At 49.5% G+C, this 55,937-nt stretch carries 33 protein-coding genes (1 of these 33 only partly in view); 11 read left to right on the top strand and 22 right to left on the bottom strand.

Translation table 11 applies throughout. The features are described from left to right. From C8R34_RS05995 to C8R34_RS06050, 12 genes are all read right to left on the bottom strand, one after another. On the bottom strand, positions 1 to 716 hold the 5' portion of the coding sequence (locus C8R34_RS05995) for a cation diffusion facilitator family transporter (protein WP_110338804.1). The gene continues 442 nt to the left of window position 1, outside the view; only the first 716 of its 1,158 coding nucleotides appear in the window; its start codon is at positions 714 to 716; its stop codon lies beyond the left edge, outside the window. Between the two features lie 53 nt (positions 717 to 769). After that, a complete protein-coding gene (locus C8R34_RS06000) occupies positions 770 to 3,211 on the bottom strand; it encodes a Lon protease family protein (RefSeq protein WP_110338864.1) in 2,442 nt (813 codons plus the stop codon). Between the two features lie 98 nt (positions 3,212 to 3,309). Next, positions 3,310 to 3,489, bottom strand: a complete 180-nt coding sequence (locus tag C8R34_RS06005) for a hypothetical protein (protein WP_110338806.1) — start codon at positions 3,487 to 3,489, stop codon at positions 3,310 to 3,312. Positions 3,490 to 3,622: 133 nt separating this feature from the next. Next, the gene (locus tag C8R34_RS06010; RefSeq protein WP_110338808.1) at positions 3,623 to 5,188 is read right to left on the bottom strand and encodes a calcium-binding protein; all 1,566 of its coding nucleotides are present in this window, start codon (positions 5,186 to 5,188) and stop codon (positions 3,623 to 3,625) included. Positions 5,189 to 5,203: 15 nt separating this feature from the next. Beyond that, positions 5,204 to 6,385, bottom strand: coding sequence for a GNAT family N-acetyltransferase (locus tag C8R34_RS06015; protein ID WP_110338810.1), 1,182 nt, complete (start codon positions 6,383 to 6,385; stop codon positions 5,204 to 5,206). An 82-nt stretch (positions 6,386 to 6,467) separates the two neighbouring features. Further along, on the bottom strand, positions 6,468 to 6,827 hold the full coding sequence (locus C8R34_RS06020) for a YajD family HNH nuclease (protein WP_110338812.1): 360 nt from the start codon (positions 6,825 to 6,827) through the stop codon (positions 6,468 to 6,470). A gap of 122 nt (positions 6,828 to 6,949) precedes the next feature. Then, the gene (locus C8R34_RS06025; protein ID WP_110338814.1) at positions 6,950 to 10,885 is read right to left on the bottom strand and encodes an FG-GAP-like repeat-containing protein; all 3,936 of its coding nucleotides are present in this window, start codon (positions 10,883 to 10,885) and stop codon (positions 6,950 to 6,952) included. Between the two features lie 338 nt (positions 10,886 to 11,223). Beyond that, complete coding sequence (locus C8R34_RS06030; RefSeq protein ID WP_110338816.1) at positions 11,224 to 15,162, bottom strand: S-layer family protein; 3,939 nt, start codon at positions 15,160 to 15,162, stop codon at positions 11,224 to 11,226. A 72-nt stretch (positions 15,163 to 15,234) separates the two neighbouring features. Continuing rightward, on the bottom strand, positions 15,235 to 19,248 hold the full coding sequence (locus C8R34_RS06035; RefSeq protein WP_110338818.1) for an S-layer family protein: 4,014 nt from the start codon (positions 19,246 to 19,248) through the stop codon (positions 15,235 to 15,237). A 334-nt stretch (positions 19,249 to 19,582) separates the two neighbouring features. Then, a complete protein-coding gene (locus tag C8R34_RS06040) occupies positions 19,583 to 21,496 on the bottom strand; it encodes an integrin alpha (RefSeq protein ID WP_110338820.1) in 1,914 nt (637 codons plus the stop codon). A 253-nt stretch (positions 21,497 to 21,749) separates the two neighbouring features. Beyond that, complete coding sequence (locus C8R34_RS06045) at positions 21,750 to 23,558, bottom strand: long-chain fatty acid--CoA ligase (RefSeq protein WP_258364379.1); 1,809 nt, start codon at positions 23,556 to 23,558, stop codon at positions 21,750 to 21,752. A gap of 87 nt (positions 23,559 to 23,645) precedes the next feature. Beyond that, entirely contained in the window at positions 23,646 to 25,955 is a 2,310-nt protein-coding gene (locus C8R34_RS06050; protein WP_110338824.1) for an acyl-CoA dehydrogenase, read from the bottom strand. A gap of 266 nt (positions 25,956 to 26,221) precedes the next feature. Here C8R34_RS06050 and C8R34_RS06055 point away from each other — a divergent pair, with 266 nt between their 5' ends. Then, positions 26,222 to 26,590 (top strand): hypothetical protein, encoded by a 369-nt coding sequence (locus C8R34_RS06055; protein WP_132467075.1) that lies wholly within the window; start codon positions 26,222 to 26,224, stop codon positions 26,588 to 26,590. Beyond that, positions 26,587 to 28,197, top strand: coding sequence for an MFS transporter (locus C8R34_RS06060; protein WP_258364380.1), 1,611 nt, complete (start codon positions 26,587 to 26,589; stop codon positions 28,195 to 28,197). Before C8R34_RS06055 ends, C8R34_RS06060 begins: the two co-directional genes overlap by 4 nt. 37 nt (positions 28,198 to 28,234) lie before the next feature. On the opposite strand, the gene C8R34_RS06065 is transcribed toward C8R34_RS06060, so the two are convergent. After that, positions 28,235 to 28,798 carry an NADPH-dependent FMN reductase gene (locus C8R34_RS06065; protein ID WP_110338830.1) on the bottom strand — a complete coding sequence of 188 codons (564 nt, stop codon included), beginning with the start codon at positions 28,796 to 28,798 and terminating at the stop codon, positions 28,235 to 28,237. A gap of 430 nt (positions 28,799 to 29,228) precedes the next feature. Here C8R34_RS06065 and C8R34_RS06070 point away from each other — a divergent pair, with 430 nt between their 5' ends. The 3 genes from C8R34_RS06070 to dapE all read left to right on the top strand — a co-directional run bounded on the left by C8R34_RS06070 (position 29,229) and on the right by dapE (position 32,030). Continuing rightward, entirely contained in the window at positions 29,229 to 29,861 is a 633-nt protein-coding gene (locus tag C8R34_RS06070) for an isochorismatase family protein (protein WP_110338832.1), read from the top strand. Positions 29,862 to 29,899: 38 nt separating this feature from the next. Continuing rightward, positions 29,900 to 30,529: an isochorismate family cysteine hydrolase YcaC gene (gene ycaC / locus C8R34_RS06075; RefSeq protein ID WP_110338834.1), complete on the top strand. Its 630-nt coding sequence runs from the start codon at positions 29,900 to 29,902 to the stop codon at positions 30,527 to 30,529. A gap of 289 nt (positions 30,530 to 30,818) precedes the next feature. After that, complete coding sequence (dapE, locus tag C8R34_RS06080) at positions 30,819 to 32,030, top strand: succinyl-diaminopimelate desuccinylase (protein ID WP_110338836.1); 1,212 nt, start codon at positions 30,819 to 30,821, stop codon at positions 32,028 to 32,030. Positions 32,031 to 32,032: 2 nt separating this feature from the next. Here dapE and C8R34_RS06085 read toward each other — a convergent pair whose 3' ends face one another. Both C8R34_RS06085 and C8R34_RS16910 read right to left on the bottom strand, forming a co-directional pair. Beyond that, on the bottom strand, positions 32,033 to 32,680 hold the full coding sequence (locus C8R34_RS06085) for a DsbA family protein (protein WP_110338838.1): 648 nt from the start codon (positions 32,678 to 32,680) through the stop codon (positions 32,033 to 32,035). A 16-nt stretch (positions 32,681 to 32,696) separates the two neighbouring features. Beyond that, a complete protein-coding gene (locus C8R34_RS16910; RefSeq protein WP_258364384.1) occupies positions 32,697 to 32,969 on the bottom strand; it encodes a hypothetical protein in 273 nt (90 codons plus the stop codon). On the opposite strand from C8R34_RS16910, the gene C8R34_RS06090 reads away from it, so the two are divergent. Next, positions 32,853 to 33,647, top strand: coding sequence for a DUF6279 family lipoprotein (locus C8R34_RS06090; RefSeq protein WP_258364383.1), 795 nt, complete (start codon positions 32,853 to 32,855; stop codon positions 33,645 to 33,647). The two genes, C8R34_RS16910 and C8R34_RS06090, sit on opposite strands and share 117 nt — an antisense overlap. Positions 33,648 to 33,838: 191 nt before the next feature. On the opposite strand, the gene C8R34_RS06095 is transcribed toward C8R34_RS06090, so the two are convergent. Beyond that, positions 33,839 to 34,924, bottom strand: a complete 1,086-nt coding sequence (locus C8R34_RS06095) for a multicopper oxidase domain-containing protein (protein ID WP_110338840.1) — start codon at positions 34,922 to 34,924, stop codon at positions 33,839 to 33,841. A 627-nt stretch (positions 34,925 to 35,551) separates the two neighbouring features. Between C8R34_RS06095 and C8R34_RS06100 the strand changes: the two genes are divergently transcribed. From C8R34_RS06100 to C8R34_RS06110, 3 genes are all read left to right on the top strand, one after another. After that, the gene (locus C8R34_RS06100) at positions 35,552 to 38,296 is read left to right on the top strand and encodes an integrin alpha (protein WP_258364381.1); all 2,745 of its coding nucleotides are present in this window, start codon (positions 35,552 to 35,554) and stop codon (positions 38,294 to 38,296) included. A gap of 171 nt (positions 38,297 to 38,467) precedes the next feature. Beyond that, a complete protein-coding gene (locus C8R34_RS06105; protein ID WP_258364382.1) occupies positions 38,468 to 41,137 on the top strand; it encodes an integrin alpha in 2,670 nt (889 codons plus the stop codon). A 42-nt stretch (positions 41,138 to 41,179) separates the two neighbouring features. Then, entirely contained in the window at positions 41,180 to 42,232 is a 1,053-nt protein-coding gene (locus tag C8R34_RS06110; RefSeq protein WP_110338842.1) for a TIGR03032 family protein, read from the top strand. Between the two features lie 47 nt (positions 42,233 to 42,279). Here the strand turns inward: C8R34_RS06110 and C8R34_RS06115 are convergent, their stop codons facing one another. From C8R34_RS06115 to C8R34_RS06135, 5 genes are all read right to left on the bottom strand, one after another. Further along, positions 42,280 to 45,648 carry an EAL domain-containing protein gene (locus C8R34_RS06115; protein WP_181415478.1) on the bottom strand — a complete coding sequence of 1,123 codons (3,369 nt, stop codon included), beginning with the start codon at positions 45,646 to 45,648 and terminating at the stop codon, positions 42,280 to 42,282. A gap of 5 nt (positions 45,649 to 45,653) precedes the next feature. Further along, on the bottom strand, positions 45,654 to 46,076 hold the full coding sequence (locus tag C8R34_RS06120) for a response regulator (RefSeq protein WP_181415479.1): 423 nt from the start codon (positions 46,074 to 46,076) through the stop codon (positions 45,654 to 45,656). A 6-nt stretch (positions 46,077 to 46,082) separates the two neighbouring features. Further along, positions 46,083 to 48,404: a PAS domain S-box protein gene (locus C8R34_RS06125; RefSeq protein WP_165872536.1), complete on the bottom strand. Its 2,322-nt coding sequence runs from the start codon at positions 48,402 to 48,404 to the stop codon at positions 46,083 to 46,085. Between the two features lie 255 nt (positions 48,405 to 48,659). Continuing rightward, on the bottom strand, positions 48,660 to 49,052 hold the full coding sequence (locus tag C8R34_RS06130) for a hypothetical protein (RefSeq protein ID WP_110338848.1): 393 nt from the start codon (positions 49,050 to 49,052) through the stop codon (positions 48,660 to 48,662). Positions 49,053 to 49,122: 70 nt separating this feature from the next. Next, positions 49,123 to 50,643: a helicase HerA-like domain-containing protein gene (locus tag C8R34_RS06135; RefSeq protein WP_110338850.1), complete on the bottom strand. Its 1,521-nt coding sequence runs from the start codon at positions 50,641 to 50,643 to the stop codon at positions 49,123 to 49,125. Between the two features lie 185 nt (positions 50,644 to 50,828). Here C8R34_RS06135 and glk point away from each other — a divergent pair, with 185 nt between their 5' ends. Together glk and glgP are read left to right on the top strand one after the other, a co-directional pair. Then, complete coding sequence (gene glk / locus C8R34_RS06140; RefSeq protein ID WP_110338852.1) at positions 50,829 to 51,821, top strand: glucokinase; 993 nt, start codon at positions 50,829 to 50,831, stop codon at positions 51,819 to 51,821. A gap of 105 nt (positions 51,822 to 51,926) precedes the next feature. Beyond that, positions 51,927 to 54,488: an alpha-glucan family phosphorylase gene (gene glgP / locus C8R34_RS06145; RefSeq protein WP_110338854.1), complete on the top strand. Its 2,562-nt coding sequence runs from the start codon at positions 51,927 to 51,929 to the stop codon at positions 54,486 to 54,488. A gap of 612 nt (positions 54,489 to 55,100) precedes the next feature. On the opposite strand, the gene C8R34_RS06150 is transcribed toward glgP, so the two are convergent. Next, positions 55,101 to 55,838, bottom strand: coding sequence for a neutral/alkaline non-lysosomal ceramidase N-terminal domain-containing protein (locus tag C8R34_RS06150; RefSeq protein ID WP_165872537.1), 738 nt, complete (start codon positions 55,836 to 55,838; stop codon positions 55,101 to 55,103). Positions 55,839 to 55,937 lie beyond the last annotated feature (99 nt).

Below are 55,937 nucleotides of genomic sequence, written 5' to 3' on the forward strand. Positions count from 1 at the left end.
GAACGCACACCGCTCACCGTATAAATATGCTCCCGAATCGCGTTGACTTTGTCAGGATCCAGCGCGGTATCGATCAATTCCCGCGTGCTGGAACGCACCAAACCAAAGCCGATCTTGGCGATCATCGCAGCCACTACCACTGCGGCGATCGCATCGAGGTAAGGATAACCCAGCATGACGCCGGCAATACCAATGAGCACTACAATCGACGAAAAAGCATCGGAGCGGCTGTGCCAGGCATTGGCCATCAGCATATCCGAACGCAACCGCCGCGCCGCCGCCATCGTATAATGATAAATCCATTCCTTGGATACCACGGACACCAATGCAACCAGCAGCGCCAATATGCTGAAATCCAATAATACGCCCGGATCATTGAGCCGCTGGATGGAGCTCGTCGCGATGCCGATGGCGACGATGACCAACACAACGCCCAGACTGACCGTTGCCAGCGTTTCAATCCGGCCATGCCCATAGGGGTGAGTTTCATCGGCTGCCCTGTGCGAGTGCTTGGCGGCATACAGCACCATAAAATCAGTCAGCAAGTCTGACAAGGAATGAATACCGTCGGCAATCAACGCTTGCGAATTGGCAAACCATCCCACCACGATCTTGGCAACACCCAGCATAAAATCCAACACTGATCCAACCAGCGTCACTTTGCGTACGTCTCGATAACGTTGTTGCTGAGCGCTCATTTCCGAAGCAGCATTCATACTGTGACCGCCTGTACTCTAAAAGTAACCCATCAACCAGCCAGTTTCGATGTTCATTTATCTGAACGCGATGGCAGTCGCCTATGTTCCGTTCTAGGGTGATGCGACAATTGACAGGCGCGACGGAAAGCCACCAGCATTCGCTGCGCATCTCCCAGCACAGTTTCAGAGGGATAACCGACCGCTCGGCCTGATTCGAAGGCTCCCGCCGGCAATCCGGTCAGCAATTCCAGCCCTTGGATAACATGCTGCATGGTGTAAATCGCAAACAAACCTTTCTCGACGGCCTCAATGATTTTGTTATCCAGCATCAAGTGCTGCCGGTTGGCATGCGGAATCAGCACACCCTGTTCGCCGGTCAACCCAATTTTCTCGCACAACCTGAAATAACCTTCAATTTTGTCATTGACGCCACCAATCGGCAGCACTTCTCCATATTGATTCAATGCACCTGTGACTGCGATACTTTGATTCAGCGGCAATTCCGTCAACGAGGACAACAGCACATAAAACTCGGCACAGGAAGCCGAATCTCCTTCGATACTGGTATATTCTTGCTCAAAAACAATCGATGCGCTGAGCGCCAACGGTGCGATATGCGCAAACAATGCGGCGAAATAATTTTGCAATATCAACACGCCTTTATCATGAATCGGCCCGGTCATTTCCACTTCGCGCGCAATATTCAGCACGCCGTCTTCGCCGGCAAAAGTGCGCGCGGTAACCCGCACCGGCGTACCAAAACGATAATCGCCCAAATCGATTTGCGTCAATGCATTGAGCTGCCCCACTTTCTCACCCTCAACTGCAATGGAGATTTCACCATCGATAATGAATTCCTGCACACTCAAATCCGGGTAGTTGTGACGGTGCATGCGCGCCAGCAGTGCGGCATCGATATCGGTCACAGCCACCGTCCGTCCACGACGTGCGGTACACAGTGCGGCACTCTCCAACACCAGCATCTCGGTACGCGCAAAAATAGCACTCTGGCGTTTTTGATCTTCCACCTCACGATGCGATTCTTCTAATAACCGCGCAACCGCCGCCGCAGAAAAGTGCGGCAATTTTGCCGTATCGCAAGCATGCGCGACAAAAATGGCCGATGCATGGTAAGTTTTCGCACTGGCAAGAAAGCTCTCGGCAAAGTCGACTTTTACGCGAAAGCGCCGCATAAATTCAGGATCGATCTCCTGCAGGTCATAATATTCATCGCGCGAGCCGATCAAAATGATTTTCACGTCCACTTCCACTGCCTCGGGGTCGAGCGCAACAGGCGTACTCGATGTCAATGTCGAGCCGGGCTCTTCAATTTGCAGCCGCTTACTGCGCAAGAATCGCCGCAGTTTTAACCATAATTCGCTATCCGTCAGCAAATCACTCAAGTGCAACATGAGAAAACCACCATGCGCCTTCAGCAAACTGCCGGCGCGAATATGCATGAAATCAGTTTTCAGTTTGCCGCTCTCAAACTGATAATCAATGCTGCCAAACAACGCATAAGACGATGGATTATCTTCGACAATGACGGGCGCCCCCTGCATGTCGGCACTGTCCACCACAAGATTGATTTGATAATGGGAGAAAATCTGATTCAACGCCGATTGGCGCTTTTCTTCGTCGCTAATGTTGGCTGTAAACAGATGCAGATTATCGAGAATATCCGCTGTGATCTGTTCAAAATACGTCTTTAAACGGATATTGCTTCTTAATTGTTTTTGCAAACCATCCTGAATCTTCTTCACGGCAAGACTTAATAACGGTTGCACGGTACGACACTGCAACGCTGCCACTGCTGCACTCTTTTCTTTGTCAATGGCATTGAATGCTTCAAAATACTGAATGATCGCTTCATGGAGCTGCTGCTCTGCCTGCTCCACTTCAATTCTGCGGTTTCTGGGCAACTTTAATAAATTTTCTTCCGTCAGAATTTCCCCTGCTGCATCCAACATCGTAAAAATAATCTGTTCGTCCTCACGATGAATGGTGAAATGCAGCGATGCAGCAATTTTGTCCAGCTTGGCATACATTTTTGCGGCTGCTGTTCTGCATTTTTTCTCAATGCGATCACTTTTGATCTTGAAATCCTGCCCATTCAAACTTTGCGTGATTTCCACGGGCAGTGATTTTGCCAGTTGCAACAAAGATTGCCGCAACAAGCGCCCTTGCCCGGCAGGCAAATGCAAAGCCAACGGCTTTTCAGGCGCAATGAAGTTGTATAGATAACACAAATCATGCGGTGTTGATCTATCCGCCGCTGCAGCAATCAACGCCTGCTGTAACAGCGAGGATCGGCCCGATCCAACTTCTCCCAACACAAATAAATGATAATCGGGCTGCGTCATACTCAAACCAAAACGCACTGCCGCTTCTGCCCGCTCCTGCCCGATCCATGACAAAGGCTGTTGCAGCAGTTCCGAAGTATCGGAAAATCCCAGGGAGTCCGGATCGATGATAGTACGTAATTGCAAAGAATCTAATGATGGGATTGGCATATTTAAATCTAGTAACAACTGGACGATCAAATCACGCCCACACACTTGCATTGTACCGACTTAGACGCAACTGCGTAATGAAGGAATCCAACAGGCGGTTAAAAAACGTTTTCGAGGTAGCCATGCATTGGTAATCTTAACTCTCTGGGAATACCAGCATTCCATCCCAAATGTGCAGGATTTGGTCTTTTCTTTCGTTTGATTTTACTGATTGAGATTTCTAGGATTACATGATCCAAGAGAACAAAAGCAACCATTCTCTTTTCTTCTACTGACATACAAAATATTGCCGGAGAATCATTGTTCAGCGATTGGACAATAATTCTCCGGCTAAACTACTATTGTTCTAGCAGGCTATTAAAAAGATCGGGTTTATAATCATAATGACCTGCTATGCTAATTAGCAGCCCGTTAGATTACCACGATATCCGCATTGGTCATGGCCAAGCCTGCACCGACACCGGCAATGGTTACCGCGGCACCTGCACCGTTGCCATCTGCGTCATATAACAGTGAACCCGTCACATCGTTGTAAATAACGAAATCATTGCTATCTAACGCTTGCGTACCAACGACAAATTGACCGGCAGCCAATGTACCGGTCGCGGTTAATGCAGTAAATACCCCATTTTCCAACTGGATGGTGTCATCTGCTACGCTATAGTCAGCAATCTTGTCGGTATGCCCATTTGTAGTAAACTTAAAGACATCTCTACCTGCTCCACCAGTGAGTACATTATTGCCGGCACCACCGTCCAGCGTATCATTGCCGGCTCTTCCATTTAACTGGTTGTTTTTCACATTCCCGACAATGATGTTATCCAATCCATTGCCTTTACCATTGATTGCTGATGTCCCGGTTAATGTAAGGTTCTCCATGTCATCGGGTAATGTGTATGTCACACTACTGCTGACTCTATCAATACCTCCCAAATCTCCGGGATCGCCAAAGAAAAATTCACTAACAAAATCACCAACATTATCTACAATGTAGTGATCATTACCCCATCCACCATCCATGATATCAGCGCCAGTGCCACCATTGAGCGTATCATCACCATCATCCCCCCACAGCGTATCATCGCCAGCACCGCCGGATAGTTTGTCGTTGCTAAAACCACCATAGAGCACATTCGAACCAACATTACCTGTTAGGTTATTACTCACACTAAAACCACCCCTGACAGCCTCGATATTGAGTAAAGTATCACTTCCTACTCCCCCTCCGGTAGCAACGCCTTTTTCGAGATCCACTGTAATGCTGCTGGTAGCCCTAGAATAATCAGCGATATCAACGCCGCCGCCACCATTGAGCTTATCGTTGCCAGTTCCGCCATCCAATGTATCTTCGCCTCCTCCTCCATTGAGGCTATCATTCCCAGCACCACCATCGAGTCTATTTGCGTTCGTATCTCCAGTTAAAGTATCTGCGTAAGAACTACCCACTACACCTTCAATTTTGATTAAGGTATCATTCCCAGCTCCACCTGTCGCTGATCCAGTCAAGAGGTTCACAATTACAGTACCTGTAGCGCTTGAATAGCTAGCAGTATCACTGTCATCTCCTCCATCCAGAATGTCGTTACCATCCCCACCCGTCAGTGTGTCAAAGCCACTATTACCCAGTAATGTGTCATCACCAAAGTCTCCATAGAGTTCATTCGAATTCAGGTCCCCTAGTAAAGTATCCGAATTGAAACTACCCATGACATTCTCAATATTGATTAAGGTATCATTCCCAGCTCCGCCTGTTGCAGTCCCGGTTACAAGATTTACTATGACTGCCCCTGAAGCATTTGAATAGCTCGCGGTATCGGTTTTTCCACCACCGTCCAAGGTATCGTTACCTTTTCCACCTTCCAGCAGATCATCACCTGAATCCCCGAGGAGAGTATCATCTCCCGCTAGGCCATATATAGAATCATCCCTCGTGGTACCTAGTAACCTATCATTGCCATCTGTACCATTGATTATCATAGTAGAACAACTCCTTTAAAAATTAAGACTACGAAAAAGACTTAACTGAGCGCGATGCGAATTACATCTTATCAATTTACTCGAAAAGCGCGCAAGCTTTAGATTTTCTTTAAATTCTTCAATCAACATTGAATTCTGGTAAATGCTTAACCAGTCATTCAACTTCTGATCATGAAGATGGTTCTTAAAGAATCCTTCCTGCCTAAAACCAATTGCTAACGCTGATTTCTGTGCATATGAATTATCTGAATAAACAATGCTAGTCAACTTATTAAATCCAATCGCATTAAATGCAAAATCCAATATCATCAGCATTGCCGTCAAAGGAATGCGGGTGCCATTGAATTTTGTTGCATCGGGAAAGCCGATCAAAATTTCTGCGCGGCGATGAACTAAATGAATTTCCGCCAATGAGGCGAGACCTATCGGTGTATAGTGAATTTCTCCCGGATTCAAAGAATCAATTCTTTCGATGACCCATTGAATGCTTTTATTCTTATACACAGCCAAACGGTCGGGATGATGTGCATTCTGTTGCGACTTGAATTGCCGGAGTGAGCCCGCCAAATAACGATTATAGTTACTCATAAAAGACTCGTTGGCATAGCAATCCGTCACAAACTGATGATCAAGCGGCGTACGAGCTCTTATTCGCAGTCTTTCATTCTCAATCGGCAGCACCCATATCGGATGCAATTGGATATACAGGTGCCTGATTTCAGTATCATCAGGATTAGCAGCCAGGCCACGACTCAGCACATCGAATGCTAAATCGATTGCATTATGCAGCAGATGAATGTTAGCAAGGTTAATGATACTGTTGGCGTTCTTGGCGTTTGCCTGCGCCGCTTTCTGAAAAGAATTCTTGGCATTGCTCAAGTCACCCAAACCGGCATGCGCCACGCCCAAGCAATCCAACAGATATGAATTTTCTCCAGCATATTGCAGACCTCGCGTCGCAACGCCAACTGCTGTTTTAAAATTTCCAAGCTGGCAATGCGCCGTTGCGGCGACGATCCAACCCCAAGGCGATTCAACATTCTTCTTGTCCGCCTTGTTCAAGTGGTCGATGCATAATTTCGCGTCACCCAACGCCAACAAATCACCCGCCTCTCGCACATACCCGGGAATTTTCTCATCAGCACTGCGTTGATAAAGCGCAGCAGGGTCCGGCAATTTGCAATTGAGCGTTTTCATGTTGAGTGGTCGAGTCTTTTTACGCCATTTATGCGCAATTTGATTTTCTTACCAAGGCATCCGGTTGTGGGTGGTTACGCAATTACGATTTATTTTTTAGTCTATCTTTAAGATCGGCAAACGGATTGAACGTAGCGACCGTTTCCGTTTTTCCACCATCAACACGCCCCATGGCATCTTTCAGCTTGGAGTGTTCATGTTCATGGCAGTAGGTACAGAGCAGCTCCCAGTTACTGCCATCGGGTGGATTATCGTCGTGATTACTGTTCTTGTGATGCACTTCCAGCAACTGTAGGTTCTTGTGGTCAAACGTACGCGCACAACCGCCGCACACCCATGGAAACAATTTGAGCGCTTGTTCCCGATACCCTTGGGCACGTTTTTCCGCATTCCGGCGTGCTTCAAGAACTACCTTATCCAGTTTACTGGTATCTTTTGCCATTAATCTGCCTCCATCAGTACGACGACAAGTTAAATTATATCGATTGGCATAAGTCTGTAAATCCCAACAGGCTTGCTGGATCGTAATGTTGGGGTTCACCAGGTTCACCCCAACCTACCGGATTAAGCAAAATCCGTCGCCAAATTCATACCAACCAACAATACCACATCATCCTGGGTATACGTGTGATAAAAACCACGATTGCCACCATCTACCCAATCGCCGTCAAGAACAATCCGATCCCCGGCATTGCCGTTGACTTTCAGGGTATTGCTGGTATCCGACAGATTGCGTAAATCGACAGCGGTTAAAGTCAGCGTATTATCGCCTCTGCCATAGATACAGATGGTCTCAATGCCGCTGATCTTGTTTTCAAAATCGGCCAGGTTCATATTCAAGCCGCTGCCGTCAAGATGCAATCTATCGTCGCCGCTACCGCCATCGATAGATGTAAAATCAAGATCGGCTATGCGAATATTGTCATCACCGGCACCGCCATGAAACACATCCGCCCCGCCGCGGCCGATCATCAAATCATTACCAGCACCAGCCTCAAAGACTTCTGCCGTTGAGGTGCCTTTGAGGACATCGTTCCCGGGCGTGCCCGCAATGACATTGCCGCCGCTGCCACCGCCAAAATCGCTGCGACCAAAAATAACGTAGCTGGAACCGAAATCAGCGCCATACCGGTTCCTTCCAGGAGCGCCTACCATCAAATCATCAAAACCATCGCCGTTGACATCCCCAGCACCGCTGACCGAATCACCCGATTGACTATACTCCTCTACCCCGACCAGGCGGATGCCGTTGCTGCCATCCAAACTGGATAAATCCATCGCGGCAGAAAAACCGGAAGCACGCCCAAATACCACATAACTGACGCCTGTATCATAGCCATAATTGCTATTATCAGCACTAGGCGCACCGACAATCAGATCATCAAAGCCGTCGCCGTTGACATCACCCGCGCTGCTGACTGAACTACCCAATCCATCCAAGCGGAAACCGTTGCTACCATCGAGGCTGGATAAGTTCAGCGTGGCAGCAAAACTCGAGGACTTGCCAAACACCACGTAATTGGGGCCTCCTGCACCGACAATCAGGTCATCAAAGCCGTCACCGTTGACATCCCCGGCGTTGCTGACCGAATTGCCCGAACCGTCATATCTCGCCACCCCATCCAGACGAAAGCCATTGTTACCGTCAAGGCTGGATAAATCTAGTGTGGCATCAAAGCCAGAAGCCTTACCAAGCACTACGTAACTGGAGCCAGACCTGTTGCCGTTCGGATCGGCACCAGGCGCACCGACAATCACATCATTAAACCCATCGCCGTTGATATCGCCTGCGTTACTGACAGAGGTTCCCGAGGAATCAGACTTCGCTACTCCATCCAGGCGAAAACCGTTGCTGCCATCGAGACTGGATAGATTCAACGTTGCATCAAAACCGGAAGCACGCCCAAACACCACGTAACTGGAACCGGAAGCATCGCCGTTCGAATCAGCACCAGGCGCGCCGACAATCACATCATCAAAGCCGTCACCATTGACGTCCCCCGCACTGCTGACTGATCCCACAACATCGCCCTCTACCGCACCATCCAAACGGAAACCGCTGTCGCCATCGAGACTGGATAAATCCATCGCAGCAGCAAAACCGGCAGCGCGCCCAAACACCACGTAGCTGGAACCGGAAGCACTGCCGTTCGGGTCAGCACCAGGCGCGCCGACAATCACATCATCAAAGCCGTCACCATTGACATCCCCCGCGCTGCTGACTGAACTGCCCGAATAATCACTCACCGCCACCCCATCCAGGCGAAAACCATTACCACCATCGAGACTGGATAGATCCAACGTGGCATCAAAACCGGCAGCGTGCCCAAATACCACGTAGCTGGATCCGGAATTCCCGCTGTTCAGATCAGCGTCAGGCGCGCCGACAATCACATCATCAAAACCATCTCCATTGATGTCTCCGGCATTACTAACAGAGCTGCTCAAAAAGTAATTCGTCGAGTCCTTCGTCACCATCCTATTTAGACGAAAGCCATTATTGCCATCGAGATCGGCCAAAATGATCACACCTGCTATTGGTACATCGGTAGCGTCTGTTCGCATGGTCCTATCTACCCGCAGCGTCGTCCCACTATTGGTAAAAATACGATAATCACCATCGACACCACCATCCGTCCAGCCATCCACGAGTCCAACAATACGATCATCGGCGTTACCATCCACGGTAAAAGTATCGGTGGTGTCCGAAAGACTGAGTAAATCCGGCAATGTAAGCGTCAATGTATTGCTGCCACTGCCGGTCAGATCGATCGTTTCGATGCCATCGATGGTATCAGGGAAGTCGGCCAGATTTAAGCGGATGCCTGCACCCATCAATTCCAGCGTGTCGGTGCCAACTCCGCCATCGACTGATTGGAAATCGAGATCAGGCACTGCAATGGTATCGTCGCCGGAATCACCATGGAATATATCCGCGCCACCGCGACCATCCATGCGGTCGTTGCCGTCACCTGCCTCGAAGCGCTCCGCCAATTCAGTGCCCGCGAGATTATCATCCTCCGCAGTACCCAAATATACCGCCTCACCGGCAATAAAGTTGCCGCCAAATACCACGTAGCTGGCGCCAATACCACCATCAGGCCCAAAGCCACGAGCACTGATGATCAAGTCATCAAAACCATCGTTGTTGACGTCCCCGGCGCCGCTGACCGATTCACCCAATATATCAAACGTCTTTGCTCCATCCAAACGAAAACCGTCATTGCCATCGAGACTGGATAAGTCCAGCGTGGCAGCAAAACCGGAAGCACGCCCAAACACCACATAGCTGGAGCCGGCATCCCTGATGCCGGCCGGATCAGCGCGGGGAGCGCCAATAATCAAGTCATCCAAACCGTCACCGTTGACGTCCCCGGCACCGCTGACCGAAACACCCGATCCGTCCAAGCGAAAACCGTTGTTGCCATCAAGGCTGGATAAGTTTAGCGCAGCATCGAAACTGGAAGCTTTACCAAACACCACGTAACTGGAGTTAGTTCCTGGGTTACCGACAATCAAGTCATCAAAACCATCGCCGTTGATATCCCCTGCATTGCTGATTGAGGCACCCGATTTATCATTTTCCGCCGCCCCATCCAAACGAAAACCATTGCTGCCGTCTAGGTTCGATAAATCCAGCGTGGCACTAAAACCGGAAGCTTTACCAAATACCACGTAACTGGAACCAGATCTATCGCCGTTTGGAGCAGCGTTAGGGTCACCTATGATCACGTCATCAAAGCCGTCGCCGTTGACGTCTCCGGCACTGCTGACCGATCTGCCCGAATAATTACCCGCAGCCACCCCATCCAGACGGAAACCATTGCTACCGTCGAGACTGGATAAACCCAGCGTAGCACCAAAACCCGAGGCTTTACCAAATACCACGTAACTGAAGGGATCTTCGTGCCCTCCCGAAGCACCGATAATCACATCATCAAAGCCGTCGCCATTGACGTCTCCAGCACCACTGACTGAAACGATGGGATTTCCAACCTCATCCAAATGAAATCCATTGCTGCCGTCAAGGCTGGATAAATTGAAGTCAGCAGCAAAACCGGAAGCCTTGCCAAATACCACGTAACCGGCACCATCAGCTACTTGTGGGTTAGCATAATAATCATAATCACCCTGAGCGCCAATAATGACATCATCAAAACCATCGCCATTGATGTCTCCTGCATCGCTGACTAAAAATGGGTTCGTGCGGGAATCTCCACCAAGAAATTGGAAACCGTTATTGCCATTGAGGCTGAATAGATCCAACGTGGCATCAGCACTTGAAGCCTTGCCAAACACCACGTAACTGGCACCGAACGTATTGGTATACGAACCATCGATACTAAGGGCGCCTACCATCACATCATCAAAGCCATCGCCATTGATATCCCCTGCACTGCTGACTGGTGTATCCAAACCATAGAAGTAGGTGCCCAAGCCATCCAGACGAAACCCATTGCTGCCATTCAGAATAGATACGTTAATAATCGGTATTGCCATGATCGTGACTCCTCGCTAAATGATTGATCAATCAACTTTTCTGGAAAAAGTGACAGAAATAGCAGTGCGCTATTCGATAAACTAGTATGTAGATACTACGCCGGAAAAATCCTACCGACAACCGGGTAGTTTTTGTAATTGGAGAGGTTATGAAGAATCCGAATTCGTCATTCCGAATACAGCGAGAAATCTATCAGAATCAATAGTGTATATTTCTCGCTATGCTCGAAATGACAGTTGTCAAATCCTTCGGCAGGTTCGGGAAAATAGCGGAGTGTTGATTATGTTCGAGATAGCTCCCGAATCCTCGATGCGACCAACAACGGAACCAGCGTTCTTTATGCAAAATCCACCGTCACATTCTGCCCCACCAACAATACCGCATCGTCATGGGTATAAACATGGTAATAACCGGAGCCGCGTGGACCGCCGTCGACCCAGCCGTCGTCCTGGACAGTAATGTGATCTCCCGCATTGCCATTGACTCTGAGCGTATTGGTGTTATCCGACAAACTCAACAAACCTTCTGCGGTTAATGTCAACGTATTGTCCCCCCTGCCATACAAGCAGATGGTTTCGATGCCATGGATTTTGTTGCCGAAATTTGCCAAGTCCAGATTCAGATCCTTGCCGCCCAGGTGCAACGTGTCGTTGCCGCTACTGCCGTCAACCGAGCCAAAACCAAGATCCGCCACCTGGATGTAATCATCGCCGGCGCCGCCATGAAACACATCAGCCCCGCCGCGACCGATCATCCGATCATTGCCGTCTCCGGCTTCAAAAATATCCGCTGCTGAAGTGCCTTTGAGAGCATCATTTCCGGGCGTACCCGCAATGACGTTGTCACCGCCACTGCTACCACCAAAATCGCGGCTGCCGAAGATGACGTAACCGGGATTGCCGTTTAGAGTAGCAACAATCAAGTCATCAAAGCCATCACCATTCACATCCCCTGCACCGCTGACCGATGCCCCCATTCCATAGCCTGTCAGTGCTTCGTCTAAACGAACACCGTTGCTGCCATCCAGACTGGATAAACTTAATATGGCATCAAAACCGGAATCGCGCCCAAATATCACGTAACTGGAACCGGATGAATATGCGTTATAGCCATTCGGACTGGCACCAGGTGCACCGATGATCACATCATCAAATCCATCGCCGTTGACGTCCCCTGCATTGCTGACTGCTCTGCCCGCTCTATCATATTCAGCTCCTCCATCCAAGCGAAAACCATTGCTGCCATCGAGAGTAGATAAATCCAGCGTGGCGTCAAAACCCGAAGCCCGTCCAAATACCACATAACTGGAGCCTGCGCGATAATTGTCGTTCGGATCGGCGTCGCCAGCACCGACAATCACATCATCAAGACCATCGCCATTCACGTCTCCAGCATCACTAACGGAAAATCCTAAGTTGTCATACGCTGCTACCCCATCCAGGCGGAAACCGTTTTTGCCATCAAGGCTGGATAATTCTAATGTAGCAGCAAAACCGGATGCCTTGCCGAATATCACGTAACTGGAACCGGCACGAAATTCTCCGTTCGGACTGGCACTGCGAGCGCCGACAATCACATCATCAAAGCCGTCACCGTTGACATCCCCCGCGCTGTTGACCGAATAACCCGAAACATCGCCGCTCTTCGTTCCATCCAAGCGAAAACCGTTATTGCCGTCAAGACTGGATAAATCCTGCGAAGCAGAAAAACCGGAAGCCTTGCCGAACACTATATAGCTGGAGCCAGAAAGCCCACCGTTTGGATCAGCATAAGGAGCGCCGATAATCACATCATCAAAACCATCGCCATTGATATCTCCGGCATTGCTGACCGAAGCACCTGACTGATCCCCGCTCTCCGTTCCATCCAGGCGAAAACCATTAGTACCGTCAAGACTGGATAAATTCAGCATAGCGCTAAAGCCTGATGCCTTACCAAACACCACGTAGCTGGAGCCGGAAGAAAAACCGTTCGGTTCAGCCCCCGCATTGCCGATAATCACATCGGCGAAGCCATCACCGTTGACGTCTCCGGCATTACTGACGGTTCCACCTTCATCCAAGCGAAAACCATTTTTGCCATTCAGGCCAGTAAAATCCTGCGTGGCGCTAAATCCAGAAACCTTGCCAAAAATTACGTAATTGTGTGCGGAGTAGGAGCCAGTTCCATATCTCGTAGCGCTGATGATTACATCATCAAATCCATCGCCATTGACATCACCTGCGCTGCTGACTAATCTAATCGGCAAATTCACTCCACTCAAGCGAAAACCATTGCTACCATCAAGATCAGCCAAATTGATCACACCCGATATCGGCACCTCTGTGTGCACAGCCCTATCTACTCGCAGCGTCGTCCCGCTATTGGTAAAAACACGATAATTGCCATCGATGCCGCCATCCGTCCAGCCATCACTGAGTCCTACGATACGATCTCCTCCGTTACCATTCACTGTAAAAGTATTTGTCGTGCTCGAAAGACTGAGCAAATCCGGCAGCGTGAGCGTCAATGTATTGTCACCGCTACCGGTCAGATTGATCGTTTCGATGCCATCGATGGTATCCGTGAAGTTGGCCAGATCCAGATGGATGCTCCCACCTGTCAATTCCAGTGTGTCGCTGCCAGCTCCACCATCGACTGATTGAAAGCCGAGATCAGGTACCACGATGGTATCGTCGCCGGCATCGCCATGAAATATATCCGCACCGCCAAGACCGGTCATGCGGTCATTACCGCCACCCGCCTCAAAGCGCTCTGCCAGAGTCGTGCCTACGAGATTATCATCTCCTTGAGTACCCAGGTATATCGGCTCACCGGTAATAAAGTCGCCGCCAAATACTACATAACTGGAACCGGATCTCTCACCACTTGGTTCAGCATAACGAGCACCAATGATCAAATCATCAAAACCATCACTGTTGACATCCCCGGCACCGCTGACCGATGCGCCAAACTGATCAGATCCCGACACGCCTTCCAGGCGGAAACCATCATTGCCGTCGAGCTTGGATAAATCCAGCGTGGCAGCAAAACCTGAGGTTTTTCCAAATATCACGTAACTGGAACCAGAATTTATACCATTCGGATCAACGCTAGGTGCGCCCACAATCAGATCATCGAAACCATCGCCATTGATGTCCCCGGCGCTGCTGGCCATGCTACCTCCATCCAGACGAAAACCGCTAATTCCATCGAGGCTGGATAAATCCAGCGTAGCCCCAAAACCGGAAGCCTTGCCGAATACCACGTAACTGGAACCGGAATAATCGTCGTTCGGATTGGCACTAGGTGCATTAACAATCACATCATCAAAACCGTCGCCGTTGACATCTCCGGCATTACTGATTGAACCGCCAGATCTGTCATACGCTGCCCCACCATCCAGACGGAAACCATTGCTGCCATCAAGGCTGGATAAGTCCATCGCGGCAGAAAAACCGGAAGCACGTCCAAACACCACATAGCTGGAACCGGAATCTTTCCCATTCGGATCAGCACCATAAGCACCGATAATCAAATCATCAAAGCCATCGCCATTGACATCCCCGGCATTACTGATTGAACCGCCAGATCGATCGCGCGTTGCCACGCCATCCAGACGAAAACCATTGCTGCCATTAAGATTGGATAGTTCCATCGTAGCGTCAAAACCCGAAGCCCGCCCAAATACCACATAGCTGGAACCGGAGAAAAAACCGTTCGGGTCAGCAAGACTAACACCAACAATCACATCACCAAAACCATCCCCATTGACATCCCCGGCACCGCTGACTGTAACACTGGAACTTATATCCCCTCTCAGTTGAAACCCATTGTTACCATCAAGGTTGGATAAATTGATGTCAGCAGTAAAACCGGAGGCGCGTCCAAATACCACGTATCCGGCACCTTCATATGATGCGTATGTAGGGATATAAACACCCGGAGCACCAATAATGACATCATCATAGCCATCGCCATTGACGTCTCCTGCATCGCTGACTATATATGGACGCGTGTTGGAACCTGAAGCATTCAGTCGGAAACCGTTATTGCCATCGAGGCTGGATAAATCAATGTCAGCAGCGAAATCAGAATCTCGTCCAAATACTACATAACTGAAACCGGAATAACTTCTATAGCTTCGAGCACCAATAATCACATCATCAAAGCCATCACCATTGACATCCCCGGCATTACTTACAGAATAACCCAGCCGATCATCAGCTGCTTCTCCATCCAAACGAAACCCATTGCTACCATTCAAAATAGATACGTTAATAATTGGTATTGCCATGATCAAATCTCCTTATGAATTTCAATCCGGCAGCTTTAGGAATACCGCAAGCGCCGCTGATGTAACTTTCCGCTACGCAAAATCCACCGTCACATTCTGCCCCACCAACAACACCGCGTCGTTATGGGTGTACACATGGTAATAACCGGAGCCGCGGGGGCCGCCGTCGACCCAGCCGTCGTCCTGGATAGTAATGTGATCTCCCGCATTGCCATTGATTCTCAGGGTATTGGTGCTATCCGACAGGTCTAAGAGATTTGTTGCGGTTAAGGTCAACGCATTGTCGCCCCGGCCATATAAACAGATGGTTTCGATACCGTGGATTTTGTCGCCGAGATTTGCCAAATCCAGATTCAGATTCTTGCCGTCCAGGTGCAGCGTGTCGTTGCCGCTGCCGCCGTCAACCGAGCCAAAACCAAGATCCGCCACCTGGATATAATCATCGCCGGCACCGCCATGAAACACATCTGCGCCGCCGCGCCCGATCATTTTGTCGTTGCCATCGCCTGCTTCAAAAATATCCGCTGACGGGGTGCCTTTGAGGACATCATTTCCGGGCGTGCCCGCAATGACATTGTCGCCGCCAAAGTCACTGCTGCCGAATATCACGTAGCTGGAACCGGAAGATTCACCGTTCGGATCAGCGCCATAAGCACCAACAATCAGATCATCAAAACCATCGCCATTGACGTCTCCGGCGCTGCTAACTGAACGGCCTGATCGATCACCCACTACTGCTCCATCCAGACGAACGCCGTTATTACTATCGAAGCTGGACAAATTCATCGTAGCTCCAAAACCAGTGGTCTTACCAAATACTACATAACTGGAGCCGGAGGATTCGCCGTTCGGATCAGCGCCATAAGCACCGATAAGCAAATCATCCAAACCATCGCCATTGACGTCGCCAGCATTACTAACGGAGAATCCTGATCGGTCACCGATCGTCGCTCCTTTTATACTAAAACCATTATTACCGTCTAGCTTAGTTAAGTCCAGCAGAGCGTCAAAACCAGAAGCTTTTCCAAACACTACATAATTGGAACTAGAACCGGAACCCACGGGAGTTTTACCAGAAAGACCGACGATCAAATCATCAAAACCATCGCCGTTGATATCTCCGGCACTACTGACTGAAGGTTTTGAATTTTCTGGCGTGTAACCCAATCCATCTATCACGAAACCATTACTTCCATCCAGGCTCAATAAACTTAATGTAGCATTAAAACCAGAAGACTTTCCAAACACCACGTAACTGATACTGGAATATGCATAACTAAACATATCATTGCTCTGAAGAAGAACACCGGCAATCAAATCAGCAAAACCATCACCATTGATATCCCCGGCAGTACTAACTGACACACCACCGTATACCGAACTATAATTAGTCAGTTTAAACCCATTATCCCCATCAAGATTGGATAGATTTAGCTCAGCATCAAAACCAGAATTACTGCCAAAAACTACATAACTAGTCCTAGATGCACCTACAATCACATCATCAAAACCATCGCCATTGACATCTCCTGCGCTGCTAACTGAATCACCCGAACGATCAAATAACCTTACCCCATCCAAGCGGAAACCATTATTGCCATCCAGGCTGGATAGATTCATCGCGGCACTAAAACCGGATGCTTTGCCAAATACTACGTAACTGGAGCCTGAGCTAGTACCGTTCGGATTAGCACTGGGAGCACCAACAAACACATCATCAAAGCCATCGCCGTTAACATCGCCTGCAGCACTAACTGATTCTCCTGATCTATCATTTGTAGCCATTCCATCCAAACGAAAACCGTCATTGCCATCCAAACTGGATAAATCCATCACGGCATCAAAACCGGAGGCTTTGCCAAACACCACGTAACTGGAGCCGGAGTTCTCACCGTTGGTATCAGCGCCTGAGGCTCCGATGATTACATCATCAAAACCGTCGCCGTTGACATCACCTGCATCGCTGACCGAAACGCCTGAAACATCACTTACCGCAGCTCCATCGAGGCGGAAACCGTTATTGCCGTCGAGATTAGCTAGGTTAATCACGCCAGCAGGCGCTGGTGTCCTAGCCGGATGGTCCGTACGCACAGATGTGTCTACCCTGAGCGCTAGCCCCTGATTGGTATAAAGATGATAATCACCATCGACGCCACCATCCGCCCAACCACTGAAAAGTCCAACGACATGATCGTCCGTATTGCCATTCACTGTAAAAGTGTCGGTAGTATCGGATAAACTGAGCAAGCCTGGTAACGTGAGCGTCAAAGTATTGTTACCATTACCAGTCAAATCAATTGTTTCGATGCCATCGATTTTACCGTCGAAATCAGCCAGATTCAGATTAAGGCCGCCCCCCGCCAATTCCAGTGTGTCGCTGCCAATCCCGCCATCCACCGATTGAAAGTTAAGATCCGGCACTTTGATAATATCGTCACCGGCATCCCCATGGAACACATCCGCCCCACCAAAGCCGGTTATGAGATCATTGCCATTACCCGCCTCGAAGCGCTCTGCCGTTGAAGTTCCTCTGAGGTGATCATCCCTGGGACTGCCACGATATACCGCTTCACCGGTGAAATTGCCGCCAAATACGACATAACTTGATCCAGAAAAAACGCCATTTCCTTTAAAAGATATGCTACTGACGATCAGATCATCGAAGCCATCGCTATTCACATCCCCCGCATTACTAACTAATTGGTCAAAATGACCTTCATTTGCTTCACCGTCAAGACGAAAACCGTTGCTACCATCGAGGTTGGATAAATTCATCACCGCACTAAAACCAGAAACCTTTCCAAACACCACATAGCTAGCGCCGACGTCATAATGGTTATCATAGTTGTCATTCGGATCAGCACCAGATGCACCGACAAGCAAATCATCCAATCCATCGCCGTTGACATCTCCGGCACTACTAACTGAACCTCCAGAATAATCACCTGCCCCTTCTCCATCCAGGCGAAAACCGTTATTGCCATCAAGACTGGATAAATCCATGTCAGCTTCAAAACCGGAAGCCTTGCCAAATACCACGTAACTGGAGCCGGAAAAACTGCCGTTCGGGTCAGCGCCATCTGCCCCGACAATTACATCATCAAAACCATCGCCATTGACATCTCCCGCAGTACTGACTGACCAGCCCGAACCAAAATCCGCCTCTCCATCAAGACGGAAGCCATTATTGCCATCCAGGCTGGATAAATTCATCGCGGCACTAAAACCGGATGCTTTGCCAAATACTACATAACTGGAGCCGGCACTGTAGTTACCGTTCGAATCAGCGCCGGGAGCACCAACAATCAAATCGTCAAAGCCGTCGCCGTTGATGTCTCCTGCACCGCTGACTGACAGGCCAGAATAATCACGTTCCATCACTCCATCCAGACGAAAGCCGTTATTGCCATCCAAGCTGGATAAATCCATTTCAGCTTCAAAATCGGAAGCCTTGCCAAACACCACGTAGCTGGAGCCGGATTGATCGCCGTTTAGATCAGCGTTAATTGCTCCGACAATCACATCATCAAAACCATCGCCATTGACGTCTCCGGCATTACTGACCGACCAACCCAATCTATCAAGCTCCGCCACCCCATCCAAGCGGAAACCATTACTACCATCCAGACTGGATAAATTCATCGCAGCACTAAAACCGGATGCTTTGCCAAATACCACGTAACTGGAGCCGGAAGCACTGCTGTTCGGGTCAGCGCCATCTGCTCCGACAATCAGATCATCAAAACCATCGCCATTGACGTCCCCGGCATTACTGACCGACCAACCCAATCTATCAAGCCTCGCCACCCCATCCAGACGAAAACCGTTACTGCCATCCAAGCTGGATAAATTCATCTCAGCATCAAAACCGGAAGCTTTGCCAAACACCACGTAACTTGAACCGGCACCGTAGTTGCCGTTTGGATCAGCATCCCATGCCCCAACAATCAGATCATCAAAACCATCGCCGTTGACATCGCCTGCATTGCTGATCGATATGGCTGATTGATCAGACGCCGCCACCCCATCCAGACGAAACCCATTGCTGCCATTAAGAATCGACACGTTAATGATTGGTATTGCCATGATCGTGACTCCTTGCAAAATAATCGATCAATCAACTTGCTGGAAAAAATGACAGAAGTAGCATCGCGCTATTTCATAAGCGAATATCGGAATACTACGCCGGAAAAATCCTACTGACAATCGGGTAGATTTTGTAATTGGAGAAGCTATAAGGAATCCGAATTTATCATTCCGAATACAACGAGGAATCTTGCAGAATCAACAGCGTAGATTTATCGCTATGCTCGGAATGCCGGTTATTAAACTCTTCAGCAGGCTCGGAGGAGTGGCGAAGTGTTGAGTAGGTTCAGGAGAGCTTCCGAATCCTTGATGCGACCAACGGAATCAGCGTTCTTTATGCAAAATCCACCGTGACATTCTGCCCGACCAGCAATACCGCGTCGTCATGGGTGTACACATGGTAATAACCGGAGCCGCGACTGCCGCCATCTGTCCAATCACCGTCAAGAACAATCCGGTCTCCGGCATTACCGTTGACTTTTAGAGTATTGCTGGTGTCCGACAGGTTAAGCAGATCTACTGCGGTTAAAGTCAGCGTATTGTCGCCCTTGCCATATAAACAGATGGTTTCAATGTCGCTGATTTTATCTTCAAAATCGGCCAGGTTCATATTCAAGCCACTGCCATCAAGATGCAGCACATCATTGCCCGCGCCACCATCGACAGATGCAAAACCAAGATCGGCTACCCGGATATTGTCGTCACCCGATTCGCCCTCAAAGATATCCGCCCCACCACGGCCGATAAGGCTGTCATTACCATCGCCGGCTATGAAATGCTCCGCTGCCGAGATGCCTCTGAGGTTGTCATCCCCTGGCGTGCCTTCAATCACATTGTCACTACCAAAGTTGCTGCGGCCAAATATTACGTAGCTAGTACCGAAGTCGTCGCCAACTACGTCAGCACCAGGGGCGCCGACAATCAAATCATCAAAGCCATCGTTGTTGATGTCCCCTGCACTACTAACCGATACACCCGCAGAATCAAACGCCCCTACTCCATCCAAGCGGAAACCGCTATTGCTGTCGAGGCTGGATAAATCAATTGTAGCGTTAAAATCGTCAGCCTTGCCAAACACCACGTAACTGGATCCGGAGTTAGTGCCATGCGGGTCAGCTCCATCAGCGCCGATAAGCAAATCAGCAAAACCATCGCCATTGACATCACCGGCGCTGCTCACCGAATCGGCTGCCGAGTTGCCCCCATACAGGGTGAAACCGTTGCTACCATCAAGATTGGATAGATCCAGCGTGGCATCAAAACCGGAAGCCTTGCCAAATACCACAAAGCTGGCATCCGACCTTTGACCGTTTACGGTCGCACGCCCCCCCATAATCAGATCAGCAAAACCATCACCGTCAATGTCTCCTGCGCTGCTGACTGAGCTAAGCGACAATTCATTCGTCGCCCCATCCAGAAAAAAGCCATTGCTGCCATCGAGACTGGACAGATCCATTGTGGCATCAAAACCGGAAGCCTTGCCAAATATCACATAACCGGCTCCAAGAACACCGACAGTCACATCATCAAAACCATCGCCATTGACATCTCCCGCACTGCTAACCGATATACTAGAGGCACCATATGCCGCTGCCCCATCCAGAGAGAAACCGTTATTGCCATCGAGATTCGACAGATCCAGCGTGGCGCCAAAACCTGCAGCCTTACCAAACACCACATAACTGGATCCGATTTGAGGATAAGCAGAAAAATCAACGGCACTGACCATCACATCATCAAAACCGTCGCCGTTGATGTCTCCCGCATTGCTGACTTCTCTACCTACTACGTCATCTGTCGCCGCCCCTTCCAGGAGAAAGCCATTGCTGCCATCAAGACTGGACAGATCCAGAGTGGCACCGAAACCGGAAGCTTTACCAAACACCACGTAACTGGCGTTAGCTCCATAAGTGCCGACAATCACATCATCAAAACCATCGCTGTTGACGTCTCCCGCATTACTGACCGATAAACCCGAAAAATCACCTGCCGGCCCATTCAGAGAGAAACCGCTGCTGCCATCGAGACTTGATAAATTCAGCACGGCATCAAAACCAGCGGCTTTGCCAAACACCACATAGCTGATGTTAGCTGCAGGAGCACCAATAATCACATCAGCAAAACCATCGCCATTGACGTCTCCCGCATTGCTGACCGATCTGCCCGAATAACCATCTTCTATTGCCCCATCCAGGCGAAAACCGTTATTACCATCGAGGCTGGATAAATTAATTGTTGTTATTGCCATGATAAGGACTCCTTCAAAAGGGTTATCAAAGAATTTACTTGGAAAAAGCACCCACTACATTATTTTACAAAATAGCAAGTAAATACTACGCCGGAAAAATCCTGCCGACAATCTCGCAGGTTTTGATATTGATATGAATTTAGAAAGCCGCTGAGATAACTGTCATTTCGAGCACAGCGAGAAATCTACAAATTGATTCCCAAAGATTCCGCGCTACGTTCGGAATTACAAATACACACTGTTGAAAGATTCTTTAATGTCCTGCATACAATCGATCAATTTCCGCTTGATGTTTTTCCATCACTTTGGTGCGTTTTAACTTCAAGGTCGGTGTCAGCAAACCATTTTCAACGCTCCAAGGCTCCTGACTAACTGCAGCGCGGCGTATTTTGGCATAACCGGGAAACTCACTCGTGTGGCGAGTAATTTTTTCCAGCAAAATTTCTTCAATCTTTTGCCTGTGCTGATCATTCGCCGGATTGTCATCCACGCCATAATGCGCCACGAATTCTTGCTGTCGCGCGGGATTTAACACGGCTAACACGCTCAAGTAGGGGCGCGCTTCACCGATCAGCATCACTTGTTCAAATAGTGGATCGCGCAGTATGGCTGCTTCCATATCTGCCGGGGGTACTTTTTCGCCGGTGGACAATACGATAATCTCTTTCAATCGCCCGGTGATGGTGACATGTCCTTGTGCATCAATGGATGCAATGTCACCGGAATTTAGCCAGCCTTCCGGCGAGATCGCTGCTTTGGTAGCTTCAGGATTATTCCAGTAACCCAACATCACATTCGGCCCACGAACCAGCAACGCATCGTTCTCGCCCAGTTTCACTTCCACGCCGGGAATCGGCAAACCGACACTGGCGGGTACATTATCATCCAGCCGGTTGGCGCAAGCGACCGGGCTGCTTTCCGTCATGCCGTATCCTTGTATGATGGGTAATCCCAGGCCGATAAAAATACGCGAAACTTCAGCAGACAATGCAGCGCCACCACTCATCACAAAGCGCAATCGGCCACCCAATTTACCCATTACTTTACGCGCCACCAGTCTTTCCAATAGCGGCCATAAAATATGCGATAGTTTCTGATACCCTCTTCTTTGCTGACATTCAAAACGGCTGTAACCGACTTCTACCGCAAAATTGAATAACCAGCGCGCAAAACCGGAGCCTTCGGCCAGTTTTGCATGGATGCCCGCATATACCCGTTCATAGATGCGCGGCACCGAGATCAGCAATGTCGGCCGGATTGTCCGCAAATCTTCCTGTAATTGCGGAATCGAGCGCGCATAAGCAATGACGGCACCGCACATCATCGGCGCATAGTACCCGCAGGTGCGTTCAAAGGTATGTGACAGCGGCAAAAAGGACAACAGCAAATCCTCGGATGAAACCGGCATCGCTTGCAGGCAGGCATAAGCGTTGCTCAGTATATTATGATGACTCAGCATGACCCCTTTGGGACGACCGGATGTACCTGAGGTGTAAACGATGGTAGCCAGACTGTGCGGATCACTGTTGACATGCTTCACGTCACCGGCATGGTGGGGGGGTAACCAATCCCCGGCCGAGACCACAACATCGTCGCGTAAGTTTATATCGCTCTGTTCAAAAGGTTTCAGCAGAACGACGCGTTGCAATCCTTCAACCTGATCGCGGATCGCAACAAATTCCTGCCACTGATCCGCATGCTCGAGCAACAGTAACCTAACGCCGGCGTCATCGATAACATAGGCTGCGTTTTCAACACGATCGTCGGTGTATAAAGGAATGACTATCAGCCCAAGACCTAGCGCTGCCTGTTCGAACGCTATCCATTCAGGGCAATTCCTCATCATCACCGCTACCCGGTCGCCAGGAACCAGCGATTCTTTTGCCAGCGCTACTTGCCAACGGGCAACTAGCTGATTCATCTGCTCCCAGGTATAGCTCCCCCATTCCTCGCAAATTGAATTGTAATAGCGATAGGCCACTTTCTGCGCCGAACGTTGTACACGTTCAGCAAAAAGACCATCCAGTGTTTTTGCCTGCTCCACCGAAATGATACTGGACATTCTATCTTGCTCGACTTGCATAGATTTCCCTTTTATCTGCAGATCTCAGTCAATAGTTTCCGCTCAAATTCCACTTGGATTTTTTGCTTACCTACCCAAATCAGGTGAAAAATCATCCACTTTAACCACCCGGCTGCGCAGCTCCTTCATTTTATTCAGCAAATCGGCCTCCGCGGCAGTAATCACTTTAAGCTGCAACGCTTGTGCGATTTTCTCATCGCCTTTGGCAGTAATTTGTCGTAACTTGGTAGCTTCTCGCAATCTGGCTTCAACCGCGCCACAAGCAATCACACATTGCAAGGCTTGCTCCAGATCCGCCATCGGTTCGTGATCTGCAGTGGGCACAAAAATGCCGGCGGTCAGTCGATCACGTACAGTGCCCGGTTCCATCATGAGTCGGGCCACTTCATGTGCCAGCTCGTCAGTCGGCGGTTTGCAGCGTTTACCGAGTGGAAAAACCAGCGCTTTGAGTAAACACACCAATGTCCAATGTGCGGGGAAGTTGGTCAGAAATTCATCAAACGCCTGTTGCAACCGATAAATGGCATCCTGCATCGACCAATGCAGCAGCGGCAAATCAGTGCTCGGACAGCCATCGTCCTCAAAACGTTTCAGCGTTGCCGAACACAAATACAACATACTCAGTATATCGCCCAATCGGGCGGACAATCTCTCTTTACGTTTCAGCGAACCGCCCAGTACCATGAGCCCAATATCGGCAATGCAAGCAAAGCTGGCGGAAAAACGTGATAACTGGCGATAATAAGCTGCCGCTTCCGGTGCACAGTTTTCCGGCGCATTGTCTTTGATATAGTTGCCCACCAGCGCATACACCAGACTGTTTGCAGTATTACGCAACGTAAATTTCACATGTCCAACCAATGCTTCATCAAACGCCAGCGATGCACGATCCGGGTTTTTGTCATGCGTTGCATTGACTTCTTTTAACAAATACGGATGACAACGCATCGCACCCTGACCAAAGATGATCATGTTGCGCGTCAGAATATTCGCACCTTCCACGGTGATGCTGACGGGAATCTGCTGATAGGTGCGCCCCAGATAGTTTCGCGGGCCGAGGCAGATGCCTTTGCCGCCATGAATATCCATCGCATCATTCACTGCCTGACGCCCCCGTTCAGTCAGATGATATTTGACGATCGCTGAAACCACCGAAGGCTTTTCACCCAAGTCGACAGCGCCCACGGTCATGACGCGTGCGGCATCCATCATGTAAGTATTACCGCCGATACGTGCCAAAGCTTCCTCGACACCTTCGAAATAACCAATCGGTATCTTGAACTGTACGCGCACACGACTATAAGCGCCGCTGGTGTGTGCCGCTAATTTTGCTGCTCCCACGCTGGTAGCGGGCAACGAAATGGCACGCCCTGCCGCCAGGCAATTCATCAGCATGCGCCACCCCTGTCCAATGCCCTCTTGCCCGCCAATAATCCACTCCATCGGAATGAATACATCTTTGCCCGAATTGGGGCCATTCTGAAATGCGCCGTTGAGTGGATAATGGCGCCGCCCGATATTGACGCCCGGCGTATTGGTAGGAATCAATGCCAGGGTGATCCCCAGATCCTCTTCCCCGCCGAGCAACCGCTCGGGATCATATAGCTTGAACGCCAGTCCCAGGATGGTTGCAACCGGACCCAGGGTAATATAACGCTTCTCCCAGGTCACGCGCATGCCCAATACGTCCTGCTGACCGTCATATTCACCACGACAGACGATGCCAGAATCCGGCATCGCGCCAGCATCGGATCCTGCGTCCGGTGAGGTCAATGCAAAACAAGGCACTTCCAGACCTTTTGCAAGACGCGGCAAATAATATTCTTTCTGTTTCTCAGTGCCATAATGCAAAAGCAATTCAGCCGGCCCGAGTGAGTTAGGCACCATCACCGTCACCGCCGCCGTACCACTGCGTGAGCCGATCTTCATCACCGTGCTGGAATGTGCCAAGGCGGAAAACCCGTAACCCCCATATTGCTTGGGAATGATCAAACCAAAAAAACCATTATCCTTAATAAACTGCCACACTTCCGGCGGCAAGTCCTTCAACTCATGCGTAATCTTCCATTCGTCGAGCATGGCACATAATTGTTCTACCGGACCGTCGAGAAAGGCCTGCTCCTCCGCCGTGAGTTGCGGTTTAGGATAGGCCAACATTTTTTTCCAATCCGGCTTGCCGCTGAACAAATCCCCTTCCCACCACACCGTACCGGCATCCAGTGCTTCCTGCTCCGTCTGTGATATCTGCGGCAGCATTTTGCGAAAAATCTTCAGTATTTGATTGGAAACCAGATAACGACGAATGATAGGCACTGCCAGAACCAAACCGATAATCGCAACCAAAAACAGGGTGACGTAAAAGAGAAATAGGAACATGGTGATTTTCCTCGAAATGAGTTAAGCCCGGCCAAGTTAAGCACAGTCCATAGCAACTGCGCAAGCCTTTAATCAGATGTAGAATTCAACATCTGATTAAAGGCTTGCGCTCTCAAATTTACATGAAAATCACTTAAATCCCTATATTAATGCCGAAGTTTGATGATAATACTGTTGTGTAATGCATACACTCATTGTCCAATCCCCATCCCATTTCTGGTGCTAACATATGATTTTAATAGTAGCATGACGTATCGAATTATTTTATGGATAGGACGGTATCTAAATTGATGGTCGTTAGAAAACGTTTTTTGCCCGGAAGTAGTCAAACGCATACGGACACCCAGCAAAGTGGCGATCATGTCATTGATTGCAATCTAACCCCAGTATCGGTAAATGCCGATTTCGCGCATTTGACCAGAAACCTCCTTGTCAGGCGTGTTACCGGACTACCGGCTTCATCTTCTGCTGGAAAGCCTTTGAAAAACGTATTCGAGGTAGCTGATGGAAGGCAAAAACAGGCGAAAAATCGCAGTTTATGCTTAATAAATGAGCATTTTGAGCCTGTTTTTGACACCACAGCGGCAACGCAGATAGTTTCTCAACGACCTGCTAGAACACCGGTGAAAGATTGAACGACTCGGCCAACACGATGACGGCATGGTCTCCGCTCAAAATTCCCGTTTTTCGTATGCTCTGGGTGGCAACCCTTGCATCAAACATCGGAACCTGGATGCATGATATCGGTGCCAGTTGGTTAATGACCTCGCTATCACCCACACCGGTGATGGTAGCACTGGTTCAAACCGCAACCACTTTACCCATTTTTCTATTGGCCATGCCGGCGGGTGCCTTGGCTGACATTGTCGATCGGCGCAGCTATCTGATCGTGGTGCAGGTATGGTTGGCGCTGACCGCCGGACTACTGGGGTTTCTGACACTGACCGGCATCACCTCGGCGTGGAGTCTGATCGCTTTGACGTTCGCGATGGGAATTGGGTCCGCAATGATGATGCCGGCGTGGGCGGCGATAACGCCGGAACTTGTACCACGCGCCGAGTTACAGTCCGCGATTGCATTGAACGGGCTCGGGATCAACGTAGCACGTGCGCTTGGTCCGGCGCTGGCCGGGATCATCATATCCTATGCCGGATCAGGTGCGGTGTTCGTTCTGAACGCGCTGTCGTATCTCCTGGTCATTATCGTTTTGGTGTACTGGCGACGCGAGGCACCGATCAATAGGCTGCCGAGCGAACGCTTCTTTAGCGCGCTACGTACCGGCTTTCGTTTTGCACACCATGCGCCTGACCTCCAGGCCGCAGTCATGCGAGGGTCGGGATTTTTTCTATTTGCGAGCGCTTCCTGGGCTTTATTGCCAATATTGGTCAAGAGCTTGCCAAACAGCGGGCCGCAAACATTCGGTATCTTAGTGGGCTGCATTGGCGCCGGTGCGATCGTCGGTGCTTTGATATTGCCGAAGCTGCGTGAAAAGATTTCACCCGATAGGTTGGTCGCATTGGCAACCGTAGTGTATGCAAGCACCATGATTGCATTGGCGACATTCAACCAGCTAATCCCCTTATGTTTGGCGATGGCTGTGAGTGGTATTGCATGGATCGCTATTTTATCGTCGCTCCAAGTGGCGGCGCAAATGGCGCTCCCTAATTGGGTGCGGTCACGCGGACTTGCCGTCTTTATGGCGATCTTCATGGGTTCCATGGCACTAGGTAGTCTGGTGTGGGGCAAAGTCGCCGAAATGACCAGTATCTCAGAAGCACTGACAATCGCAGCATCTGGCGCAGTGATAGCCATAGCACTCACCTCGCGCTGGCGCATCGGCGGTATCGAAAAAATCGATCTTACCCCCTCGATGCATTGGCCGGCACCGATGGTGCATGAGGCAGTAACGCATGATCGCGGCCCGGTTCTGATAACGATTCAGTACGAAGTTCGAAGTGACAGCACCGATGAATTCTTAACCATGATCCGCGAACTCGGCAAACGCCGTCGCCGGGATGGCGCTTTCGCTTGGGGCATATTTGAACATGCCGAGAAGCCCAATCACTTTATTGAATTCTTCAACATCGAATCCTGGCTCGAACACCTGCGCCAGCATGAACGCGTAACCGATGCGGATCGTATCTTGCAGCAAGAACTACGTGCCTTACTCGTTATCAACACTGAACCCGTGGTCACGCACTACGTCGCGCCCAAAATCCCAACTAAAAAAACCAGAAAATAAAATCGCGCGGTCTCATCAGAACTTCATTATTTGAGTGCTATGATTGATTACCGGCTTGAATGAACTCGACAAACCCAATGAGAAAATCCTCGAGTTGTTTACGTACCGCTGCATCCGTCATTTCGCCGGATTCATTGAAAACTTGATGCGCCCGAGATACCAGTAATCGTCCACCGAACCATGGGCGCGTGCCTAATGTCCGTAGCACGGGCAACCAGGCATTCTGGGATAATACGGTACCGAATCCACCGGGCGTCGCACCAATCACCGCAACCGGACGATTTCCAAAAATCCGCGCAGTTTCGCTCGGAGGCCGCGACAGCCAATCCAACGCATTTTTGAACACCCCAGGCATGGAATTGTTGTACTCTGGAGTAGCCAGCAATAACCCATCAGCAGCAGCAATGTGTTCTTGCAACGTAATGACTGCCGAGGGAACTCCTTCGGCAGTCTCCAGATCACCGTCGTAGAGCGGAATGCCTTTGAGTGTTGCAATTTCGAGCGCAGCGTTATGGGGTACCAGCTCTTTGGCGGCACGCAACAGTGCGGTATTAAAAGAACCGCTCCGCAGACTTCCGGTAATCCCGATGATTTTTGTCATAGCATTTTCCTCTCATTGTATTGAAATACTTGTATTACTCATGAACAGCCTGAGACCTAAAAATACCATTGATCCCTTCAAATCCCGCTCTCCTGAGGAATTTCCACTCAACGCTGTACAAACATACTCAGCCGTCAATCGACACTGCCTGTAGCAAGCAAATCGATGTTGCATAGCTTTGTTCTATATTCCCGAACAGTGATTTCGAGAAATATGGATTCTCAATTCATGTAGGAAAGTATAACCTTATCGCACCGAATCAAAATAGATGCTCGTAAAAATACGGTGCTGAGATTGTCACTTCTTATCAAACTCGGTTAGAAAAGTGATGGAGCATATGTCATCTTGAGTACTCATCGACAGATTGCTCTCGGTAAGTAATTTTTTGTAACGCAGCTTCTTTATTGTAATCAAATCAAAGGAAAATACCATGAGCCACATCAATCCAAACGATACTACCATGCTATTGATCGATCATCAGAGCGGCCTGTTTCAATTAGTCAAGGATATCCCTGTGCCAGACTTGCGCCGCAATGCCATTGCACTGGCTAAAGTGGCTACACTGTTGAAGATGCCGGTCATCACCTCGGCTTCGGTTCCTGATGGCCCGAACGGTCCGTTGATTCCGGAAATTCACCAAGCCGCCCCGCATGCCCAATATGTCGGACGCAAAGGCGAGATCAATGTCTGGGATAGTCCTGATTTTGTTAAGGCTGTCGAAGCGATTGGCCGAAAAACGCTGATTCTTGCCGGCACGCTGACCAGCGTGTGCATGGCTTTTCCTTCCATCAGCGCGGTCGCCGCAGGTTACAAGGTCTATGCTGTTGTTGATGCTTCGGGCAACTCGAGTGTAATGGGTACGGATCTGACCATTGCCCGCATCGTGCAAGCTGGCGTGATTCCGATCGACACACTTGCAGTTATTTCGGAATTGCAGCAAACCTGGAATCGACCGGATGCAATGAAATTTGCCGACATTTATGCAGATAATGCCATGCCGCATTACCGGTTGCTGATTGAAAGCTATGACAAAGCGCAAGCGGTACAGAAAACAAAAAGCTGAAACAAATATTCAACAATACCAACTACAAGGAATAAAAAATGAACAAGACCTTTAAATACAATCGGCTTTCCAAAGATGATGCGGCTTTATTGCTGGTAGACCATCAAGCTGGCTTGATTTCACTGGTACAGGACTTTTCACCAAACGAATTCAAGAATAACGTATTAGCCCTGACAGCCTGCGGCAAGTATTTCAAGCTACCGACAATCCTGACTACCAGCTTTGAAGATGGCCCAAACGGACCATTGGTTCCGGAAATCAAGGCAATGCATCCCGATGCACCTTATATTGCACGCCCCGGCAACATCAATGCGTGGGACAACGAAGATTTTGTTCGTGCCATCAAAAAGACTGGCCGCAAACAACTCATTATCGCCGGCGTGGTCACTGAAGTCTGCGTCGCCTTTCCAGCGTTATCCGCAATCGAAGAAGGTTATGAAGTCTTCGTTGTCACGGATGCTTCCGGCACATTCAATGAGGTGACCCGCGATGCAGCGTGGTTTCGAATGCAGTCAGCCGGTGTGCAGATGATGAGCTGGTTCGGTGTGGCATGCGAATTGCACCGCGACTGGCGTAACGATATCGAAGGCCTGGGTGCCTTGTTCTCCAGTTATCTGCCGAACTACCGGAATCTGATGACGAGTTACTTTGCCATCAATAAAAAATAGGAAGAAATCCGATGTCATGGTAGCTGCATCTAGTTTGTATTCTTCGATCAATAAACCAAAATAGGCGAGAAGCGCAGTTGATACGTCATCAATGCGTATTTTGAGCCTATTTTTATTACCGCGCGGGCAATCCAAACTATTCTTCACGGCCTGTTAGTACATCACTTGGTCGTATCGTCAGATATAATCAGTTTTTTTCTCGAACAAAGCGAACTTCTCATTCATATCATCAATAAAAGTTCAGCATCTCAAGCAGATCATTTAAGTTCTTACATTCAGGAAAATAACTATGTCCAACGACACTCTCGCGCTTGCGCAACAACTTATCTCCCTTCGTTCACTGACACCATCCGATAGCGGATGCCAGGAAATTCTGATCAGCCACCTGGAGAAACTCGGTTTTCACATTGAAAGCATGCGCTTTGGCGACGTCGACAATCTTTGGGCGCGCCGCGGCAACACGGCGCCGGTGCTGTGTTTTGCCGGGCATACCGATGTCGTGCCGACCGGCCCGCTGGAACAATGGGACAGTGATCCATTTACGCCCACCATCCGCGATGGACGACTATATGGACGCGGCGCTGCCGATATGAAATCTTCACTCGCAGCCTTTATCACCGCGATCGAAGCTTTTGTGGCGCAACATGCCAATCACCAAGGATCCATTGCGCTACTGATCACTTCCGACGAAGAAGGCATCGCGATCGACGGCACGGTCAAAGTGGTCGAAACGCTTAAAGCACGTGGAGAATTGCTCGATTATTGCATCGTAGGTGAACCGACATGTACCGACAAATTGGGAGATACCATCAAGAATGGCCGACGCGGTTCTTTATCCGGGCATCTGACGATTAAAGGCATACAAGGTCATATCGCCTATCCGCATTTGGCCAAAAACCCTATCCATCTGGCCGCTCCGGCCATTGCGGAATTGGCACAAACCGAATGGGATCAGGGCAATGAATATTTTCCGCCGACCACCTGGCATATTTCCAATATCAATGGTGGCACAGGCGCTACCAATGTCATCCCAGGCACACTGAATTTATTATTTAATTTCCGTTTCTCCACAGCCAGCACCGTCGAATCGCTCCAAACCCGCGTGCATGAGATCCTCGGCCGGCATGGTTTTGACTATGAATTAGCGTGGGAACTCTCCGGCAAACCTTTTCTCACCCCCAAGGCCGAACTGGCTGATGCCATGCACGATGCCATCTTCAAGGTCACCGCCATCGAACCGCAACTCTCCACCTCCGGCGGCACTTCGGATGGACGGTTTATCGCGGATATCTGCGCACAGGTGATTGAATTCGGTCCGCGTAACGCCACCATTCATAAACTCAATGAGCATGTAGAAGTCGCTGATCTCGAGCAGCTTTCCAAAATTTATCAATTAGCGCTGGAGAATTTGCTGATCGACAAAACCGCAGCAACAGCTACGACCACCGATACCGGCAGCTTCTTGGATGCTATAAAAAAATTCTTTCTGGGAAAACAGTAAATTCAAATTGCGTCAACTTCTCGAATATGGCGGTTGATTGTATCCAGCATGGCTTGGTGATTCAGATAATCAACCGCGATAGGAAGCATGAAATCTTTATGCACCAGCCGCAAAGATGGGTAGGAATAAACATCCATGCTCCTTGCCAGTTGAATGTTATGCTGCAACTCACTCTCTATCTGCCGGCTGGTCAAATCGTCGCTGAATACTGCCACATCCAGCCCAATCTCAGCGGCACATGCTTGCAATGTTTCCGGCAAGGATGGATTCTGCGCTTTTTGGTAATACGCCATCTGGATGGCTCGTATCATTTTCGGAACAGCTTCTGCGCGTTGTTTTTGGGCCGCCAAAACAGCACGACAGGCCGGGTATGTTGAGCGCATCGGCGTATTACGCGACCAAAACTCCCAATTGAACCGAACTCCCGCAACCGTTTGTTCGATACGCTGCCAGGCTTGTTGCACCACTTTTTGCATCCCAGGCAACATCGGTTCCGTAGTATCCGGCGCCAGGCCGCCAGCGAGATAAACAATTTCAATATCTCGTGGCAAATCCTTCTGCAACGCCGTCCAGCTCTGGCTAAATGCATAACACCAACTGCACATCGGATCGTGAATGTAAAATAGGCGGGAATGAGTAGTTGGCATCATAATCTGTGGTTAAATATCAAACTGTCATTCTATCGTCAAAAAACTCAATCTGCGCAACATGAATAATAGTTATACCCAAAATTGGCGCATGAGAACTACTTTGCAACGTTTTTCTGCACGCAGCGCCGTCATCGTCTTGCTGTTCCTGCTCGGCAGTTGCAGCATGCTGCGCATGGGCTACAATCAAGGCCCGCAATTGGTTTGGTGGTGGATTGATGGCTACGTCAACTTCAGCAATGACCAGACCCCGCACGTCAAACAGGCGATTCACCAGTGGTTTGACTGGCATCGCGCCACGCAGCTCCCGGAATATGCCACCTGGTTGTCCGCATTGCGCGGCCAGATCGACGACCCAATCACGCCAGCGCAAGTCTGCGGTTGGTCTGAGGAACTACGCAACATCACTGCGCCAGCCCTCGATCACGCAGCGCAGCTCGGCGCGACATTGGTACCAGGCTTGGGCGAAGAGCAATTGCGCCACATCGCGCAGCGCTACGCCAAAGGCAATGACGAATTCCGCAGCGATTATCTGCAACCGACTGTGGAAGAGCGGCGAGAGGCATCCGCCCAACGCACAATCAAACGCATCGAAAACCTATACGGTCGCATTGATGACGCGCAACGGCGCCTGATTATCGACAATACCGCGGCCTCACCCTTCGACCCCGAAGCTTGGTTGGCCGAGCGCCAGCGCCGTCAGAACGAAGTTTTATTGACGTTACGCCGCCTGATCGCGGAACCAACCGAAACCGCGTCGATTGTGGATACGCTACGCACCCTGATTGCGCATATCCAACGCTCCACCGACGCCGACTATCGCGCCTATCAAGTCAAATTGACGGAATACAACTGCGCTTTTATCGCACGTGTGCACAACAGCACCAATCATCATCAGCGCCGGCATGCACACGATAAATTAAAAGGCTGGGAAACCGACCTACGTACGCTGGCGCATGATATTCGGTAGCGCTGTGAATAGAACTTAAGGAATTCAGTTACTTGTGTCACAACCAGGGGGCTCCTGTCATTTTGTAAAAATGGCTGGCTAACTATTTATTATAGAAGAACCGGCTTGCGTTTTATGGTTACCTTTAGCAAGCTGTCATATCTTTCTTGATGCTGATTTAGATGGCATCTGGAGTCATGGCGTAGAATCTATTACTCCACGGTATAAGTTGTCATCATGCCTGCATCGATATGGTCGTTGACATGGCAGTGGTACATCCAGACACCTTTTACATCAGGCCGCATATCGAGCGTTTTGGTCGCAGCCGGCAACACCTCAGTTACATCCAAGCGATTGCCATTGTGTAAAAGCGTTGCACCATGCCAGTGCGGTGAATGAAGATCCACTTCAGTGCCCATGCCAAGAATATACCAGCGCACGCGCTCTCCTCTACGCATAACATACCCTTGGTTGTTGTTATATACCAGCCCATTGATACCATGCATCAAATTGCTTTCCTGAAAATCTTCAGTTGTCGGATCACAAGAACCATTACAGGCAGAAATATTGGTTCTCAGGTGTAAACTGACGTTCTCATCAAACACACTAAATAACGAGATAAACTCCCGATCAACATCGGTCGGTGTTCTATTCTGTCTTGCATGTCCTCTTCTAGTAATAATGATGGGGCCAATCAAACCGGTATTGGTGTCGGCGGACTCATCCACGTGACTGTGATAAATCCAGACGATCGACGATGGATCATTTTTACCGGGACCTGAACGCGCAGGAACATCCCAGATATAAGTGTGTTCCTTGCCCGGCGCAACCACGCCACCCGATTTATGATCGTTAGTTCCAGTATGAGCGTGTGCGACGCCTTCATGCGCCTTGGTGTAAAGAACACCATGCGGGTGAATACTTGCCGGGAAACGCGTATTGTTTTTGAAGTGAACAATAATTCTGTCTCCTACGGCCGCTCGAATGACAGGCCCCAGCAAACCAAGATGCTCTTCGTCGGCACCTCGTTGCTTGACGGCGCTAAATCCTTCGGTATATTCCCGGTAAATAGACTTTAAATAACGTCGTCCAATTCCTTGCTTTACAAATACACGCTGGTCCGGGGTAAATTCATTGCCGGTCATTGGATTGACTGGAAAAGAAGGTGCATAATCCCAATACACTTCATCCGCTGCTATCCAATAAACCTGATCTCCAGATTTAGCCCAAGCCGGATTACCGCTGATAATGGCCAATACCAAGGCTGCAGCAATACTGAAAATTTTATTTTGCAACATCCAGAAATTCCTCCTGATTCAATGTAACAACACGAGCGCGATGATTTGTGTGAACATTTCTTTAACGAAGCCGGCACCAATCATTCAAACACGCATGTCGTTTGTTATTGGCTGGCTACTTGTGAGGAAAGTGAAGTGGCTGGCTGAATTAGCGGCAATGATAATTATTATCATCTGAGAAGTAAAACAATTTTTAGTTTATGTGTTTGATGAGTTTCTCCAACTGAAGAAAAAATACTGGATTGGTGAATGTTTCATATACGAACGATGCGCTCCCCTTCGTTTAGCGCATCCTATCGAGCTGTGACGGATTGCAACCGGCTTTGAGTTCTTTGACCATAAACAGACCCTCTTATGCACCACCCGCCCAGCATTTGCTCCAACTGTCTTTTACGTGGAAAGTTGTGTAAGAGTTCTTCCGGTGTAGACTTATTCCTACAATTGTTTCACAATGATTATGACTTTATTTTGTAACCTCGCACAGGTGCATGCAGATTTGCCTATTCCCGCAGATAATCACTGCGCATTTGACATGAGTGCATTTCCGGGCTGTAGCATAACAATCAGTGTGCAGGCGATTTTCTAATCCACGCTTTAACGATTAACACAACCAGGAAAAATACTACGATGGCATTGACCGATCAGCAGCAGATTTCCATTCTGCAACTCACCCAGGCAATGTTCAATGCCACACCGGGTGCGATTTATCTGCAAGCGTTTGGTGGACAAATGATCGCCGAAAAATCTTTGTCCGAGCTGGCGCAATCTTTGTCAGGCAGCGATCTTTTCTTTGGTAGAAATTATTCTGCCGATCTTACTCCTGGTCGGTTTGCGGTAGCCTTTGTTAATGATCTAGTAGGCAATCGCGCTTCCTTTGATAATATAGTCCAGGCAGCCGGCTATATCAGTAATAAAATGGCTGCCGGCACTACGCAAGCCGAATTGATCGCTGAATTGACCCAAGCGCTTTCTGCTATCCCTGCCTCGGATCCCGATTGGGGAGAAGCCTCCGTGCACTACAACGCCAGCATTGTGACAAAAGTTGTCGATCATCTGTTGGGGGATTCGGTAACGGCTGCCGACAAGGCTTTTGCAGTGGATTACATGCTCGCGCAAATGGCTGCCGGGCAAACTTTCGGATCAGTGGTCGAGTGGGCGATCACTGCGCTTGACAATGCTAACCGCGCCGATCCCACCTGGGGCGATGCGGCGGCGTTGTTTGATAATCGCATTGAAGTTTCCCAATATTACTCGGTTGATAAGGCGGGTTCCGCCACAGATTTAGCGATCCTGCAGAACATTCTGTCAGGCGTCACCGCAGACGTTACTTCTGTTGCTACTGCCAAGGCTGCGATTGATAGTTCCATCATTGACCTAAGCTTCGACCTAGCCAGCCTTGACGGCAGCAACGGCTTTCGCCTCGATGGAGCGGCGGCCAATGATTTTTCAGGTGGTTCGATCAGTAGCGCAGGAGATGTCAACGACGACGGTTTTGATGATCTGATCGTCGGGGCCCATGGCACTGACCCCAACGGCAGTTATTCCGGCTCCAGTTACGTGGTATTTGGCAAGGCCACAGGGTTTAATGCCGCGCTTGATCTATCCAGCCTTAACGGCAGCAGCGGTTTTCGCCTGGATGGTGTGGCGACAGATGACGGAGCAGGTAGATCGGTCAGCACCGCAGGAGATGTCAATAACGACGGTTTTGATGATGTGATCGTCGGCGCACCTAATCCTGGCTGGAACGGTAAGACGGGTTATTTGAGTAACAGTTATGTGGTGTTCGGCAAAGCATCCGGTTTCCATGCCACGCTCGACTTATCCGATCTGGACGGCAATAATGGTTTTCAACTGAAAGGCGTGGCGCTGGGTGATCTTTTAGGTACCTCTGTGAGTAACGCGGGTGATGTCAACGGCGATGGCTTCGACGATGTGATTGTCAGTGCTCGCCGGGCCGGCCCAAATGGTTACGGATCCGGTGCCAGTTACGTGGTATTCGGCAAAGCTTCCGGATTCAACGATACCTTGGATCTGTCGAATCTGGATGGCAGTAACGGTTTTCGCTTGGATGGTGTGGTAACGGGTGACGCATCGGGTGAATCAGTCAGCACCGCAGGAGACGTCAACGGCGACGGTTTTGCTGATCTGATCGTCGGGGCTCCTGGCGCTGACCTGAACGGCGATAAGTCCGGCGCCAGTTACGTAGTATTTGGCAAGGCGACGGGGTTCAACGCCGCATTAAATCTGTCCGATCTCAATGGCAGCAATGGCTTTCGCCTGGATGGGGTAGCGGAAAATGACCGTTCAGGCAGTTCGGTAAGCAGCGCCGGAGATGTCAATGGCGACGGTTTCGATGATGTGATTGTCGGCGCCTTCAACGCTAATCCTAACAGCGACAGATCCGGCGCCAGTTATGTGGTATTCGGCAAGGCTACGGGATTTGATGCCACGCTTAATTTATCCAGCCTCAATGGCAGCAACGGTTTCCGTCTGGATGGAGGAATCACCGAATACTCGGGCAATTCCGTCAGTGGCGCGGGAGATGTCAATGGTGATGGTTTTGACGATCTGATTATCGGTGCTTCGGGAAGCAGCAGCCCGAACGGTAATTATTCCGGTGCCAGCTATATAGTATTCGGTAAATCCGCAGGATTTAATGCCACACTGAATCTGACCCGACTCAGCAGCGATGAAGGTTTCCGTTTGGATGGCGTGGCAACAGGCGACGAGTCGGGCAGTCAAGTCAGTAATGCAGGGGATGTCAACGGTGATGGTTTCGATGATTTAATGATCGGTGCCGCAAGAGCTGATCCGAATGGCGATTTCTCCGGCTCCAGCTATGTGGTGTTTGGCAGCAGCAGCCTTGGCGGCGGCAATGTGATCGAGGGTACATCCGGAGATGACAATCTCACAGGCACCTCGGCAACAGAAATCTTTGAAGCCGGCGCCGGCAATGACATAATGACCGGCGGCGGTGGCGCAGACGTATTTTATGGTGGTGCTGGTGCTGACACCATTCACATAGCTGATCTCAACTTTCAACGAGTGGGTGGTGGTACCGACATCGATGAGTTGGCTCTGGGCAACAGTAACCTGGGAGTGAATCTGGTCAATATTGGCGGCAAAATCAGCGGCATTGAAATGATCCGTCTGGCCGGCGACGGCATCAATTCGCTAACTTTAACCGCTGCGGATTTGCCCAGCCTGTCGAATACCACCGACACCTTAACAGTCATCGGCAATACCGGAGACCACGTCACCGTGCAAGGTAGTGGCTGGACTGACGGTGACAGCCGCAATGGTTTTCATGCGTATATCCACGATGATGCAGTGCTGCTGGTCGGCATGCAGGTGACAGTCGATTTTATTTAGCAGGTCATTGAATAACGTTTTCGAGGCACCGGCACCAGGCAAGAACAGGCGAAAAGTGCAATTTATACGTGACAAATGAGCATTTGAGCCTGTTTTTAACACCGTAGCGGCTACGGAAGATAGTTTTTCAGCGATCTGTTAAAATCTGATTCAACCAGGAAAAACAATACGATGGCATTGACCGATCAGCAGCAAATTTCCATCCTCCAGCTCACCCAGGCAATGTTCAATATCACGCCGGGTGCGATTTATCTGCAAGCACTTGGCGATCAAATGATCGCCGGGAAATCTTTGTCTGAACTGGCTCAGCCTTTTATCGGAAATATTTTTATCGAAAAGCCATATCATGATTCCTTCTTTGCGAGCGCTTTTGTCAATGATTTAGTAGGCGATCTTGTTTCGACGGACGATAAAAGTTGGGCGACCGGCTATATCAACAATCGAATGGCTGCCGGCGCTACGCAAGCCGAATTAATCGCTGAATTGCCCCAAGCGCTTTCTGCCATTCCCGCTTCAGATCCCAATTGGGGAGTAGCTGCACTGCACTATAACACCAGTCTTGCGACAAAAGTTGTCGACAATCTTGCGGGTGATCCGGTAACGGTTGCCGACAAAGCTTTTGCAGTGAATGAAATGCTTACGCAAATGGCTGCCGGACAAACTTTCGGATCAGTGATCGAGTGGGCGATCACTGCACTGAATAATGTTGATCACGCCGATCCCACTTGGGGTAATGCGGCGGCATTATTTGATAATCGCATTGCAGTATCCAAATATTATTCGGTTGATAAGGTGGGTTCCGCTACGCATTTATTAGCTTTGCGTCAATCTCTGGTAGGCGTGACTGCAGATGCTGCCTCGGTGGTTACTGCCAAAGCTGCGATAGATGATTTGCTCAAAAGCACCATTCCATTTCTTAGTCTCAACGGCAGCAACGGTTTCCGCTTGGATGGCATAGCAAAATATGACTCTTCGGGCGAATCGGTTAGCAGCGCAGGGGATGTCAACGGCGATGGGTTTGATGATGTGATTATCGGTGCCAGATATGCTGACTCGACCAATGGCTATGATGCCGGTTCCAGTTATGTGATATTTGGCAAGGGCTCGGGATTTGATGCTACGCTGGCGCTATCCAGTCTCAACGGTCTTAACGGTTTTCGCCTGGACGGCGTGGCAACCGCTGACTATTCAGGTGTATCGGTCAGCAGTGCGGGGGATATCAACGGCGATGGCTTTGATGATGTCATTGTCGGTGCGCTTGAGACCAGCACTTCCAATTCCAGTTACGTGGTGTTCGGCAAAGCCGCGGGATTCAGCCCTATCCTGGTTTTATCCAATCTCAACGGTAGTGATGGTTTTCGTTTGAATAACGGTTCTTCGGTCAGCAGCGCGGGGGATGTGAATGGTGACGGTTTCGATGATGTGATTATTGGCGCACTCAGTGCCGATCCGAGTGGCGACAATTCAGGCTCCAGTTATGTGGTATTTGGTAAAGCCTCAGCGTTCAGTGCCACACTGGATTCGTTCAGCCTTAATGGCGATAATGGTTTTCGTCTGGATAGAGTGGCTGAGAGCGATGGTTCAGGTAGTTCAGTTAGCAGCGCTGGGGATGTTAACGGTGATGGATTTGATGATGTGATTGTGGGTGCACCCTATGCCGATCCGAATGGCGACAATTCAGGTTCAAGTTATGTAATATTTGGTAAAGCTTCGGGATTTACCGCTACGCTCAATTTATCCAGCCTGGATGGCAACAATGGCTTTCGACTGAATGGCGCAGCACAGTTTGATGAATCGGGTTATGCGGTCAGTAGCGCGGGAGACGTGAATGGCGACGGTTTTGATGATGTGATTGTGGGCGCACGCTACGCCGATCCGAATGGTGAAAATTCGGGTTCCAGTTATGTGATATTTGGTAAGGCTTCAGGATTCAGTGCCACGCTGGATTTATCCAGCTTGAATGGTCGCAACGGTTTTCGCCTAGATGGCGTGGCGAAACGAGACTTCCTGGGAGCAACAATCAGCGGTGCAGGGGATTTTAACGGCGACGGCTTTGACGATCTGATGGTCACTACTGAGATCTCCAGTCCGAACACGAGTTACGGCGGAACTTTCATTGTTTTTGGTAAAGCTTCAGGTTTCGATGCTGCGGTAACTTTATCCGATCTGGATAGCAGTGATTTTCTAACCTTGAATGGATTGGCATCTCGCGGACTGATTGATGCTGTAAGCGGTGCCGGAGATATTAACGGTGACGGTTTTGATGACGTGATCGTTGGCCTCCCAGCAGCCAATTCAAACGAATATGATTCTGGCTCCAGCTATGTGATATTCGGCGGTAACTTTACCGCTGCAGTGATTCATCCCGGCACACCCAGCAATGACAATCTCAGAGGCACTTCCGCAGCAGAACGTTTCGCAACCGGCAATGGTAACGATACAATGACCGGCGGCGGGTTTTATGGCGGTGTGGATGATGACATCATTCAAGTATCTGATCTCGATTTTCAGTTAGTGGATGGTGGTACCGGTAACGATATACTGTCGCTAGCCAGTAGTCTCCTAAATCTGAGTCTGGCTAATGTTCGTGGCAGAATCAGTGATATCGAAACCATCGATCTGACCGGTACCGGCAACAATACACTGGCTCTGACGCCATTGGATGTAGTCAATCTATCGGATAGCAGCAATACCCTGAAAGTCGATGGCAATGCGGGAGATCATGTCGTCGGACTTAGCAATGGCTGGGCGGATGGTGGCATCCAAGGCGATTTTCATATCTACACGGATGATGCTGCAGTGCTTCTGGTTGGGATTAATGTGACGACGGATTTTGTTTAAGACTTCCTATTTTCAATTGACTACTATACATCAGGATATCCAATGGATACTAACGAAACGACTGCCGCACCGGTGTTTGAAATCAGCACCTCCCGCCAGATGTTGTCTTGGCTGGCCGAACAAAAACTTGCCATTGCGCTGACGACCTATCAGATCGGCAAGTTGTATTTTATCGGTCTGAAGCCCGATAACACGTTGTCGGTATTCGAACGTAGCTTCAATCGTTGCATGGGCTTGTGCTCAACATCGAATGGTCTGTATATGAGCAGTCTGTACCAAGTCTGGCGTTTTGAGAATGTACTCGAACCGGGACAGCAGCAGGATGGATTCGATCGGCTGTATGTGCCGCAGGTGGGGTATACCACGGGGGATCTGGATATTCATGACATGGCGGTGGATAGCGATGGTCGCTTGGTGTTCGTGAATACGTTATTCGGGTGTTTGGCGACGTTGAGCGAAACACATAGCTTTAAACCCTTGTGGCGCCCTGCTTTTATCAGCAAATTGGCGGCGGAAGACCGTTGCCACTTGAACGGCCTGACGATGAAAGATGGTCGGCCGGGTTATGTCACTGCCGTCAGCCAATCCGATGTCGCTGATGGTTGGCGTGAGCATCGTACCGATGGCGGGATTGTCATTGACGTGAACCGCAATGAAATTGTTTGTACCGGCCTATCCATGCCGCATTCGCCGCGTTGGTACAACGACAGGCTGTGGCTGCTCAATTCCGGCACGGGAGAGTTCGGTTATGTTGACCTTGCGACGGGACGCTTTGAGCCGCTGTGTTTTTGTCCTGGCTATATGCGCGGCTTGAGCTTTCACGGACATTTCGCCCTGGTGGGTTTGTCCAAACCGCGCCACAATAAGACCTTCAGCGGTTTAGCACTGGATGCCAACCTGAAATCACGCAATGCGGAAGCACGCTGCGGCGTACAAGTAATCGACCTGCGCACCGGCGATGTGGTGCATTGGTTGCGCATGGAAGGCGTGGTTGAGGAACTTTATGATGTCATTACTTTGCCGAATATACGCCGCCCGATGGCACTGGGATTCAAAACCGATGAGATCCGTCGGGTATTGAGTGTTGAAGCCTAGGAGCCTGCCGGACTCAAGCAATCATAGCGAGCCCCTGGTAAGGAGCGTCACTCGAACATTGATTTCTCACGTATCCATGCTTCAAATTCCAAAGCCGGTACCGGTCTGTGAAACAAGAATCCTTGATAATAATCGCAGCCGTGCTGACGCAAGAAGTCCAACTGTTCTTCAGACTCTACACCTTCAGCAAGCACAGTTAACTTCAGACTGCGCGCCATGGCAATAATGGTAGCGGCGATTTCACGATCATTGGGGTCATCGGCTAGACCATGGACGAAGCTCTGATCGATCTTCAATTTATCGATGGGAAAGCGCTTCAAGTATGTCAGCGAGGAATAGCCCGTACCAAAATCATCGATCGCTAGGCGTACACCCAGGGCTTTCAAGGTTCTCAACGTATCGATGGATTGCTCTGCATGCTCCATGAACATGCTTTCGGTTAATTCCAATTCCAGGCAAGTTGCCGGAAACTGCGTTTCTGCCAATACGCGTTGCACCAATTCGATCAGATTGGCAGATTGAAACTGCCGCACCGACAAATTGACTGCCATCACCAATGGCGGCAGACCAGCATCCATCCAGGCGCGACCCTGAGCGCACGCGGTGCGTAATACCCACTCACCGAGTGGCACAATCAGCCCGGTTTCTTCGGCAATAGGAATAAATTTTCCCGGCGGCACCATGGCTTTATCGGGCGGCTGCCAGCGCACTAAGGCTTCAACCCCTACCACCCGGCCACTACCGGCATGAATCAGGGGCTGATAGTGGAGAACGAATTCTCCGGCGGTGAGCGCATAGCGCAGACGGGTTTCCAGTACCAAGCGCTCATTGGCAGCAATGCTTAGGGCTTCTGTATGGTAACGATACGTGTTGCGACCCTCTTGTTTCGCCAAATACATGGCCATATCAGCGTGCTGGATCAGCTCGGTAACGCTGCTCGCATCGTCTGGAAAAACGCTGATGCCGATACTGGCATTAATAAAGATCTCGTGACCACTCGGCAAAGTGAACGGCGTAGTGAGTAGATTAATCAAAGTTTTTGCTACAGTGGTCGGCTCACTGGGGTCTCTGATATTTTCAAGTACCAACAGAAACTCATCACCGCCCAATCGCGCCAGTGTATCTTCCTCACGCAGTCGTTTCTTCAAGCGGGAGGCCAGCATAATCAAGAGTTCATCCCCGATGGGATGACCTAGACTGTCATTGACATTCTTGAAGCGATCCAGATCGAGATAAAGCGTTGCAAGTCGGTAGTTATGCCGTTGTGCCCGTTCAATGGCATGATGTAAACGTGATTGCACCAACAAACGATTTGGCAAACCGGTCAATGGGTCATAGTGGGCAATACGCATGAGACGCTCTTCAGATTCTTTCACCTGTGTAATGTCAGTGAATACACCCACATAATTGCAAGGCTCATTTCGATCGTTGCGTACCGTATTGATTGCCAGCCATTGAGGATAAATCTCTCCATTCTTGCGGCGATTCCATATTTCTCCGCGCCAATACCCTACCTGAATGAGACTACTCCACATTGCCTTGTAAAATGCTTCGTCGTGCCGTCCCGATCTGATGACCTTTGGGTTCTTGCCGAGCACCTGTGCTTCGCTGTAACCGGTAATTTCAGTGTAGGCACGATTGACCGCAAGTATACGTGGCTCCAGATCGACAATGACTATACCTTCCCGAGCGGACTCAAATACGGCAGCAGCCTGCTTTAATGTTTCCGTTGCATATACCTTTTGTACAGCCAGCGCAGTGATGGAAACGAATTCATTAATCAATGCCAGGTCGGCAGGCACAGGTTCCCGAGGGGTATGGTAATAGATGGAAAAGGTGCCTAATACTCTTCCAGCTTCATCCTTGAACGGTACTGACCAGCAGGCATGGAGGTTGGCTTTACGTGTTAATTCCAGATAAGGCTGCCAATAAGGGTGCTGATCAATGTCAGAAACAATCACCGGTTCACCATACCACACTGATGTACCGCAGGAACCGTTGCCATCACCGATTTTCATTTCTTCGACGACTGCATTGTAATCATCCGGCAAGCTTGGCGCCACATTATGCTTAAGGCGCCCGGTATGCTTATCCAGCAGCAAGATAGAGACCAGCATGTCGGGATTGATGGTCTCCAGGCGCTGAGCAATGTCATTGAGAATCACTGCAAGCGGTTGATTGGTAACGATCAGATCCAATGCCGATTGATGCGCCCCACGTATGAGCTCGTCTCGTTTTTGTTCACTGATATCCAGCCAAGCACCCACAATTTCCAGAGGTCGGCCATCCACACTCCTTACTAACCTAAGTTCATCCAGAATCCAGACTACTCGTCCGTCACGGTGAAAAAACCGGTAGTCATGGGTCAGCTGACCATCAGTAAACAAAATGGATTGGCGCGCCAATACCGCTTCACGATCATCCGGATACACATGTGAGTACCACCAGTCCGGAGCCAGCGCTTCTTCTTGCGTGTAGCCCAGCAGTCGTTCGATGTTTTCGCTGACCCAGATGGATTGAAGCGTTTCTCCTACAAAATGAAGGTTGTATAGAATAGTCGGGCTGGCAGCCAGCAAATGGGAAAGACGCAGGCTGGTTCTCTTCAAGCTGATCCGTTCGCGAGTCAGCTCTGCCTGGTGTTGTACTTTTTCCAGTATGGCGACGATCTCGTAGAGATAGCCTTCATGCTTGGATAGATAATCATCCACACCCAAATGCAATGCACGAGCAGTCACCATCTCACTGCCCTGACCTGTAATTAGGACGATAGGGATATCCAACTTACGATCATTACGTAGTCGTTTAATGAATTCCAGACCATCCATACCCGGCATACGGTAGTCGACTAGGAGTACATCAAATGCAGCAATCTGTTCAACCGGGTCAGTAGGTAGAAGCGCCAGTGCATCTTGGGTACTTGTCATTGCGGTCAGGTGAACATGGGGCGTATGCGAGGCCAAATGGCGACGCATCAGATCGATATCAGAAATATTATGCTCAATATATAGAACACGCAGCAGAGGTTGGTTGCGATCAACGCTGCAACGGAAACGACCCACTGCATTGCGCAAGGTACGAGGCAGGCGCTCCAGATAATCGTCCCGTTTGATCAAGTAATCATCCGCACTGGCTTTTAGTGCAGCAATGGCGGAATCTTCGTCACCTGAGCCGGTGAGAATTACAACTGCCGTTGATAGCCGTTGCTCCCGTACGCTGGCCAATGCCTCTAAACCGGAACCATCCGGCAAGGAAAGATCGACCAGCAGCAAATCGTAAAAGCCTGGCTCGGCCAATTGTTTTAGTCCTGCAGTTAGCGTTACCGCCACTTCCAGTTCGATTTCAGGCGCAATCCGCGCCAGAGTACGCCGGGCTAGATCAGCATCACTGGCAGAATCTTCAATATAGAGAACACGCATCGTGCTTATCTGGGCAGCTCGTTGAAAACGCACCAATAAAGCTCGATCTGTTGCGCCACATCCAGAAAGTTTTCGAAATCTACCGGCTTGATAATGTACGAGTTGACGCCTAGATCGTAGGCAGTTTGGATGTCACGGTCTTCTTTAGAGGTGGTCAGCACGACGATCGGAATGCGACGTAGCACGGTGTGTGCTTTCAGTGTTCGCAACACAGTAAGGCCATCAATTCGCGGCAACTTCAAGTCTAACAAGATCACGGTCGGCTGGGTTTCCCCTGATTCCCAGCGAGGTATCCACGCTAACGCTTCTTCGCCATCCCGTGCTACCAGTACTGGATTGGCAAGCTTTCGGCGCTGGAAAGCACGCAAAGTTAAATCAACGTCATGTGGATTATCTTCGACAAGAAGAATCGGCGGATATGCATTCATAATGATTTACTCCATAGTGCTTTCGAGTTCCTGCACGGCAGACAATTCCAAATAGAAGCTTGCGCCTTCACCCGGTACGCTCTGCGCCCAAACACGGCCTCCCATGCGTTGCATGGCTTTCTTGACCAGCGCCAAGCCGATACCCGTACCAGGATAATCCTCCAAGCGGTGGAGACGCTCGAAAATCTCAAAGATGCGTTGATTATACTTCATGTCAAAACCAATGCCATTGTCACGAATCCACAGAGTAATGTGATGATTATCCTTGGAGGCGCCGAATTCAATCTGTGGATTCAGGGAGTGCTTGCTGAATTTAATCGCATTTTCCAGCAGATTACGTATCACCAGCTTCAAACCCTCACGGTCACCGAGAACCATGAGTGGAGGCAAATTAGCAACGATTTCAATATGATGCAAAGCAATATCTTCAGCGCGCTCCACTAACACCTGATGAACTACGACGGCCAGATCCAATGCACTGGATTCCAGTTTGCACCGTTCCATACGCGAATAAGTCAACAGATCATTGATTAACTCATTCATGCGCGTGACACCGGTACGAATGTTGCTGATAAACAAACGCCCTTCATCATCCAGCCGATCGGCGTAATCCTCTTCCAGAAGCCGACTGTACCCATCAACACCGCGTAACGGCGCTTTCAAATCATGGGAAACGGAATAAACAAAACTTTCCAATGATTGATTGAGCGCTTTTAATTCCGTAGTGCGCTCCGTAATCCGTTTTTCCAGATCGACATTGAGCTGAAGCGCCTCCTTAGCCTGTTTCTGCTGCGTGATATCCTCGGAGAAAATAACTATACCGCCAATCGCGCCACTGCCCAGATACCAAGGCCGTACCTCCCAACGTAACCATTGCACCCTGCCATCGGCCCGTTCGAAACGATCTTCGTCAGAACGCATGACTTCTCCGACCAAACATCTGCGATGGATAGCTTTCCATTCCTCGCCGATCTCCGGAAAAACGTCGTAGTGGCTTAATCCCAGCAAATTACTATCGCCCAGTGCGTAATCACTACGCCAACGTTGGCTCAGTGCGAGATAGCACATTTTCTGATCGAACATGGCTAACGAAGCCGGCGCGTATTCAATAAATAATTTAAGCTGCTCTTTGCTTTCTTGCAGCACCACTTCAGCTAGCTTGCGTTCAGTGATATCCTGCATCGTACCGCGTAATGCTGTAATCCTGCCATCTGCATCGCGTATCGCTTTACCGCATGCGATAACCCAGCGATGACCACCATCTGAGCGCACCACTTCAGCGTCGCATTCATAGGCAAGCCCTTTCTCCAAGCATCTTTCCACAGCAGCGGTGAGATTAACCCAACTCTTTGCAGTGAAATACTGCGAGGTTTCCTGATAACTGAGTGGCGGCAAATCCAAATCACGACCGTAAATGCGATAGATTCCCTCCGACCAAGTACATTTGTTGGTGTTGACATTCCATGTCCAGTGACCCAGATTAGCGATGCGTTTCGCTTCTTTCAGGCTCGCCTCAACTTCTTTACGGGCTTGAATATCTTCAACAATGGCAATGAAAAAATTCGGCGCATTATCCGGTTTTCGGACTAAAGACACCGTAAGATTGATCCAAATGATACTGCTATCTTTACGGATGTAGCGCTTTTCCATTGAAAAAGTGGCAATTTCACCGGCGAGTACCTGCCGCACATAATTCAGGTCGGCATCCAGATCATCGGGATAAGTAATATCCTGAAAGGTGAGCGTCCTCAGTTCATCACGGCTATAGCCGACGATCTGGCATAGTTTGTGGTTGATATGCAACCAGCGTCCCTCGAGTGAAATAATGGCAATACCCACTGCTGCCTGCTCAAGAACGGCCTGAAAGCAAATCTCGCTTTCTCGAAGTTGCTCGTGCTCGTTGATAGCACGTTCATGACTGGCCATGGATTCGGTAACATCTTCCATATGATGAATAATGTAAGTCATATGGCCTTGTGCATCGAATACCGGAGTATTGACCGGATTCCAGTATTTGCGTTCGATGTTTCCGCTGCCGTCCCGTAGCGGAATATCATACTTCTGCACATTCATGGTATCCGAGTGCTTTGCGCTGATAACCCGGCTCAAAGAAACGCGAAAATCACGGATGCTGCTGCAAGCAGAAGCCGGATTATCCGGAAAAACATCAAACAAGCCATGCCCAGCAATCGCCTCTCGCTCTGTGCCAATCACTTCCAGGTATTTATTACTTACTGCCACGATGGTAAAACCGTCATCCGCTCGCAGAATCAGGTATGGATGTGGGCTTGCCTCAAATAGTTGCTGGTAAGGTGGAATATCATCCATGGGCATCTTTCAGCACTTAAGGAGTCGCCAATAAATATGTGTAGTGGATAAAATAGATTTTTTGCATCGTGCATCCTCTACTGATACCCGATGATATTTAAATTTATAATCTTTCATTCTAAATAATATACTTATTTAGAGAGGCCTTCCAGTTTGGGATACGCTCGGGTTGGTTGAATATTTAACTATCCAGACGAGTAATCAAATCAGTCATTCACCAGATTTCATCATCGTTGAATTCACTGGAATCCAAGCTCACTGCGCATGAATCAATTGACTCGGGGTGGGTATGGTTTGAGTCATTTTCGGTGCGGTCCATTGCGTGGTCCAGCGTAGCACCGGCATATCTCGATTCACCGCAGTGTGTGTGGTTGCCGCATACAGGTCGCAATCCACGCCTCTGCTGGCAATTTCATTGGTCCATTCTTCTCGGATTTTCTGTGGTGCCAGCGTCGCCACAGTTAGCCGCTCACATAACTCGTAATTGGCTGACCAGGTGTTGCGCAATTGCCGCTGCGCAGGGTCGCCGCCGTATATTGAATATGAAACGCAACCGGCAAGCAGCAGGATGAACGCGATGAACAGTGATTTCATGATGGTGTTCATAGGATTCAGGCACACGAAACACGCGCTGGCGATTTTCTTCATTGTCTATTGCTCTCCTCAATGAATGCCCTATTTTTAAGTAAAAAACCCATTAAAAACAAATCCATTCGAACTAACGCCGTTTTTGCCCCAATATCGACCCGAGCAAACCGCGGGTAATCTCGCGTGCGATGGACGTCCCCACCGAACGGGCGGCGCTTTTTGCGAATGCGTCAATCACCCCTTCACGGCGCCCGCCGCGCTTGCCGGACGAGCCCAGCAGTAAATCGCCTAGATCGGCCAGAATTCCTTCGTCTGCGGGTTTGCGCAAACTTCCGGAACCGTCCGCTTGCGCTGAATGGCCAAGCGATTTTTCAGTCCCGCCACGCGCTCTCAGCAATTCAAAAGCGCTTTCGCGGTCGATTTCCTGCTCGTAAACACCGGCAACGATCGACGACCGCATCAATTCCTTGCGCTCGTCCACTGTAATCGGGCCGATTTGACTGACCGGTGGCAATATCATGGCACGTTCGGTCATGCAAGGCGAACCGTCGGCATCGAGAAAGGAAACCAATGCCTCGCCAACGGACAGCTCGAGAATGGCCTGTTTAACATTCAATTTCGGATTAGGCCGCATGGTTTCGGCAATCGCATTCACCGCTTTCTGATCGCGCGGGGTAAAAGCCCGCAACGCATGTTGCACGCGATTCCCCAGTTGACTCAATACTTTTTCCGGAATATCGAAAGGATTCTGCGTAACGAAATAAACCCCCACACCTTTGGAGCGAATCAGCCGTACCACTTGCTCGATTTTTTCCAGCAACGCAGGCGACGCCATGCTGAACAATAAATGCGCCTCATCGAAAAAGAACACCAGTTTAGGCTTCTCGCGGTCGCCGGTTTCCGGCAGATTTTCGTACAATTCGGACAGCATCCACAGCAAAAAGGTACTGTAGAGTCGCGGTGAATTGAGCAGCTTGTCAGCTGCCAGAATATTGACAACGCCTTTGCCGTCGATGGTCTGCATCAAGTCTTCGATGTTCAGCATCGGCTCGCCAAAGAATTTTTCTCCCCCCTGCTCTTCTATTTGCAGCAAGCCCCGCTGGATCGCACCAATCGAGGCCGATGAGACGCTCCCATATTGGGTTTTGAACTGGCTTGCATTGTCACCGACAAATTGCAGCAATGCACGCAAATCCTTCAGATCGAGCAACAGCAGTCCATGATCGTCGGCCACTCTAAAAACCAGCGTCAGTACACCCTCTTGCGTTTCATTCAGACTCAGCAGGCGCGCCAGCAACAGCGGCCCCATATCGGAAATTGTGGCGCGCAGCGGGTGGCCGTTTTCCTGCAGCACATCCCATAGAGTCACCGGGAAACCTTGCCATTGTGGGGGATCCATTTTTAATTGATTCAGTCGCATCGCCATTTTGTTTGTCAGCGACCCGGGTTTACAAATACCCGTCAAATCACCTTTGACATCCGCCATAAACACCGGCACACCCATACTGGAAAAACCTTCCGCCAGCTTTTGCAGCGTCACTGTCTTGCCGGTACCGGTGGCACCGGTAATACAACCATGCCGCGTTGCCATCGCCGGCAAGAGCACCAGGTCAGCATTACTCGTTTTAGCGATAATCAATAGATCAACCATAGCGTCAACATAACACCTAAAAAATTTTGATCAAAGAGACTGAAAAATCAACAGCTGCCAATATTGGGAAAAATGTACTGAATGCGTCAGTGGTTGTCAAATGGCATCGATAGCGGAGAAAATAAGTCAGTCGATGTATACTCACGCTACAGCCTATTTGAATTTCCTGAATTGATACTTACTTGATGAACAAACAATTTATCTACGGCGATATCGGTGGCACCAAAACCATTCTGCAACTGACTGAAATAATCGCTGGAGAAATCCAGCGGCCATTCACGCAGTACTATGAGAGTCAAAGCTTCGCAACTTTCTCCGACGTCTTACGGGATTTCCTGAATCGAGCCGACTTGGCAGATCCTCCCTTAGCAGCGTGCTTTGCAATAGCAGGCCCCATCATCGCACAACAAGTCAAATTAACCAATCTGCGCTGGCACATCAATAGTGCTGATATTGCGCACGAATTCTCAATTCCCAAGGTCAAGCTCATCAATGATTTTGAAGCAGCTGCATTGGCTGTTGAAACACTCTCGCCTGACGATCTGATGACACTGCAAGCAGGGCAACCCCATGCACAAGCAATGCGTGTCATTCTGGGCGCAGGCACAGGCATGGGAGTAGCGTGGCTTGCCTGCTTGGAAGATCGTTACTTCGCATTATCGACCGAGGCGGGTCACATAGATTTCGCGCCGTCCAACCCATTGCAAATCGATCTGCTTGAATCGCTTCAGCATAAATTCGGCCATGTGTCGGTGGAGCGTTTGCTATCCGGTTCGGGACTAACGCACATTTTTAATTTTCTGCAAACGAATCAAAAAACACCGTCAGGCTTGGCAGCGCCAACGCTTAAAGAAGATAGCGGCGCTACCGTCACGACACTGGCGCAGACCCACCAACATCCGCTGGCCATCAAGTCTCTGAATATATTTGCTGAAATTTATGGCGCTTATGCGGGTAATCTAGCATTGGCGGGATTATGCCGTGGTGGTGTATACATTGCCGGCGGCATTGCACCCAAAATAATCAATACCCTCAAGTCAGGCGACTTCATGCGCGCCTTTTGCGATAAAGGAAGATTTTCCGCACTGATGCATGAAATTCCGGTACATATCATCACAAACCCTGAAATTAGCTTGCTCGGTGCACAACGGGCAGTACATAATCTACTCAATAAATAGTTAAAATTGAGAATTTGGCAATTGTAAGTTTGAATGCCCGATATTTCACTCAATGGGTTAACCCACCCGTAGTAATAAAAATAATTTCCATCCAGGAGAATCTCCATGTTTTCACGCACTGCTTTCACCATCACCGTTAATCCTAAAATACCACCGCGCCTTAAGCGCTTGGAAGAATTGGCCAATAATCTCTGGTATAGCTGGGACCGTGCCACGCGCACGCTGTTTTCGCGATTGGATCCGCATTTGTGGGAAGCAGTAGGACATAACCCCAAGGCATTTCTCAAGCGCGTGGATGAGTCGGTGCTGCTAAGAGCAACGGAAGACCGGGTGTTCCTCGCTACCTACAATAGCATTCTGTCGACTTATGATTCGTATCATGATGCGCCATCTGTACAAAGCAGTACCGATACCGACAATTTAAGCGCACAAGATCAAGTTGCTTATTTTTGTTTTGAATTTGGTTTTCATGAAAGTCTGCCGATTTATTCTGGTGGTCTGGGCATTCTCGCCGGCGATCATTGCAAAGCAGCCAGCGACTTGCATCTACCGTTTGTAGCCATCGGTTTACTCTATCGCCAAGGATATTTCTCGCAAACGATCGATATCCAGGGTAACCAGCAAGTTACCTACACCATGTCGGATTTCGAGGATCTTCCGGTCACGCCGGTGCTGCATGAGGATGGTTCGGGTCTGCATATTGAAATCACATTACCGCACCGCAATGTGGTTGCAAAAATCTGGCAGGCGCAAATCGGTCATGTCACACTGTATCTACTCGACACCGACTTACCGGAAAATTCTCCACAAGATCGCTATATCACGCACAACCTATACGGTGGCGACAAGATTATGCGCATCGAGCAGGAGATTGTTCTGGGCATGGGCGGTGTGCGCGCACTCCAGGCACTGGGCATACAACCAACCATCTGGCATATCAATGAGGGCCATGCTGCGTTCATGATTCTTGAACGCATCCACAATCTGGTGCAGCAAGGACTCGACTTTGCCAGCGCACTGGAAAGCGTGGCAGTCAATACAGTTTTCACGACACATACAGCCGTTCCCGCCGGGCACGATCATTTCAGTCCGGACGTCATGCACACCTATTTCGACAACTTTTATCGCGGTCTCAGCATTTCCCGTGAAACATTCATGGCGCTCGGCCATGTGTCCGGCAGCCCCGATTTTAATATGACCGCCTTAGCGATTCATGGCTCGCGCACACACAACGGTGTCAGCAAAATACACGGCGGGGTATCCGCCAGCATCTGCCGGGATCTGTGGCCACAAATCGAACCGGAAGAAAATCCCATCGCCTATATTACCAATGGCGTTCATGTACCAACCTTTCTGGCACAAGAATGGTCCGATCTGTTTGACCGTTATATCGGCCATGAATGGCGCAATAAAATGCGTGACAATCAGTACTGGACGCGCATTGATGCTATACCTGATCATTTGTTCTGGAGCGTGCGGCAGTCGTTAAAATCGCAAATGTTCCACGGCATCCGTTCGCGCATCACTGAGCAAAACACTAGAAATCGCGGCTCGGAAGCGCATCTCGACCGACTCCTGAAGTTTGTCGATCCGATTAATCCGAATATCCTGACGTTAGGCTTTGCCCGTCGTTTCGCCACTTACAAACGCGCCGCGCTGCTATTCGATAATCTCGACTGGCTACGCAAAATCATTCTGGATCAGGAACGGCCTGTACTACTGATTTTTGCCGGCAAAGCGCATCCTGCCGATGTACCGGGACAGGATCTCATCCGGCGCATCAGTCAAATCGCGCACCTTCCAGAATTTGAAGGCCGATTGTTATTGGTCGAAGGCTACGACTTGAGGCTTGCCCGACGCTTGGTTGCCGGTGTGGATGTTTGGCTTAACAACCCGATCTATCCGCTGGAAGCCAGCGGCACATCCGGCATGAAAGCGGGAATTAACGGCGCAATCAATCTGAGCGTGCTGGACGGCTGGTGGGGAGAAGGCTACGACGGAAAGAACGGATGGGCGATCAAACCGGGACCGGAGGATATGGAGGGCGTGTTGCGCGATCAGGAAGAAGGCAGGGCGCTGTATGAAATCTTGCAAGATCAGGTCGTGCCGTTGTATTACAACTATGGCAAGCTCGGCTACTCGCCTGAATGGGTAAAAATGGCCAAACGTTCCATGATGTCGGTGCTGCCACGGTACAACGCAACTCGCATGGTCGGTGAATATGTGACTAATTTTTATTATCCGGCCAGTAAAAAAGGCGCACTATACGCTGCCAATGACTACGCTGAAGCAAAAAATATTGCCGCATGGAAAACCAAAATAAGAAATGCGTGGCATGGCATCAAACTGCGCCGCCTGGATCCTGTGCGTGAACGTGTACCATTTAACGAAACGTTGAACTTCAAAATAGCCGCCAGACTAAACAACTTGTCGCATGAAGATGTCGTCATTGAACTGCTGATATGCCGCCAATTTAAAACTACGCGCTTACGCAACTTCCAGCATTTCAAGTTCGAATTTACCGGCACTCAGGATGCGGATGAACATCTGTTCGAACTCAAACTGATGCCGGAATTATGCGGCAAACAGGAATATTTCATTCGTATTTATCCTTATCATCCACTACTGACCCATCCATTGGAAATGGGCTTGATGGTGTGGTTGTAAGTTAAAGAATAAAGCACCCCGCCGCAAGCAGCGGGGTATTAACTGCGTTCTTCAATCTGCTGGCTTTCAATCAGCTTACGCCCCAAGCAACGGAGAATTAAGCCCGCAGAGATTTAAGGATGTTTTTCGTTCGCATCGCAAACGGATTCTGTTGCTCAGCGCCCCGGGGGCTGGCAAGCATCGCCAGCTGGGATTTACACTTACCAATCCTGGATTGGGTAGGGCGCGTCTCGCCATAGCCAAAGCTCCGAAACGAACAACTACTGTTTCCACTTGATGGCCTGGATGAGCTAGGCAGTCCACGTACTATTTATCCCGACGACAAAAAACTATATGATCCACGAGCTCTCTTCCTTGGCGCACTCGCCCGAACCATATCTCATCGCGACTTCTTGGCTGACGACAGTCATTTTGCTGCTTCAACCAGAGTCAATCCACTTTCTTTGAAAAACTTAACCGATTCCTTCCGAAATTCCTGACTATAGTGTGTGCGGGGTAATTCCATATCCATCCTCCATTTCATGTCTTCATTTTATGAAACTTCGGACTCCATGAAAATCAGCATACCTCACAAAGTGCAGCGCGCCCATGTCTGTCCTTTTAAAACTATCCCTATGGTTTCTTATACACTGCTGGTACATCAAACGGTGGTTCAAACAACGGTGATTTAAACTGACTGCTGGTTCCTGTTTTGATAGCATATGCCAACTTACCAGTCTCCTGCAAATAAGCATCCAGCGTGTAGGGGCCATATAGTGTTGATGCCCCCTCATATTCCTGGATAGCATACTCTTCTGCGGTGGTAACATATCCTGAATAGGCATTGCTGTAATTTGAAATTACGATGCGGGCATTTTCTTGTCCTAATATCTCGCGCAGTTTTGCCTTGAGACGGCGCCCAGCAGTGGTTGTAAATTCAGCGGGAACACCGACAATCGAAATCTGACCGATCTGCATCATCTGGATAGGAACAATGTGTGGTACTAAAGGACAGTCTTTCTCCGTTTCTTGGCTCTGGTCGGCTGAGGTGTATTTCAACCTCCACAGACCTACAGGAAACATGATCGGTTTCATACCATGTCCAATTATGTAGGAAGGTGTGTAATTAGTATTTGGAGCAAGTTGGTCAGGAACAATCCAGGACCATTGACCCTCCGGACCGGATTGCGGTTTTTCTATTTTATCTGGAAAAAAGAACTGTCCGAGTATACTGAAGAAATAGGAGCTGGACGAAGAAACAGGCCAAGCTGCGACTATCTGAAGAACAGTTTTAAGAATAGGTACAAGTGAAGGTAGAGCCGCTTTTATGCCAGCAGGCCCCAACGCTAGGGAACCTAAAAGTCCCGTCATAAGCTGTATTAGTTCCGACTTGATCTGACACATCACTTGCAAAAGTGAGAGTTACCGGTTTTGATAAAGGTATCGAATCTCAATCAAAACAAAAGAGGT

The organism is Nitrosomonas sp. Nm84, from assembly GCF_003201565.1.
Lineage (GTDB): Bacteria > Pseudomonadota > Gammaproteobacteria > Burkholderiales > Nitrosomonadaceae > Nitrosomonas.

Excerpts from the sequence above, each read along its gene's own strand:
- C8R34_RS06025 (WP_110338814.1), bottom strand. The coding sequence starts at position 10,885 with ATGGCAATACCGATTATTAACGTATCTATTCTGAATGGCAGCAATGGG.
- C8R34_RS06110 (WP_110338842.1), top strand. The coding sequence starts at position 41,180 with ATGGATACTAACGAAACGACTGCCGCACCGGTGTTTGAAATCAGCACC.
- C8R34_RS06045 (WP_258364379.1), bottom strand. The coding sequence starts at position 23,558 with ATGTCCAGTATCATTTCGGTGGAGCAGGCAAAAACACTGGATGGTCTT.
- C8R34_RS06085 (WP_110338838.1), bottom strand. The coding sequence starts at position 32,680 with ATGATGCCAACTACTCATTCCCGCCTATTTTACATTCACGATCCGATG.
- C8R34_RS06100 (WP_258364381.1), top strand. The coding sequence starts at position 35,552 with ATGGCATTGACCGATCAGCAGCAGATTTCCATTCTGCAACTCACCCAG.
- C8R34_RS06065 (WP_110338830.1), bottom strand. The coding sequence starts at position 28,798 with ATGACAAAAATCATCGGGATTACCGGAAGTCTGCGGAGCGGTTCTTTT.
- C8R34_RS06010 (WP_110338808.1), bottom strand. The coding sequence starts at position 5,188 with ATGATAATCAATGGTACAGATGGCAATGATAGGTTACTAGGTACCACG.
- C8R34_RS06040 (WP_110338820.1), bottom strand. The coding sequence starts at position 21,496 with ATGGCAATAACAACAATTAATTTATCCAGCCTCGATGGTAATAACGGT.
- C8R34_RS06020 (WP_110338812.1), bottom strand. The coding sequence starts at position 6,827 with ATGGCAAAAGATACCAGTAAACTGGATAAGGTAGTTCTTGAAGCACGC.
- C8R34_RS06090 (WP_258364383.1), top strand. The coding sequence starts at position 32,853 with ATGGGCTACAATCAAGGCCCGCAATTGGTTTGGTGGTGGATTGATGGC.
- C8R34_RS06015 (WP_110338810.1), bottom strand. The coding sequence starts at position 6,385 with ATGAAAACGCTCAATTGCAAATTGCCGGACCCTGCTGCGCTTTATCAA.
- C8R34_RS06095 (WP_110338840.1), bottom strand. The coding sequence starts at position 34,924 with ATGTTGCAAAATAAAATTTTCAGTATTGCTGCAGCCTTGGTATTGGCC.
- C8R34_RS06000 (WP_110338864.1), bottom strand. The coding sequence starts at position 3,211 with ATGCCAATCCCATCATTAGATTCTTTGCAATTACGTACTATCATCGAT.
- C8R34_RS06055 (WP_132467075.1), top strand. The coding sequence starts at position 26,222 with ATGGATAGGACGGTATCTAAATTGATGGTCGTTAGAAAACGTTTTTTG.
- C8R34_RS06120 (WP_181415479.1), bottom strand. The coding sequence starts at position 46,076 with ATGAATGCATATCCGCCGATTCTTCTTGTCGAAGATAATCCACATGAC.
- C8R34_RS16910 (WP_258364384.1), bottom strand. The coding sequence starts at position 32,969 with ATGCCAGTCAAACCACTGGTGAATCGCCTGTTTGACGTGCGGGGTCTG.
- C8R34_RS06130 (WP_110338848.1), bottom strand. The coding sequence starts at position 49,052 with ATGAAGAAAATCGCCAGCGCGTGTTTCGTGTGCCTGAATCCTATGAAC.
- dapE (WP_110338836.1), top strand. The coding sequence starts at position 30,819 with ATGTCCAACGACACTCTCGCGCTTGCGCAACAACTTATCTCCCTTCGT.
- C8R34_RS06125 (WP_165872536.1), bottom strand. The coding sequence starts at position 48,404 with ATGGATGATATTCCACCTTACCAGCAACTATTTGAGGCAAGCCCACAT.
- C8R34_RS06070 (WP_110338832.1), top strand. The coding sequence starts at position 29,229 with ATGAGCCACATCAATCCAAACGATACTACCATGCTATTGATCGATCAT.
- C8R34_RS06135 (WP_110338850.1), bottom strand. The coding sequence starts at position 50,643 with ATGGTTGATCTATTGATTATCGCTAAAACGAGTAATGCTGACCTGGTG.
- C8R34_RS06035 (WP_110338818.1), bottom strand. The coding sequence starts at position 19,248 with ATGGCAATACCAATCATTAACGTGTCGATTCTTAATGGCAGCAATGGG.
- ycaC (WP_110338834.1), top strand. The coding sequence starts at position 29,900 with ATGAACAAGACCTTTAAATACAATCGGCTTTCCAAAGATGATGCGGCT.
- glk (WP_110338852.1), top strand. The coding sequence starts at position 50,829 with ATGAACAAACAATTTATCTACGGCGATATCGGTGGCACCAAAACCATT.
- C8R34_RS06005 (WP_110338806.1), bottom strand. The coding sequence starts at position 3,489 with ATGTCAGTAGAAGAAAAGAGAATGGTTGCTTTTGTTCTCTTGGATCAT.
- glgP (WP_110338854.1), top strand. The coding sequence starts at position 51,927 with ATGTTTTCACGCACTGCTTTCACCATCACCGTTAATCCTAAAATACCA.
- C8R34_RS06115 (WP_181415478.1), bottom strand. The coding sequence starts at position 45,648 with ATGCGTGTTCTCTATATTGAAGATTCTGCCAGTGATGCTGATCTAGCC.
- C8R34_RS06050 (WP_110338824.1), bottom strand. The coding sequence starts at position 25,955 with ATGTTCCTATTTCTCTTTTACGTCACCCTGTTTTTGGTTGCGATTATC.
- C8R34_RS06105 (WP_258364382.1), top strand. The coding sequence starts at position 38,468 with ATGGCATTGACCGATCAGCAGCAAATTTCCATCCTCCAGCTCACCCAG.
- C8R34_RS06030 (WP_110338816.1), bottom strand. The coding sequence starts at position 15,162 with ATGGCAATACCAATTATTAACGTATCTATTTTGAATGGTAGCAATGGG.
- C8R34_RS06150 (WP_165872537.1), bottom strand. The coding sequence starts at position 55,838 with ATGACGGGACTTTTAGGTTCCCTAGCGTTGGGGCCTGCTGGCATAAAA.